Genomic DNA, 56158 nt, shown 5'->3' on the forward strand with positions numbered 1-56158 from the left:
TTGTGATCGGCCGGGCCTCCGTGCGCGCCGGTCAGCCCTTCGTCGCGTACCAGGTGTGCATGCCTGCGCTCGGCTGGTAGTACGCGCCCGGTGCGCCCGCGCTGCTGATGCCGGACGCGTTCTGCGTGCCGACGAGCACGATGCCCGCGTCCAGGCCGGTCGTCACGCCGAGCACGATCTTCTTGCCGAGCTTCGCCCAGCTCCCGCCGTCGGCGAGCATCGAGAGCGTGAAGGTGCCGTCGACCTTCGACGTCCCGTCCTTCGACAGGATCAGCGTGTCGGTGACGGTGCCGGTGAAGAACGCTTGGTAGACGGTGCCCTTCGCCGCGACGCGCGCCGCGTTGCTGTGTGACGCCGCGACGGTCACGGTCGCCGTCGCACCGGATCCGGCACTCGTGCGCGTCGCACTCCACGCGCGCGAGCCCGCGCCGGGCTGTCCGAACGCGCCGGGGTTGATGCCGCTCGCGGTGAGCTTGCCGATCATCACCGCGCCGGTGTGGCCGGATGCCGACTGCGCGATCACGAATCCGAGCGTCGTGCCCTGCGCGACCCAGGTGCCGTAGTCGCCGAGGTCGGTGAGCTTGAACGTGCCCGACGTCGTCGACCCGGCCGCGTTCGCGATGACGAGCGTGCTCGTCGTCGACGTCGACGGGAACGTCGCGGTGTACGTGCCCGCGGCCCCGCGCTTCGCCGCGACCGCGGGACCCGCGCCGACGATCAACATCGCGCTGCTGACGATTGCGACGAGCGCCACCGCGCCCGCGCGTCGAGACCTGTCCCCGTCCATGGCCCGCCCTCCGTCCGTGAGCCCCCATTGCCTGGCTGGCGGGGCGCACGGTACCCATCCCGCCCATTCAACCCAAATGGAACGCGCACAACCTCCCCACCAGACCACAGGGGTGCGCGCCAGCATCGTCCGGACCGCCGTCGGCGCGCGTCATCATGCGTGATGTCCGCGCGCGAGCTCACCGACGAGAGCGCGCCGCTCGTCTTCGCCGCGATCGACCGGCTCATCGGCGACCTCGCCGCCGCCGCGCCTCCGCTCGGCGCGATCGGGATCGCGTTGCGCTCGCTCGCCGACGGCCTCGGTGTGGAACGGGTCGTCGTCGCGGTCGACGACGCGACACTCGGCCGCCAGGTGTTCTGCTCGGATCGCCGGCCGCTCGGCGACGGCGGCGTCGGGCTCTTCGGTCCGACGGGTATGTGGGCGGACCCGCCGCGCTCGATCGACACCGACGCGGCCCGTCTGCTCGACCGCACGATCGGTGTCGCGCTCGGACGCGCCGACGCGCCGACGGTCGTGTCCGTGCCGCCCGCGCCGGCACCGCCCGCGTCCGCACCGGCCGTCGATGTCGAGGATGTCGAGGCTGTCGAGGCTGTCGAGGACATCGACGTGCCCGCCGTGCGCCGCACCGCCTCCGACCTCGCGGCGATGGGCGTCGCGGGGACGGTCGCCGCCGCGACCGCGCGCGCGTTGCGCCACGGCTGGGGCTTCACGCTCGTGTTGCTGCGCGGCGGCGCCGGGCTCACCGAGGCGCTGCGCCCGCGCGTGCGCGCCGCCGACACGCTGGTCGCGACCTCGGACCGCGAGCTCGCGCTGCTGCTGCCCGAGACGGCCGGCGACGTCGTGCCCGACGTGCTCGGGCGGCTGGCGGTGGGTGGCGGCGTGCCGCCGTTCAGCTACGGGCTCGCGTGCTGCCCCGCCGACAGCCGCGATGCCACGGTGCTCACGCGCATCGCCGCCGAGCGGCTCGCGGACGCGCTCCGTGCGCAGACGTTGACCTGACTCTGTCGGTTTCGTGTGCCCATCCGCGCCGCGAGCGCGACGCGGCGATACGTTCCGCAGCAGTGGGTGAGTGTGCCAGTGCGGGCTGGCGCCGGGGACCGACACCGGGCGAGGACGAATGATGCGCGGCCCGGTCACGCGGCTCCGAGACACGTGGATGCGACGGCGCGAGCTCGACGCCGTGCGCGCGGACGTCACGACCGCGATCGACGAGCTGCGACACGACGCCGTCGCCGAACGCGACTCGCTCCGAACGCGCGACGGCGAGCTCGTCGGCGCCTTGCACCGCATCGCGGAGGCATTCGAACGCGTCGCCGACGGGATCGAAGCCGAGCGGCGCGACCGGGCCGCGCAGGTCGACGCGATCGAGCTCCTGCTGCGCGAGCTCGTGTTGGGCGCGGCTCCGACCGCGCGGCGCCCGACCGTGCTCGGCGGCACGATCGACGTCGGCGTCGACGCGCTGATCGACATCGACCTCGCGGACCCGCCGATCCCGGTCGACGCGCTCGTCGAGGTGCGCTCGCGCTTCCACGATCAGTGGGTGCACGGGTTCGCCGTCGTCGAGTTCATCCCGGGGCCGCGCCGGCGCGGCTATCGCCTGCGGCGCATCACCGACACCGACCAGCTCCCGCTGCTGTTCGACGCGGCCGACATCCGCCTCGCGATCCCGGCCCCCACCGAGCCCGTCCCTGCTCCGCTCGAAGAGCCCGACCCTTCCATGTGGCGCTGACCTGCGTTCTCTGGTCGGGCTCGCACGCGTCGCCCTCCTCGACGCCTCAGCCTCCAGCTCGGGCCAGCCGCGAAGCGACCGCCCCGTCGTTGCGGGCACGCTGACCAGCGTTCTCCGGTCGGGCTCGCACGCGTCGCCCTCCTCGACGCCTCAGCCTCCAGCTCGGGCCGGGCACGGCTGACCAGGGCTTTCTTGCATCTGATCGAGTGAGGTGACGCGTCGCGTCACTTCGATCGATCAGATCGCGGAGGCTCGCGATGCCGTTACCGTTGTGGGCGTGTCGACGGCGTGGCTCGCGACGGAGCCGGTGGTCGAGCGATTGCAGCTCGACGCGAACTCGTGGATCGACATCGTGCGTGGCCTCGTGCGCGACGCCGACACCGTCCACGAAGCGCTCGCTCGCGACGCGCACTGGGAGCAGGGCAAGGTCTTCCGGTACGAGCAGTGGCACGCGGACCCGCGGCTCTCGTCGTGGCAGGCCGGCGACGCGCGCCATCCCGCGCTCGTCGAGGCGCAGGACTGGATCACCGATCGGTACCAGGTGCGCTTCGACGGCGTCGCGCTCGCGCGCTACCGCGACGAAAACGACAGCGTTGCCTTCCACCGCGATCGCGAGCTCACGTGGCTCGAGGAGACCGTCATCGGCGTGCTCACGACCGGCGCACACCGACCGTTCCTCGTGCGCCCGATCGGCAACGGCGTGAAGTCGACGGCCGACGACCGGCGCGGCGTCCTCGACCTCGGCCCGTCGAGTGGCGACCTCTTCGTGATGGGCGGTCGCTGCCAGGCCGCGTGGCTGCACGCGATCCCGAAAGTGCAGGGTCGTTGCCGTAGCCGCATCTCCGCGCAGTGGCGCTGGACGTCGCGCCGCGGTCGACCCGACACGAATCCGTCGTACTACGCGCCGCGCTTCTTCAACGGGCCGAAGTAGCGACACCGGTCGGGCGGTCGCCGCGCAGGGTCACGCGGTGCATCACGCGGCGGTGGCCTTCGTAGTCGTAGATGCCGTAGTGCATCGTGGCCCGGTTGTCCCACATGCCGAGCGTGCCTTCACTCCACCGGTAACGGCACACGTTCTCCGGCCGCGACGTGTGGTCGTAGAGCAGGCGCAGCAACACGTCGCCCTGCGACTTCGGGAAGTCCTTCAACGCGACCGTGAACTGCGAGTTGACGAACAGACCCTTGCGCCCGGTCTCCGGGTGCACGCGCACGACCGGGTGCTCGACCGGGTGCAGATGCTCGAGTCGCTTGCCTTCCCACATCTGTCCGCCGCCGTTCTCGACGATCTGCGCGTAGTACGGGTCGTAGTGGTACGCCGTCAGCGTGTCGCAGAACTCGCGCAACGGCGTCGCGAGCGTGTCGTACGCGTTCCCGAGGCTCGCCCACATCGTGTCGCCGCCGACCGCGGGCAACGTGACCGCGTAGAGCAGTGACGCCATCGGCGGCTTCGACATGAAGGTGACGTCGGTGTGCCAGAAGTCGGTGCGGTCCTTCAGGCTGTCGATCGCGTGCACCTGCGTCTGGCCCTCCATCGGCGGTTCGACGGGATGCGCCTCGGTGACCTCGCCGAACCGGCTCGCGAACGCGACCTGCGAGTCGGGATCGAGCTGCTGGTCGGGAAAGAAGACGACCTGGTGCTCGAGCCAGATCGCGCGGATCTCCGCGACCGTCTCGTCGGAGAGATCGGACGCGAGGTCGACGCCGCGCACTTCGGCGCCGAGGGACGGCGAGAGCCGGGTGACGTCGAGCCGGGTGACAGTGGGCATGATCGCATCCGTTCCGTGTTTCTGGTCGCACTCGCTACGAGGCGGGATACCCGCCTCGCGGACGCTCGCCGTTCCGTACTTCTGGTCGCACTCGCTACGAGGCGGGATACCCGCCTCGCGAACGCTCGCCGTTCCGTATTTCTGGTCGCACTCGCTACGAGGCGGGATACCCGCCTCGCGGACGCTCGTCGTTCCGTGTTTCTGGTCGCACTCGCTGCGAAGCGGGATAGCCGCCTCGCGGACGCTCTCCGTTCCGTATTTCTGGTCGCACTCGCGCTCCGGCGAGATGTTAGGCAGGAAGTGGTGAACGCATCGCGGGCACCGTGCGTATGTCCCCTCCGATGATCGGGGGTACCTGGCGACGCTTCACGGTGGCGGGTGCAGGCTGCCTCGGCGCGCTCCTGCTCGCGATCGCGCCCGCCGCGGCCGCCGCGCCCCGGACGCGCACCGCGCCCGCGTTGGTCGCGCAGCCCGCGCACGCATCGACGACGACGACCGTTGCCGCGCCCTCGACCACGACGGCGACGCTCACTGATCCGTTCGCGCCGGTGCCGACGACGGTCACCCCCGCACCGCCCGCGCCGTCGCCCGCCGCGACCGCGCCCGTCTCGATCGTCGACTTCGGGTTCTCGCCCTCGTCGATCACGGTGACCGCGGGCACGACGGTCGTCTGGACGAACACGGGACAGTCGATCCACAGCGTGACGTCGAACACCGGTGCGTTCGACTCGAGCCCGACCTGCCCGACCGGCCCGTGCATCAACCCCGGCGGGACCTTCTCGCACACGTTCACGACCGCCGGAACGTTCGCGTACCACTGCCGTGTGCACTCGAACATGGTCGGCACCGTGATCGTGAAGGCCGCGACACCGGCCCCCACCACGACCGTCGCGGGGCCGACGACCACGGGCGCGCCGGGCGTCACCGCGGGCGGTGCGCCGTCACCGTCGACGACCGGCACCGGCTCGCAGCTCGCGTTCACCGGATCGGCGCCGGCGGTGCTGTGGCTCACGTTCGGCGCGTTGCTCGCCCTCGCCGCGGGCCTCGCGTTGCGCCCGCGCCGCCGGCCGTTCCCCATTCCGGTCCGCACCGACTCGAAGCACCACTCCGACTAGGAGGTCCCATGCGCCGCTCCGTCACCATCGCCCTGAGCCTGCTGTTCGCCGCGGGCGCGACCGTTGCGGGCGTCGCGACCGCCGGCGCGTCGAGTGCGTCATCCGCGGCGGCACCGAAGGTCACCGTGCAGATCACGTCGAGCACCAAGTGCATGCCCAAGAGTGAGTTCTGCTACAAGCCGTCGACCGTGACCGTCGCACCCGGGACGCGCGTGACGTTCGTGAACAAGACGCTCACGACGCACACGATCACGCGCTGCACCGCCGCCGCGTGCGCGGGCCACGACGGCGGCACCGGCAAGCAGACCGGCTTCGGCAGCACGGTGGCCCACGGCGCGAAGTACAGCTTCGTGTTCCGCAAGGCCGGCACGTACGTGTACTACTGCCAGATCCACGGCTACGGAATCATGCACGGGGCGGTCACCGTCTCGAAGGCGTAACCGCCGCCGCAGTCTCTCCCTATCGAGCCGCGGCGAGCGCGGCGTCGACCGCGCGCTGCTCCTCGCGTGTGAGCTTCCACTCGACGGCGGCGACGTTCTCGCGCACCTGCTCGGGACGGGTCGCGCCCGCGATCACCGAGCACACGACGCGGTGCGACGCGAGCCACGCGTGCGCGAGCTCGTTCACCGTGTGACCGAGCTCACCCGCGACCTTCTCGAGCGCCTCGATGACGGTGAAGTTCTCGTCGGTGAGCCAGTGCGCGCCGCGCTCGCCCGCGTGCCGTGATCCTTCCGGTGGCGCCTCGCCACGCCGGTACTTGCCGGTCAACGCGCCGCCGGCGAGTGGGAAATACGGCAGCAGACTCGGGCCGAACTGGCGACAGGCGGGGACGACCTCGCGCTCGACGTCGCGGTGCAGCAGGCTCCACTCGTTCTGCGCGGACACGAAGCGCGTGAGCCCACGCGTGCGCGCGGTCCAGTCGGCGTCGGCGATCTGCCAGCCGCTGAAGTTCGACGAGCCGAGGTAGCGCACCTTGCCCTGGTGCACGAGGTCGTTCAGCGCGTCGAGCGTCTCCTCGATCGGCGTCGTCGGATCGGGCCCGTGCATCTGGTAGAGATCGATGTAGTCGGTGCCGAGCCGGCGCAGGCTCGCTTCCGCGGCGCGCATCACGTAACGGCGCGAGCCACCGGTCTGGTACGGACCCTCGCCCATCGGCATCGCGAACTTCGTCGCGACCACGACGTCGTCACGACGCGATCCGAGCGCGCGCCCGAGCAGCTCCTCCGACTTCGAGCCGCCGTAGATGTCGGCGGTGTCGAACAGCGTGATGCCGCAGTCGAGCGCGGCGTCGACGACGGCGCGGGTCGCGTCCTCGTCGATGCGGCCGCCGAAGTTGTTGCAGCCCAGCCCCGCGACCGACACCCGTAGACCCGACCCACCGACCGACCGGAACTCCATACGCACCTCCGCTTTCGCCGACGCGTCAAGCTATCGGGCGGCCACGACCCTGCGGCCACGACCCTGCGAGCCGCGGGCGACGCGAGCACGCGACCTCGCTGACTCCCGTCGCGCGTCAAGGAGCGGCGAGCGGAGCGAGCGCGACCGGAAGTTGGCGCGCGTGCACGAGCACGAGCCGCTGCACCGCACGCGTGAGTGCGACGAACAGCAAGCGCGCGCCGTGCTCCGACTCCGCGAGGATCTCCGACGGCTCGACCACGACCACGGTGTCGAACTCGAGGCCCTTGGCCAGCCCGGCGGGCAACAGCGACAGCCGGTGCGTGATCGTCGTCTCCTCCGGCCGCGGGACGTCGTGCCCCGCCGCGGCGAGCGCGTCGCGTAGCTCGTCGAGCCGCGCGACCGGTGCGATCACGGCCGTCGTCAGCACCTCACGGCTCGACTCCTCCGCGAGCTCCACGACCGTGGGCACGACCGCGGCGGCGGCGACCGCGTGCAGCTCGGGCGGGTCGCCTTCCTCACGGGCGGAGACGGCCGGCGTCACGTGCGGCGCGGCCTCGGGGAGCAGACGATTCGCGAAGTCGAGGATCGCGGCGGGCAACCGGTAGCCGATCGTGAGCTCGGCGGTGCGCACGACCTCGGGTGAACCGAGGTGCTCGAGCGCGTCCGTCCACGAGCGGGACGCGCCGGCGCCGGTCGCCTGCGCGAGATCGCCGAGCACCGTGAGCGATCCGGCGACGGCGCGCCGGGCGATCATGCGCAGCGCCATCGCCGAGAGGTCCTGGGCCTCGTCGACGACGACGTGCCCGTAGCGACGGACATCGCCCTTCACGAAGGCCTCGGCCTCGTCGAGCAACGGCAGGTCGGCCGCGGTCCACGGGTCGGGCTCACCCTTGCGCGCGCTGCGCCGCAGGATCGCCTGCTGCTCGTCGGGCTCGAGGACGCCGTCGGCCGCGCGCGCGAGCGCGGCGCGGCTCGTGAGCAGACGCTTGACGAGCGCGGCCGGGTTCACGGGCCGCCAGAGCGCGTCGAGCGCGGCGCGCGATTCGCGGTCGGCGAGCAGCATCTCCGAGAACTCGTCGACCGCCAGCGCGAGGAGGTCGCCACCGGTGAACAACTCGTACGCGTGCCGCACGAACAGCTCGCGGAACCGCAGACGCTGCGCCGCGAACGCGGGCACGCGCTGGCGCGCCGACGCGATGAAGCCCGCGATCGCGTCGGCGGCGACGACAAGTCGCCGCGCGCGGAACCGCAGCACGACGTCGGACTCGGGCGCGCGAATGGATTCCTCGCACGCGCGCGCGATGACCGTCGCCAGACGCGCGTCACCCTTCAGGCGCGCGGCGCGCTCGACGTCGGTCGCCACGATGCGGAACCGGAGGCCGAGCAGATCGTCGACCGTCGACTGCGACACCGACGTCTCACCCAGCGACGGCAGCACCTGGGAGATGTACTCGAGGAAGACCCGGTTCGGACCGACCACGAGCACGCCCTGACGCGACAGTCGCTCGCGGTGCTCGTAGAGCAGGAACGCGGCGCGGTGCAGACCCACCGCGGTCTTGCCGGTGCCCGGTCCGCCCTGCACGACGAGGCACTCGTGCACCGGCGCGCGGATGACGACGTCCTGCTCGGACTGGATCGTGGCGACGATGTCGCGCATCTGCCCGGTGCGCTCGCGGCGCAGCTCTGCGAGCAGTGGGTCGGGCACGCCGCCGGCCGCGGCCGCGAGCACCGAGTCGGGATCGGTGAAGTCCTCTTCGAAGATGTCGGCGAGCTCGCGGTCGAAGAACGTGAAGCGGCGGCGCAACGCGAGGCCGAACGGGTCGGCGGCGGTGGCGCGGTAGAAGGGAATCGCGATGCGCGCCCGCCAGTCGACGACGACGGGATCACCGTCGGGATCGTCGACCTCGCGTCGGCCCACGTAGTACCGGTCGCCGGTCTCCTCGTCGATGCGGCCGAAACAGAGCACGCTCGAGTCGTCGTCGAGCGAACGCAGACGGCGCGTCAGGTGCCCGCGCACGGCGGCGCTGTCGAACTCGCCCGCGGCGAGGTCCTCCTGGTCGATGTACGCGGCGGTGCGGGTGCGCATCTCGTCCAGGCACTTCGCCGCGAACGTCAGGTAGGCGCGTTCGCTGTCGACATCAGGGTGCGGCACAGGGCGAACGAGGCTAGTGGCGTCCGCCGCGGCGGCCGACCGAATATGCGCGGGCGCGAGACTGCGGCCGTGCGGGTGCGCGAGATCGAGCTGCGGTGGGTGCGGATGCCGCTGGTGCGGCCGTTCCGCACCGCGCACGGGGTCGAGCACGAGCGCGACGTCCTCGTGCTGCGGATCGCGACCGATAGCGCCGACGGCTGGAGCGAGTGCGTCGCGCCGAACGCACCCACGTACACGTCGGAGTGGGTCGGCGGCGCGCACGCGGTGATTCGCGAGTTCCTCGGGCCGATGCTGCTCGCCGCGCCGGTGCGGCCTTCCGACGTCGCCGGCCGACTCGCCGGGATCGAGGGTCACGCGATGGCGAAGGCCGCGCTCGAGACCGCGGTGCTCGACGCACAGCTGCGTACCGAAGGTCGATCGCTCGCGTCGTTCCTCGGCGCGACGCGCACGCGTGTCGAGTGCGGCGTCGCGGTCGGCATGGCAGACTCGATCGCCGCGTTGATCGACGAGTGCGCGGGATACCTCGCCGCGGGCTACCGGCGCGTGAAGCTCAAGATCGAGCCGGGTTGGGACGTCGAGCCGGTTGCCGAGTTCCGCAAGCAGTTCGGTCCCGTTCCGCTGCAGGTCGACGCCAACGGCGCGTACGGGCTCGGCGATGCACCGCACCTCGCGCAGCTCGACGACTTCGACCTGCTCTGCATCGAGCAGCCGCTCGCGGCGAACGACCTGCCCGCGCACGCGGGTCTCGCGCGTCTCATCAGGACGCCGATCTGCCTCGACGAGTCGATCACGTCGGCGCGTGTCGCGCGCGAGGCGATCGACGCGGGCTCGTGCGCAGTGGTCTGCGTGAAACCGGGACGCGTCGGCGGCTATCTGGAATCGCTCGCGATCCTCGACGTGTGCGCGTCGCGCGGCGTGCGTGCGTGGTGTGGCGGCATGCTCGAGACGGGACTCGGTCGGGCCGCGAACCTCGCGCTCGCCGCGCATCCCGGCTTCACGATGATCGGCGACGTGTCGGCCTCGGACCGCTACTTCGCGCGCGACCTCACCGCGCCGTTCGTGCTCGAGTCCGGCGAGCTGCCGGTTCCCGACGGCCCGGGGATCGGCGTCGTCCCTGATCCCGATTCGCTGCGCGCGCTCACGACGTCGATCGAAGTCGTGAGCCGGTCGATCGCATGACGAACGTCGCGCCCGACGGCTCGCCGGTGGCGGTGTACAAGGCGCTCCCGGTCGAGCCGGACCTCGGGCTCGTGCGCTCCGTGCTGCGTCCGGGCGCGACCGTGCTCGACCTCGGAACCGGGGTCGGGCGGATCGCGAACGCGCTGGCGCGCGCCGGGCACACGGTCGTCGCCGTCGACAACGCGCCGATAATGCTCGCGGAGGTCGTCGGCGCGGAGCCGGTGCTCGGCGACGTGTACACGTTGAATCTCGGTCGACGGTTCGACGCGGTGCTCGCGCTCAGCCATCTGATCGACAGCCGCGTCCGCGCGCAACGACGCGACCTGCTGCGCGTGTGTCGCCGGCATGTTCACGACGACGGTGTGGTGCTCGTGCAGCGCTATCCGCGCGGCTGGACGCCCGTCGAGGGTGGTGCGAACACCATCGGCGACATCGGCGTGCACCTGCACGACGTCGAGATGCTCGGCGACGGCTTCGCGGCCCAGGTCACGTACTCGATCGGCGATCGCGATTGGACGCAGGTGTTCGAGGCCGCGGTCGTCGACGACGCCGAGCTGACCGCGCTCGCGGCCGAGGCCGGCCTCGTGGTGCGCGAGATGCTCGACGACGATGGCGCCTGGGTCGTGCTCGAGCCCGTGCCCGCACCCGCGTCACGCTGATTCGACGTTTCCAACGGGCGGGTCAGCCGACGTGGCGGCGGAGCGCGGCGAGGCGCGCGTCCCACGCCGCGCCGACATCGGTCATCCACGCGACCGCGTCGGAGAACGCGCCGGGCGTGAGCGTGTAGCGAACCTGCCGGCCGTCGCGCGACGAGTCGACGAGACCCGCAGTCGCGAGCAACGCCAGATGCTTCGCGATCGCCTGACGCGACACCGGCATACGCGCCGCGAGCTCCGACGCGCTCGTCGGCGCCTGGCCGAGCGCGCGCACGACGTCGCGCCGCGTCGGATCGGCGAGCGCCGCGAACACCGCGTCGAGCTCCGTCTCGGCGCGCGACTCAGGCACGAGGTCCGGCGCCCGCGCACGCGCGCGGCGCCGGCGTGAACCAGTCGGGGCGCGGCTCCCAGCGCGGCTCGATGCGCACTTCGCGCACACGAAGGATGCTGCCGCAGCCGTCGTCCGAGTCGACGTCGTCGTCGATCTCGAGCTCCACCGACGACGGGGTATCGGAACCCGGCGCGATCCACACGAACCCGACGCGGCGCGGCGGCTCGATCGTCTCCACGACACCGATCGTCGCGGGCTCCCCCGCGTCGCCGAGCGTGTCGCCGTCGGTGATCGCGCCGCCGGGCTCGAGGTCGAAATCGACGTTCCCGAACCACTCGGCGAGCAGATCGGGATCGGTCAGCGCGTCCCAGAGCACATCGGGCGGGACCGGGAAGGCGGCGGTGCGCTCCACGGTCGCGGTGTCGGTCGGTTCGGCCATGCGGGTGAGGCTAGCGCAACCGTTGGGTTGCACGAGCCGCGCCGGCCGACTACCTTCTGCAACCATGCAGTTGCACATGGAGGACGAGGTCTCGAGGCGGTTGCTGGAGCGGCGCCGGGTGATGCTCGTGGGACCGATCGAACCGAAGAGCGCGACGGCGATCTGCTCGCAGCTGCTCTTGCTCGACGCCGAGAACCCGAACGAGCCGATCGTGCTCTACATCAACTCGCCGGGCGGCTCGGTCGACGACGGCTTCGCGATCTACGACACGATGCACACGCTGCACGCCGAGGTCATCACGGTGTGCCTCGGGCTCGCGGCGTCGATGGCACAGTTCGTGCTGTGCGCGGGCACGCCGGGCAAGCGCTACGCGCACCGCTACAGCCGCGTGCTCATGCATCAGCCGCACGGTCAGGTCGAGGGCACCGCGACCGACATCAACATCCAGGCCGCGCAGTTCGGCTACCTGCGTTCGACGATGGCCGAGCTCACCGCGAAGCACACCGGCCAGACCGTCGAGCGGGTCGTCGCCGACGCCGATCGCGACACGTGGTTCACGGCCGACGAGGCGCTCGCGTACGGCATGGTCGACCACGTGCTCGACGGGCCGCTGCCCCTCTAGCGCGAGCTACGGCGTGTAGTACGGGTTGCTCGGCGCGTCGCGCGCCGCGAGCACGTCGTCGACCGACGGCCTGCGCGCCGCGCCGTTCGCGAGCGCGTCCGCGGTCGCGCGCCGGTTGTTCGCGAACACCGCGTCGGCGGCGCGCGCCGCAGGGTTGACCCACACCGCCGCGATCAGCAGCAGGTCGTCGGCGTCGGCCGGGTCGATGGCGCCCGCGGCGACGGCATCCGCCACACCCGCCGCGACCCCGGCCTGCGCCGCGCCCCACGTGAGCTCGCCGTGCCGGTCGTCGGCGATCGTCGCCTTGTTCACGAACAGCGTGAGCGGTTTGACCGGCAGGTTCGGCCGCAGCACGGTCACGAACGCGGCGTGACCGGGGCGCGGCGTCGCGAGCGCGGTGGTCCACGCGGTCTCGACCGGGCCACCGAGCCGGCCGAGCACGGTGTTCACATGGGCCGCATCGACGCCCTCGCCGGCGAAGCACTCCCCGATCTGCGTCGTCGTCACCGTCACGCCGGGCACGGTACTCACGCGGGTACGTTCGCCGCCGCGATGAGCACAGTCCTGGCGGTCGACATCGGTGGCACGAAGCTGGCGGCGGCGATCGTCGACGACGATGGACGCATCCTCGAACAGGCGCGTGTGCCGACGCCGGTCACGCACGACGCCGAAGAGCTGTTCGCCGCGCTCGCAACGATGATCGAGTCGCTGTCGGCCGACGGGCGCGCCGGCGCCATCGCGTGTGGGGTCGGCAGCGGTGGGCCGATGCGCGGCGGCAACGCGCTCGTGTCGCCGGTGAACATCCCCGCGTGGCGTGACTTCCCGCTGCGCGAACGCGTGGAAGCCGCGACCGGACTTCGGACGGTCCTCGAGAACGACGCCAAGGCCCTCGCGCTCGGCGAGGGCTGGCTCGGCGCGGCCCGCGCCGAGCACAGCTACCTCGCGATGGTCGTGTCGACCGGGATCGGTGGCGGGATCGTGCTCGCCGGGAATTTGCTCGACGGGAACGACTGCAACGCAGGGCACATCGGGCACGTGATCGTCGAGCCCGACGGGCGCGTCTGCGGCTGCGGCGGGCGCGGCTGCGCGGAGGCAGAAGCGTCGGGCACCGCGATCCGCGCGATCACCGGTGGCGACCCGAGCGACGCGCCGCCCGAGATCATCGAGCGCACCGGAACCCTCGTCGGCCGCGCGGTCGCGTCGGTCGCGAACCTGCTCGACCTGCAACTCGCGGTCGTTTCCGGCTCGGTCGCGCTCGGCTACGGCGAGCCGTTCTTCGCGGCCGCGCAGGCCGAGCTCGACCTGCGCTGCCGGCTCGACTTCTCGCGCGGCACGCGCATCGTGCCCGGTGGACTCGGTGCCGACGGCCCGCTCATCGGCGCCGCGGCCGTCGCCTTCCGTTACGGCTGATCGGTGGTACTGCGTTGCTCGGCGTAGTGCCGGCAGCGCAGTACCACTGGACACCGGTCAGGCGTACGTGAGCTTGCCGTTGTCGATCACAACGGTGCCGTCCTGCGTGACGGTCTGGAAGATCGCGGTGCCGTCGCCCTCACGCCACATCTTCACGGTCAACACGTCGCCCGGCATCACCGGCTTGCTGAAGCGCGCGTCCATGCCCTTGAAGCGCGCGGGATCGGAGCCGCACAACGTGTGCAGCAGCGCGCGCCCGGTCACGCCGTACGTGCAGAGCCCGTGCAGGATCGGCTTCGGGAACCCGGCCAGCGCGGCGAACGCGGGGTCGGAGTGCAGCGGGTTGCGGTCCCCCGACAACCGGTAGAGCAGCGCCTGGTCGTCACGCGTCGCGTACGTCACCGACTCGTCGGGCTGGCGCTCGGGCGCCGACACACGCGGCGGCTGCGCGGGTCCGCGCGAGTCTCCGAAGCCACCTTCGCCGCGGATGAACGCGCCCATGCGCACCTTGAACGCGGGCTGGCCGGCCCGGTCGGTGTCGACGTACTTCGACTCGGTCTCCATCACCGCGAGCGCGCCGGATCCCTTGTCGTAGATGCCGACGATCTTCGTGACCGACTCGACGGTTCCCTCCGCGGGGATCTCGCCGTACACCTCGATCGACTGCTCGCCGTGCACGAGCATCGCCCAGTTGATGTCGCCGAAGCTCGGCATCCCACCCGCGCCCATGCCGATGATGACGGGGAACGTCGGCAGCACGCGCTGCGGCGTGTCCTGGCTGTTCTCGGTCGTGAACTCGAGCTCGAAGCCGGTCGGGTCGCTCTGCCCCGCGCCGACGCCGAGCGCGTAGACGAGCGCGTCCTTCGACGTCCACGAGCGCCGGCCGGGCTCGGAGGCCTTGCCCACCGAGTCGAGGTTCATCGGCATGTCAGTTCCCCCTGGTTTCGCTGCGTGATTCGCTGACGAGACGTTCGCTTACGAGAGCATCGTCGAGTTCGGCTGCGCCTGCTCGACGAGCTTGGGCACGATGGCGCCGAGCTTCGCGGGGTCCCAGCGCATGCCGTCGTTGCGCGCGGTCGGCCCGCGGTGCCACCCCTCTGCGACGGAGATGCGGTCGCCGTCGACGAGGAACACGCGCCCGGTCACGTCCTTCGACTCCGGCGAGCCGAGCCACACGATGAGCGGCGAGATGTTCGCGGGGTCGAGCGCGTCGAACTTCGCGCCCTCGGGCGCGGGGCCCATGCCGAGCTCTTCCGTCATGCGCGTGCGCGCGACCGGCGCGAGCGCGTTCGCGGTGACGCCGTACCGGCCGAGCTCGAGCCCGCAGATGATCGTGAACGCGGCGATGCCGGCCTTCGCCGCGCCGTAGTTCGTCTGCCCCGCGTTGCCGAAGATGCCCGACGGCGAGCTCGTGTTGATGATGCGCGCGTCGACGGGCCGACCGGCCTTCGTCTCGTTGCGCCAGTACTCGGCGGCGTGGCGGGTCGGGCCGAACGTGCCCTTGAGGTGCACCCCGATCACCGCGTCCCACTCCGACTCGACCATGTTCACGAGCATGCGGTCGCGCAGGATGCCCGCGTTGTTCACGACGACGTCGAGCCGGCCGAAGGTGTCGATCGCCTGCTGCACGAGGCGGCCGGCGCCCTCGAAGTCGGCGACGTTCTCGCCGTTGGCGATGGCCTCGCCGCCCATCGTCTTGATGTCCTCGACCGTCTGCATCGCGGGCGAGAGGTCGCCGCCCTCACCGCGTGCGTCGCCGCCGAGGTCGTTCACCACGACCTTGGCGCCGGACTCCGCGAACGCCAGCGCGTGCTCGCGGCCGATGCCCCGGCCCGACCCGGTGACGATGACGACCCGGCCGTCGTTGATGCCCATGTGCTGGTGGCTCCTCACTCGACCTCTGGAACGCACGGCACCGTAGTTCCGACCCCCCGGCAAGAGACACTCGTGCCCGCGGGAACGGGCCGGTCGCTCTGCGGCTCGCCCGACTCGACGACTGAGGCGTCAGCGAGGCCGAAGGCGCGGCGACGCGTGCGAGCCCGACCCGAGAAACTCGGTGATACTCGGAGGGTGAGCCTTCCGGTGACCGCCGCCGACGTCGCCGCCGCCGCCGAACGTCTGCGCGGCGCCGTCATCGAGACGCCGTGCGTCGCGTCCCGCACGCTGTCGGACATCACCGGCGCCGAGGTCGTGCTGAAGCTCGAGAACCTGCAGTACACCGCGTCGTTCAAGGAGCGGGGCGCGCGCAACTTCCTCCTCGCACTCGACGACGCGCAGCGGGCGCGCGGCGTCGTCGCGGCGTCGGCCGGCAACCACGCGCAGGGTGTCGCCCACCACGCACGGTTGCTCGGCATCGAGGCGACGATCGTCATGCCGCAGCCGACGCCGTTCACGAAGGTGACGCGCACCGAGACGCTCGGGGCACACGTCGTCCTCACCGGTGCGACCTTGGCCGACGCGTTCGCCGAAGCGGAGCGCCGCGCGCGCGCGACCGGCGCGACGCTCGTGCCCCCCTTCGACGACGCGCTCGTCATCGCCGGACAGGGCACGGTCGCGCTCGAGATGCTCGCGGCGCGACCCGACCTCGAAGTGATCATCGTGCCCGTCGGCGGCGGCGGCCTCATCGCGGGAATGGCGGTCGCGCTGAAGGACGCGCGCCCCGACATCGAGCTGATCGGTGTCGAGTCCGAGCGCTACGCCGCGATGGCACGCGCTCGCGGCGCGCGCGTCGACGACCCGGGCGGCACGACGGTCGCCGAAGGCATCGCGGTCGCGCACCCCGGGCGGCTCACGACCAAGATCGCGAGCGCGCTCGTCGACGACGTCATCGTCGTGCGTGAAGAGGCGATCGAAGCGGCGGTGAGCCTCTATCTCGAGATCGAGAAGGCGGTCGTCGAAGGCGCGGGCGCCGCGAGCCTCGCCGCGGTGATCGAACACCGCGCGCGCTTCGAGGGGCGACGCGTCGGGCTCGTCGTGAGCGGCGGGAACATCGACCTGCGCGTCCTGTCGTCGGTGATCCTGCGTGCGCTCGCGCGCTCGGGACGGCTCGTGCGGCTACGGCTCGAGATCACCGACCAGCCCGGCACGCTCGCGTCGGTCGCCAAGATCATCGGCGACGCGGGCGGCAACATCATCGACGTCTCGCATCACCGCGACCTGCCCGGCGTGCCGCTCAAGGACACCGTCCTCGAAGTGTCGCTGGAGACGCGCGACCGCGCGCACGCCGAGACGATCGTGGCGTCGCTCCATGAGAGCGGTCTCACGATCTCCGTCGTGTGAAGCCGCATAGATTCCCCCGGTCGTTCTCCGGAGGAGGCTGTTCTCGTGCGTGTGTCCAAGGTGCTGGTCGCGGTGGTCGTGCTCGTCGCCGGGCTCGGTGCCTGCGGGAAACACGGCGCGAAGAACGTGTACTCCTGCCCGAACAAGGGGTCGGGCGTCGGGTTCACGACGGTGAAGAAGGGCAAGCTCACCGTGCAGACGGCGCTGCCGGCGGCGCACTTCTGGAACGGATCCAACGACGACTCGCTGACCGGCGGTTACGAGTTCGAGCTCGCGAGGGATCTGTGCGCGCAGCTCGGCATCGGACGCGTGCGCATCGTCGACCAGTCGCGCGCCGCGATCGCGAACGGTCAGACGCACGACTTCGACATTGCCATCGCGCAGCTGTCGACCGCGACGTCGAGCCCCGGCACGTACTCGACGGGCTACCTCGACGCCGACCAGGGCATCGTGGTGAACGCGGGCACGAACGTGCCGACCCTCGCGGCCGCGCAGAAGCTCACGTGGGGATACGAAGCGGGCACGACGTCGGGCACCTTCCTCGCGCAACACGTGAAGCCGACCGCCGCGTCGAAGCCGTTCGCGTCGGTGAGCGGGTTGCTCGCGGCACTCAAGGCGAAGCAGGTCACCGCCGCATTGCTGCCGACGCCGGTCGCGCTCGCGAGTGTCGGCGCGGGCCGGCAGGTTGCCGGGCAGTTCGCCTCGCACGAGCAGTTCGGCGTGTATCTCCCGAAGGGCTCGGCGAACACGAAGCTCGTCAACGCCGCGATCGGGAAGTTGAGGTCGGACGGCGCCCTCGACTCGCTCGCGTCGAAGTGGTTGACCGGCCCGGCCCCGTCGACGGTTCCGTTCATCACCGCCCGCTGATCTCACGGATCGCAGCGGCGCGATGAGCAGTGGTGGGGTGCGCGTCCGCGCCGTCGATCCGTCGGAGTACGAGCGCGTCGGGGAGCTGACCGTCGCCGCGTACGCGGCGCTGCGCGTCGATCATCTGTTCGGCGGCTACGACGAGCACATCCGCGCGGTCGGCGAGCGGTGTGAGTCGACCGAAGTGCTCGTCGCCGAGCTCGACGGGCGCGTCGTCGGCGCGGTGACGTACGCGTCGGATCCCGAGTCGCCGTGGCTCGAATGGAACGAGCCCGGCGAGGCACAGATCCGTCTGCTCGCGGTCGACACCGACGCGCAGGGCCACGGCATCGGCGAGGCGCTCGTGCGCGCGTGCATCGAACGCGCTCGTGAGCAGGGACTGACGATTCTCCTGCACACGACGAACCACATGCCCACCGCGCAGCGCCTCTACCCGCGGATGGGATTCACCCGCCGCCCCGACCGCGACGTGCACGAGTTCGAAGCCGAGCACGACATGACGTTCCTCGCGTTCACGTACGAGCCTTAGGACGCGAGTTCGCCCACCGTTTTGAAGTACCGCGAGTGCGTTCGCTTCAACGTGTCGAGCGAATCAGAGCTGAGCACAACAACTTCGATGTTGGGCTGATCTCGAAACTGCTTCTCCAGCTCCAGCCGCCGCGCCCGCGCGGCGTCCGCGTCCATCTCGCGTCGGTCGACAAGGGTGCCCGTCGATACGTCGTACACGAGCAGGAAGGTCTTCACGCGTCGATCCTAGGTCGAGGATGCTAGGGAAGAATCTCCGCCAGGTTCTCGAGCATCCGCTCAAAATCCTCGTGCATCGCCAGCAACTCTCGAGCGCGGCTTCGCGGTCGCGGCGGAAAGCCTGGAACAGTTCGAGATCTTCGTCGGAGATGACCTCAGTCCTCCGAAGGCGGTCACCGAGCTTGTCGACTTGGGATGCGCTCATCATCGAAGCGCCTCAGCCCGTTTAGTTGTCCGGCTGGTTCAGCTCGATCACGTTGCCGGCGGGGTCGCGGAGGAACGCCTGCTTGCCCGCGCCGGGGGTGTGCGCGATCGGGTCGACGCGCACACCGGAGGCGCGGATCTCCTCGACCGCGGCGTCGACGTCGGAGACGCGCAGCGCGAAGTGGCCCGGGTTCTTCGGCGCCTCGGCGATCTCCATGAGATGCACCTGCTGGCCGCCGGCGTCGAGCCAGTGGCCGGGGCCGAACTCCTCGGGGCGGCTCGTCACCGGCGTGAACCCGAGCACGTCGCAGTAGAACGCCTTCGCCGCGGCCGCGTCGTCGACGCAGATCGCGACGTGATGGATGCCGACCGGCTGCACAGCATCATTATGGTCGCCCTCGCTGCGGGACGGGATACCCGGCCCGCGGCCGCTCGTCGCTCCTGGCGCCTCACACGGCGAGTCGGATCAGACGCTTTCGCGGCTTGCTAGCGTCGCCCCCCGTTCGAACAACCTCGCGGAGGAAGACCTTGGGTTCTCTGGACGGTAAGGCGATCGCGATCACGGGCTCGGGTCGCGGGATCGGGCGGGCGACCGCGCTGCTGTGCGCGGCGGAAGGCGCGTCGGTCGTCGTGAACGACTACGGCGTGTCGATGGACGGCAACGAGCCGCAGAGCGACGTGGCCGACGAGGTCGTCGCGGAGATCAAGGCCGCGGGCGGTAACGCCGTCGCCAACGCCAACTCGGTGACGACGATGGAAGGCGGCGCGTCGATCGTGCAATCAGCGGTCGACACCTTCGGTCGTATCGACGGTGTCGTCTGCGTCGCCGGCATCCTGCGCGAGCGCATGCTCTTCAACATGTCCGAGGACGAGTGGGACCCGGTCATCGAGACGCACCTCAAGGGCACGTTCACCGTGTTCCGCGCCGCGGCGCCGATCTTCCGTCAACAGAAGTCGGGCAGCATGGTCGGGTTCACGTCGGGCGCGTTCGCGGCGTCGGTCGCGCAGGCGAACTACTCGGCGGCGAAGGGCGGCATCGTGTCGCTGGTGCGCAGCGCGGCCGCGGGCATGCACAAGTACGGCGTGACCGCGAACTGCATCGCGCCGGTCGCGAAGAGCCGCATGTCCGGACAGGTTCCGTTCGGCTTGGAGATGGGCGAGCCCGAGGACGTCGCGCCGATGGTCGCGTTCCTCCTCGGCGACCGCGCTCGGAACGTCACCGGCCAGGTGTACACCGCGAACGCGGGACTGCTCGCGGTGTGGAACCAGCCGGCCGAGGTGCGCCAGATGCGCAAGGACGGCCGCTGGACGCCCGACGAGATCGCCGACCGCTTCGACGAGCTCGGTCAGGAGCCGATGCCGATCCTCGAGCGTCTCGCGGAACGCGCCGCGGCCGCTGCGACCGGCGAGAAGCCGAACCAGTAATGGCGGGCGCGCTCGACGGCGTTCGCGTCCTCGATCTGTCGTGGGGCATCGCGGGACCGCTCGGCGTGCTGCTGCTCGCGGAGCACGGCGCCGACGTCATCAAGGTCGAGCCGCCGGGTGGGGATCCCTTCCGCGTCTACGACGGCGCGCGCGTCTGGAACCGCAGCCGGCGATCGGTCACCGTCGACCTGAAGAACGACGACGGCCGCGACGTGATGCGCAAGCTGCTCGCGACGGCCGACGTCGTCGTCGAGAGCTTCCGTCCCGGCGTGATGGAACGGCTCGGCTTCGGCTACGAGTCGGTGCACAAGGAGTTCCCGCGCGTCATCTACCTCTCGGTGCCCGCGTATCCGGAAGGGCACCGGCTCGCGAAGCGTCCCGGCTACGACGCGCTCGTGCAGGCGAGCAGCGGGCAGATGTGGGAGCAGCCGGGCTGGCGCATGGGACCGATCTTCCTGCACATGCCGATGCCGAGCATGGGCGCGTTCTTCCTCGTGAGCATGGGCATCACGACCGCGCTGTTCGCGCGCGAGACCACGGGCGAGGGCCAGCACGTCGAGACGTCGCTGTTCCAGGGCGCGCTGCTCTACACGACGCAGATCTGGCAGCACCTCGAGAAGTCGAACGCGGGACCCCACGAGCTGATGGGCAAGACGTATCCGCCCGGCGTGCATCAGCCGATGATCTTCGAGTGCGCGAACGACCAGTGGATCCACGTCTCGGTGATGAGCGGGTTGCCGCCGATCAAGCCGGTGGACGAGATCCTCGGGCTCACCGACGCGCCCGACCCCATGACGTTCCTCACGATGCCGCCGGAGCAGCGCGAGCAGTTCACCGTCGCGCGGCGCGCGAAGTTCAAGACGTGGGACCGCGACGAGCTCGTCGCCGCGCTGCTCGCGAACAACCACGCGGCCGAGGCCATCATCCCGATGGAAGAGGCGTTCGCCCACCCACAGGTGATCGCGAACGACATGGTCGCAACGGTCGACGACCCCGACCTGGGTCCGACCACGCAGATGGGGGTGCCCATCCACATGCTCGGCACGCCCGGCGCGATCCGAGGCCCGCAGCCGCGGCCCGGTGAGCACAACGCGGAGGTCCTCGCCGAGCTCGGCTACTCCGCGTCCGACGTCGAGCGGCTCACCGCCGCCGGCGCGCGTTAGGAGGCCGATCGTGTTCGCGCTCGAAGGCGTCACTCTCATCGACTTCGGCCAGTACCTCGCGGGACCGTTCGGACCGATGCTCATCGGCGATCTCGGCGCCGACGTCATCAAGGTCGAGCCCGTCACCGGCGACGGCATGCGCATGGCCACGAAGCCGTTCTACGGCTGCCAGCGCGGCAAGCGCGACATCGCGCTGAACCTCAAGATGCCCGCGGGACTCGAGATCGCGCAGAAGCTGATCGCGAAGGCCGACGTCGTGCACCACAACATGACGCGCGGCGTCGCGACGAAGCTCGGCATCGACTACGCGGCGTGCCGCGCGCTGCGCGCCGACATCATCTACTGCAACACGTACGCGTACGGCCTCGCGGAGCCGCTCGGGAAGTTCGGCGGACTCGACCCGCTGTACCAGGCGGCCGCCGGGCTCGAGTACGAAGCCGGCGCGACGGCCGAGGGCAACACGCCGCTCTACTACCGCTTCGGCATGTGCGACGCGTCGAACGCGCTGCTCTCGATCGTCGGTGTGCTCATGGCGCTGTACCACCGCGCGCGCACGGGCGAGGGTCAGGAGCTGTGGACCTCGCTGCTCGACGGCGGCGTGATCTTCTCCTCGGACTCGTTCCTCGTGAACGGGAAGTCGTGGGACCGGCCCCGCCTCGACAAGGACCAGACCGGGCTCTCCGCGCTCTACCGCCTGTACCGCACGCAGGACGACGACTGGATCATGGTCGCGGCGGTGAAGGACGCGGAGTGGGCCGCGTTGTGCGGCGCGCTCGGCGTTCCGCATCTGCTCGACGACGCGCGCTTCGCGACCGCGGCGGCGCGACACGAGCACCGGCGTCAGCTCGCGTCGCTGCTGGAGCCGATGTTCCTCACGCGGACCGCGCGGTTCTGGTCGCGCACGTTCGACGACGTCGACGTCCCGAACGAGGTCCCGATCGACACGTGGGACGGCGAGCAGGTGCTCTACGACGCCGACAACGAACGCCTGGGCCTGGTGACCGAGTACGTGCATCCGCTCGTCGGCGTGATGCGCCAGTTCGGCGACCTCGTCCGCTTCTCGGAGACGCCCGGCCACATCGGCGGCCCGCCGCCGCTCGTCGGCCAGCACACGCGCGACATCCTGCGCGAGCTCGGCTACCGCGACGGCGACATCGACGCGCTCAACGGCGAGAACGTGGTCTACGTCGCCGACGACGCGTACACGACGCGCTTCGCGAACTGATCGCGTCGGGCCCTCCCCTCCGCTGGTACTGCATCGATTGCGTATGCGCGATGAACGCAGTACCAGGCCGGTGATCCGTGGCTGACGAACGGCCGCAGCTACAGCTGCGGCTGCTGCCGCCGGCGTCGGAGGTGCGCTTCGTCGGGCCGATGGCGATGCCGGCGGAGCTGTACTTCCTCGCGCGGGCGCCGGTCGCGCTCGCGGGCATGGCGTATCCGGCACGCGTCGACTGGGACGCGATGTGGAAGGAAGGGCTGCGGCACGTCGTGTGCCTCACGCACGACGCGCCGCCGTACGATCCCGCGCCGCTGTCGATCACGACGATCGCGCTGCAGGATCTCTATACCGGGGTCACGCCCGACGATCCGCAGGAAGAGGTGATCCGCGTCCGGCACGCGGCGATGGCCGTCGTCGACTCGGTGCGCGCCGGCAACGGTGTCGTCGTGCACTGCCGCGGCGGACGCGGGCGCGCGGGCACGGTGCTCGGCACCGCGCTCGTGCTGCTCGGCCACGACCCTGACGATGCGGTCGCGTACCTCGATCGCATCCACACGATCCGCGGCAAGGGCGGCTGGCCCGAGAGCGCGTGGCAGGCCGAGACGGTGCGCTCGTTCCGACCGTTGCCGCGCCACGGCTGACCGACGCCGGCCTCTGAATGTTGCAGATACGCAACAAATGAAGGCCGGGCAGGGAGTCGGCGCCGCAGACTGAGCGGGTGAAGCCGCGAATCGAGCTGCCGGAGCTGGTGCAGCAGAAGGCGCGTGCGCTCGGCGGCGAGGGCGAGCGGTGGCTGCGCGACCTGCCGGAGATCGTCGACGCACTCGCGACCGACTGGCAGCTCGACGTCGGCGCGCCGATGGCGGGTGGCAGCGGCGCGTTCGTCGCACCCGCAACGATCGCAACGACGGGCGAGGACGCGATCCTCAAGGTCGCGATGCCCGACGGGCTCGAAGGCCAATCCCCCTTCGCGACGGAGCTGCACGGTCTCGAGCTCGGCGCGGGCCGGGGCTTCGTGCGCGTGCTGCGCGCCGCCGTCGACCGGCGCGCGGTGTTGCAGGAACGACTCGGACGGTCGTTGCAGTCGCTCGGGCTGCCGGTCGAGGCGCAGCTCGACGCGATCGTCGAAACGCTGCGCGGGGTCTGGCGACCCGTCACCGACGACCCGCTCCTGCGCACCGGGTTCGAGCAGGCCGAGTTCCTCGAGATGTTCGTGCTCACGCGTTGGGAGGCGCTCGACCGTCCCTGCGCGACCGCGACGATCCGTCAGGCGTGTGAGTACGCGCACGCGCGCCGCGACGACTTCGACGCGAATCACACCGTGTTGATCCACGGCGACGGCCACCACGCGAACGTGCTCGAAGCACCGGACGGCGGCTTCCGCCTGATCGATCCCGACGCGATGCGCTCCGAGCCTGCGCACGACCTCGGGATCCCGCTGCGCGGCTGGACCGACGAGCTGCTCGCGAGCGACGACCCGACTCGGCACGGCCGCGCCTGGTGCGAGCGACTGGGTGAGCGAGCCGGCGTCGACGCCGACAAGATCTGGCAGTGGGCGTTCGTCGAGCGCGTCTCGACCGGACTCTTCTTGCTCGACCTCGGAGCGCTCGAGCAAGGCGCCCGCATGCTCGCCGTCGCCGGGCAGTGGACGGCTACGAGCCCAGCGTCATGAGGTCGACGGCCGGCGCGTAAGCCGACGCCGACGCGGAGCCGAAGAAGCGCGCGGTGCCGAAGCTGTAGACGCCCCCGCCACCACTCAACACGAGGTACCCGCGACCACTCGGCATCGCGCGGATGCGCACACCGTCGACGCCACTGATGCCGAGGTTCGGCACGCTTCCCGCGAAGGGCACACCGAAGGTGAAGATGCCGCCGTCGCGCGCCACGATCCAGTAGCCGCCGCCGCTGTCGGCGGCCGTCATCGACATCGCGGGCGAGTTCAGGTGCATCGCGCCGGTCGAGCCGTGGAACGACGCGTCGCCGAACGTGAAGATGCCGCCGTCGCCCGCGACCATCCAGTAGCCGTGACCGTCGGCGGTCGCCGTCATGTCGAGCACCGGCGCGTTGAGGTGGATCGCACCGGTCGAGCCGTAGAAGTGGGCGTCGCCGAAGGTGAAGATGCCGCCGTCGCGCCCGAGCAGGTAGTAGCCGTTGCCGGTCGGCGTCGAGGCCATGCCGACGATCGCCGAGTTGAGATGCCGCCCGTTCATCGAGCCGGCGTAGCGGGCGTCGCCGAATGCGTACACGGACCCGTCGGCGCTCGCGAGCCAGTAGCCGTGGCCCGACGGCGTGCGCGCCGACGCGACGATCGCCCCCGACACGCGCCCGGCGACGTCGCCGTAGTCGTGCGCGCCGCCGAAGGCGTGCACCGCGCCGTTCGCGGTCACGACCCAGTAGCCCGAGCCCTCGTCGGCGGCGGCGGTCGCGTGCACGAGCAGGCGTGTGGACACCAGACCCGCGCCGTACCAGGCGTCGCGGCCGCGCGGTCCGAGATCGATCGCGGTGCCTTCGACGAAGCTCGTGACACCGACGGGATCGAGCTTCGGGTTCGACGCTTCGACGAGCGCGACCGCGGCCGACGCGTACGGCGCTGCGAACGACGTGCCCTCACCCTGGGCGTATGAGTGCGTCGACCCGTTGTACGTCGAGAGCACGTTGACGCCCGGCGCCACGACGTCGACGTACGAGCCGACGTTCGAGAACGCGGCGTGCGCGTTGTGCGAGTCGACCGCACCGACCGCGAGCACCTCGGGGAAGGCCGCGGGATAGATCGCGGGGCTGCCCGTCTGACCCGAGTTGCCGGCCGCGGCGACGACGACCGCGCCCTTCGAGATCGCGTAGTCGACCGCGGCGCGCTCTCCCGGGTCCGCGCCGGTTCCACCGAGACTGAGGTTGATGACGTGCGCGCCGTGGTTCGCGGCGTACACGATGCCCGCGGCGACGTTCGCGCTCGTGCCCGACCCGCCGCTGTCGAGCACGCGCACCGGGAGAATCTTCACGTTCGGCGCCGCACCCGCGATGCCGCGACCATTGCCGACGTGCGCGGCGATGAGACCGGCGACGAACGTGCCGTGGCCGAGCCGGTCGTTCCACCCGTTTCCGGGGCTCACGAAGTCGGCGCCCGAGAGCACCGAGCCCGCAAGGTCCTCGTGCGTGCCGAGCACGCCGCTGTCGACCACCGCGACCGTGACCCCCGCGCCCTGCGTCAGCGGCCACGCGTCCGGGAAGCCGACGTCGGGCAGCGCCCACTGCGACGCGCGGTACGGGTCGCCGAGATCCAGCGAGTGCACCGGCGAGTCGACGCCGACGATCTCGTTGCCGGCGCTCGCGGTGTCGGCCTGGATCGATTGCGCGGCCGCCGCGTTCGCGGCGGTGAAGTGCTCGACTTTCACGTTCGAGCCGTCGGTGACGACGGCGTACATCGAGACCGCGGGACCCGCGGCGACGCCGCTCCCGCCGGTCAGGGCGTGTGCGCCGGTGGGGAGGCTGGCCGTGAGCGCGACCGCGCCGGCCACGAGCCACCGACGACCACGGATCGCGCGTCCCTCCCGAGCCATGTGGGTGGCATCGGCGCCCTCTGTGGTCGACTGGAGGCAAAGTGCGCCACTTCAGCCACTCTCAGCGTCAGAAATCTCAGGACTCTTCCGCGCCGATCTCACGGAGGGCGTCACCGATGGCGGTGCGCAGCCGCCGGGCCGTCGCCGGCGCGAGGTGCGCGACCACGCCGGTGCCGGGGCGGCCGATCTCCTCGAGCGTGAGCACCACCCGCGCCTCGCCCTCGCCGCAGCCTTCGCAGTCGTCGCTCAGCGCGACCGCCCACGACACGGGCGGGCGCTCCTCGTCTCCGCTCGGGTGGTCGTCTCGGGCATCGTGAATCGATCGACGCATGTCGTCTCCAGATCGTGCGGCCGTTGTCAGTGCAGCAGCGAGAGCACCAAGCAGCCCTGAGCAACGTGGTACGTGTACATGATCCCCACCGGCGCGGCGGCGAAGGGGCCGACGAAGCGGTCCCACGCGATCATCGAATCGGACGTGACGAACAGCGCCGCGCCCGCGATCGCGAACGCGTTCCCCGACGCGATCGCGCACGCGAGCATCGTCGCGATCACGACGAGGTACGCGACCACCGGAGGGCGCAACCCGGGCTCGGTCGCGCCGACGCCGCGCAGGATGCGACGCGCGACCGGCGCCACGACGATCGCGGTGCCGACGAGCGCGAGCGCGACCGCCCACCAGTGCACGCCGCTCGCGACGAAGCCCGCGATGTAGCAGACGTGCGCGAGCAGGAAGGCCGCGAGCCCGCCGACGAACTGCTCTTTCGGCAGCATCAACAGCACGTCGCCGAGCAGCGAGAGCACCAGCGCGGCCACGAACCACGCGCGCACACCGCCGTCGGTCGGATGGATCAGCACCGCAACGATCACGAGCAGGGTCAACGTCGTCGGTTTGCTGACGTACTCGAGCACCTTGATCGCGCGCTGCTTCGAGAACCAGTTCAGCGCGGCGAACAGCAGCGCGGCGCTGAGGAACAGAGACGCGCCCGCGGTCACGGTGCGAGCCGTTCGACGATCCAGCCGTCCGGCGCACGGCGGTAGCGGACGCGATCGTGCAGACGCGATTCGCGTGACTGCCACAGCTCGAGCGTCTCGAGTCCGACGACGAAACCACCCCAGAACGGCGGCAACGGCGGATCGACGCCCGCAAAGCGCGCTTCTGTATCGCCGACGAGCCGTTCGAGCTCGGCGCGATCGCCGAGCACCTGACTCTGCGGCGACGACCACGCGCCGATCCGACTCCCGAGCGGACGGGTCGCGAAGTACGCCGCGGCCTCTTCGTCGGGCACGCGGGCGACCGGGCCGGTGACGCGCACCTGGCGCGTGACCTCGTGCCAGTGGAACACGAGCGCGGCGCGGGGGTTCTCGCGCAGGTCGACGCCCTTCTCGCTCTCGAGGTGCGTGTAGAAGGCGAAGCCGCGCGCGTCGAGGCCGCGGAGCAGCACGACCCGCGCCGAGGGCCGGCGGTCGGCACCCGCGGTGGCCAGGGTCATCGCCTCGGGCTGGTCGACGCCGGCCGCCTGCGCCTCGGCGAACCAAGCCCGGAACTGCTCGAGCGGATCGGCCGCGACCGTGGCCACGTCGAGGGGTGCGGCGCGCAGCTCCGCTCGCAGCTCATCCACGGGCCGCACCATCGGCGAACTCTACGTGCGAGACTTCCGCGCGGCGTTCCGCACCAGGGCGATTCACTCCCATCCGCGTCCGGAGCGGCGAGCGCCCCGAAGGGCGGCGGCGGGTACCCCGCCACCGAGCGAGTGCGACAGGAGAGACATGGCTTTTCATCACCTCGCCATCGCGACTCGTGACCTCGACGCGACGCACCGCTTCTACACCGAGGCCATGGGCTTCGAGCTCGTGAAGGCGGTCGCCGCGCCGACGCCCGAAGGCACCGGCGGGTGGGCGCGGCATCTGTTCTACGACACCGGCAACGGCGAGATGTTCGCGATCTGGGACCTGCACGACGACAGCATCCCGCCCGATTTCTCGCCCGCGATCTCCACGGGCCTCGGCCTGCCGTCGTGGGTGAACCACATCGCGTTCGCCGCCGCCGACCTCGACGACATCACGCGCCGCCGCGACCGCTGGCTCGCGAACGGCTACGACGTGCTCGAGATCGACCACGGCTGGTGCACCTCGATCTACTGCGACGACCCGAACGGCATCGCCGTGGAGTTCTGTACGACGACCGCGCCGTTCACGGCGGCCGACCGCGCCGAGGCCGACGCGATCATCCGTGCGACGAAGCCCGCGCTCGACGAAGAGCCGCCCGACGCGATCGCGTACGCGGCCGCCGAGTACCAGGCCGCGCCCGTCGCATAGCGCGCGCTACGCGATCACGTTCGCGGCGCGCAACGCGGCGATCTCTTCGTCGCCCAACGCGGCGAGCGCGCGCAGCACGACATGGGTGTGCTCGCCGAGCGCGGGACCGACGCTGCGGATCGAGCCCGGCGTGCGCGCGAGCTTCGGCACGACACCCGCCATCGGCACGGCACGCTCGAAGCCGGCCGCGAGCCGCACGATCATCTCGCGCGCCGCGATGTGATCGTCGACCGCGATGTCGGCAGCGGTGTTGATGAGCCCGACCGGCACTGAGTTTTCGCGCAGACGCGCCAGGATCTCGTCGGCCGGGTGCGCGCCCGTCCACCCCGCGATCTCCGCGTCGAGCTCGACCTGGTTCGCACCGCGGGCCGCGTGGCGCGCGTAGCGCGCGTCGGTCGCCCATTCCGGCCGCGCCATCGCGGTCGCGAGCCGGGCGAACACCGCGTCGGCGTTCGCGGCGATCACGACATCGCGCCCGTCGGCGGTCGGGTACGCGTTCGCGGGCGCGACACCGGGCAGCACGCCACCCGAGCGGCCGCGCACGGCGCCCGCGAGCTCCCAGTCGGCGACGGTCGACTCCATGAGCGCGAGCACCGACTCGTAGATCGCGACGTCGACCTCCTGACCCCGGCCCGAGCGTGACCGCTCGGCGATCGCGGCGAGCGTGCCGATCACGGCGAACAGCGCCGCGAGCGCGTCACCGAGGCTCACGCCGGCGCGCGCCGGCGGCCGGTCGGCGTCGCCGGTGGTGTGGCGGAGCCCGCCCATTGCCTCGCCGATCGAGCCGAAGCCCGGTTCGTGGGCGCGCGGACCGGTCTGACCGAAGCCGGAGACGTGCACCAACACGATGCCCACGTTCGCCGCGCTCAGCTCGGCGTAGCTCATGCCCCACTCGGCGAGCAGGCCGGGACGGAAGTTCTCGAGCACGATGTCGCACTGCTCGGCGACACGCGCCACGACCGCACGGCCACGCGGATCGCGGAGGTCGATCGCGACCGACCGCTTGTTGCGCGCGATCGCGGGCCACCAGAGGCTGCGCCCGTCGATGCACTCGCCCCAGGCGCGCATCGGATCGCCGGCGCCGGGCGGCTCGATCTTCACGACGTCGGCGCCGAGGTCGCCGAGCAGCTGCCCCGCGAACGGCCCGGCGATGAAGCTGCCGAGCTCGAGCACGCGTAGCCCGGCGAGCGGACCCGCGCCGTCGGAGGCCTCGTCGGTGGTCGTCATCGCGGGCAAGATACCGACCATGGACCTGAACCCGACTCCCCGTTCGGTGGAGCTGCTCGAACGGTTGCAGGCGTTCGACGCCGAGCACGTGCGGCCGTCGGAGCCGATCTACCGCCAGCAGCGGCGCGACTCGGGCGACATCCGCTTCGCGCCGCCGATCATGGAGGACCTCAAACGCGAGGCGCGCTCGCGCGGGCTGTGGAACCTGTTCATGCCCGATGCCGAGTACGGCGCGGGGCTGTCGAACACCGACTACGCACCGCTGTGCGAGCAGATGGGAGGTTCGCCGCTGCTCGGCGAGGCGACGAACTGCTCCGCGCCCGACACCGGCAACATGGAGATCCTCGCCCAGTTCGGCACCGAGACGCAGCGCGAGCAGTGGCTCCGCCCGTTGCTCGAGGGCGAGATCCGCTCGTGCTTCGCGATGACCGAACCGTGGGTCGCGTCGTCCGACGCGTCGAACATCTCGAGCCGTATCGAGCCCGATGGCGACCACTACGTGATCAACGCGCACAAGTGGTTCACGAGCGGCGCGCTCGACCCGCGCTGCAAGGTCGCGGTCGTGATGGGAGTCACCGACCCGAACGCCGAGCCCTATCGCCGGCAGTCGATGATCCTCGTGCCCCTCGACGCGCCGGGCGTCACGGTCGTGCGGGGCCTGCCGGTGTTCGGCCACGACGAGGGACCGGGCCACGCGGAGACGCTCTACGAGAACGTGCGCGTGCCGAAGGAGTTCCTGCTCGGTGAAGAGGGCTCGGGCTTCGCGATCGCGCAGGCGCGTCTCGGTCCCGGCCGCATCCACCACTGCATGCGCGCCATCGGGATGGCCGAGCGCGCGATCGACCTGATGTGCACGCGTGCGCAGATGCGCCAACCCTTCGGTCGCTACCTCGCCGAACAGGGCGTGGTGCAGGCGACGATCGCGGAGTCGCGCATCCAGATCGAGCAGGCGCGGCTCCTCACGATGAAGGCCGCGTGGCTCATGGACACCGCGGGCAAGAAGGCCGCTCGCTTCGAGATCGCCGCGATCAAAGTGATCGGCGCGCGGCTCGCGACCGACGTGATCGACCGCGCGATCCAGATCTTCGGCGGCGCGGGCGTGACCGACGACTGGCCGCTCGCGTCGATGTACGCGCACGCGCGCACCCTGCATCTCGTCGACGGTCCCGACGAGGTGCACCTGCAGCAGATCGCGCGGCGGGAGCTGCGGCCGTACGAGATCTTCCGCTCGCAGTCGTCGTGATCGAGCAGCCGTGAAGGTTCGAGTCGGTTTCGGTCTCGGTGCGAACGCCGCCGCGGGCGACGCCGAGGGCTTCGCGCAGCTCGTCGACGCGCTCGACGCGCACCACTTCGACTCGCTCTGGCTCTCGGAGCGCATTGGGGCGCCGTCGCCGGATCCCGTCGTCGGGCTCGCGATCGCGGCCGGTCGGAGCGCGCGGCTGAAGCTCGGCACGAGCGTGCAGGTGCTGCCGGGCCGGAACCCCGCGCTGCTCGCGAAGTCGTGGGCGACGCTCGACGTGCTCTCGGGCGGGCGCGTGCTGCCGGCCTTCGGGCTCGGCGTCGTCGCCGGCAACGAGCAGGCCGCGTTCGGCGTCACGCGCGAGGAACGGGCGCCGTGGTTCGACGAGGCACTCCCGTTGCTGCGGCGCTTCTGGACCGAGGACCGCGTCGATCACGACGGCCCGCGCTTCCACTACGAGGGTCTGTCGGTACTGCCGAAGCCGGTGCAGCAACCGCCCGACATCTGGCTCGGTGGGCGTGCGCCGTCGGAGCTGCGACGCGTCGGTCGCCTCGGTGACGGCTGGCTCGCGAGCTTCTCGACGCCGGCCGATTGCGAAGCGGGGCGGCCCGTGATCGAGGCCGCGGCCGACGCGGCCGGGCGCGCGATCGACGACGAGCACTTCGGCGCGATGGTGTTCTACGCGCGCGACGGCGTACCCGACGCGCTCGCCGCCGCGATCACGCAGCGCAATCCCGGTGTCGACCCGCACGAGCTCATCCAGACCGACGCGGCGAGCGTGCGCACGGCGTGCGAGCGCTACGTCGCCGTCGGCTTCTCCAAGCTCGTGCTCGTGCCGTTCGCGCACCCGCTGCCGTCGAGCTGGGACGCGGAGCTCGCCGAGCTCGCGGCCGAGGTGCTGCCGATCCAAACGTGAGCGGACGCGGCGGGGCCCCGCCGAAGCGGGGCCCCAATCGCACTTCCGTGTGCAGTTCCGCTAGCTGATCGTCGTGTTCCCGACGTTCGTGAAGGTGACCTTCGACAGCGGCTTCGACGTGCACTCACCCGAGGTCGGGGTGAACTGGAGCGTCGAGTCCAGCGTCAGGCCCTTGAACAGACCCTTCGTGACCTTGCCCGACACGTGCGTCTCGGTCGCGTTGCCGCTCACCGTGTTCAGCGTGACGTTCGCGGTCGAGGTGGCGCCGGTGTTCCACTTCGTCGTGATCGTGCCCGACGGCGGGTTCGGCGAGGGATTGCCCTCGAGCAGGATCTGGCAGTTCGTCGCGGTGTGGAACTTCACGGTCGAGCTGAAGGTGCCGGACTTCACACCGCCGCCCTTGCAACCGCTCTCTTTGGCGTTCTTCACCGTGATCGTCGGCTTGACCTTCTGCGTCGATCCGACGGCCGGCAACGCGGGCTTGAAGGTCGCCGTGCCCTTCGCCGTCTTACAGCTGGTTCCAGCCGCCGCCGCGTTCGCGGCTCCGCCCGTGCCCACCACGGTCATCGCCATCGGCGCGACCAAGGCGGTCGTGAGCAACATCTTCGTCCATACGCGCATGCGCTGTATTCCTTCCCCCGGAGTCAGGTCGAAGGGAATTGATACCGCGATCGCCGACCGAATACACCTCATCCTGTGGGTCGAAACCCGACATCGCGGAGCGTCGCCCGCAGGTGTGGTCAAAGGTTCACAACCGCCTCAGAAGCGACTCTGGCAGGTCAGGCGGGCCGGCGCGCGGCGAGGCCCCAGGAGAGCGCGCCGGTCTGCTGCGCGTCCACGTGCTCGAAGCCCATGCGCTCGAAGTCGGCGAGTGCCTCGTCGACGAACCACGGGAACTCGTCGGCAAAGAGCTGCTCGACGTCGGGGTGGGCGAGCTCCCGGCGGACATCCGCGATCGACGCACGCGCCGGCACCATGAGGTCACCGATCGCGAGCCGGCCCCCCGAGCGCATGCGCGCGAACACCGCGGCGAGCAGCGCGCGCTTCTCGTCGGCAACGAGATGGTGGATCGCGTACGTGCTCACCACGACGTCGCACTCGGGCGCGCGGTCGCCGAAGTCGAGCAGATCCGCCTCGACGTACTCGGTGTCGGTCGGGAGCTTGTCGCGCGCGACGGCGAGCATGCCGCTCGACACGTCGACACACACGAGGCGCGCGTGCGCGCCCAGGCGCGCGGCGAGATTGCCGGTGCCGGTGCCCAGATCGACGACGACGTCGTCGGGTCGGACCGCGGCGCGTTCGATCACCCAGTCGAGCGTCGCGCCGTAGCCGTTGCGGATCGGGTTGGATTCGTCGGCGACGTCGTCGTCGTAGCCGACGACTTCGGTGTCGTGGTTGAAGCGGTCGACATGCCGGCTACGCATCGCGCTCGTACACCCACTCCGAGTTCGCCGGCATCCGCAGCCGGTGCCGCGGACCGGCGGTGTCGACGAGCGCGAGGTCGTCCCACGCGACGTCGCCCGTGTACACGCAGATCGCGCCGCCGCCTTCGACGAAGTGGAAACGGGGCGTGAAGTCGGTCGGCTCCGACACCGCGGCGCCGGCGATCGCGGCGGCGACGTCGGCGTGCTCGCAGAGCCAGAGCAGCGTCACGTACTGCGGGGGCGCGAGCTCGATCTCGCCCGCGGCGCGCGCCGTCAACGCGTCGGCGGGACGGAACCAACGCACCGCGTCGGACTCGACGCCGTCGGCGACCGCCTCCGCGATCCCGGGGCCCGCGGGCGCCGCGAAGAACCACGTCGCGAAGCGCTTGGGCGAGATCTCGGGGGTCGTCCAGTTCGACAGGTGCACGAGCGAGTCGACGTCGATGTCGATGCCCGCTTCTTCCTTCGTCTCGCGCACCGCGGCGCGGGTCGCGGCGCGCAGGATGTCGTCGCCGTCGTGCCAGTCACCGTCGTCGATGCGGCCACCCGGGAAGACCCAGGCGCCGCCGTGGAACGCGAGCTTCGACGAACGTTTCAGGAGCAGCGTCTCGAGACCGTGCTCGCCGTCGCGCAGCACCGCGACGGTGGCCGCGGGCTTGGCGTCGACCCCGCTCGGGGTGCCACCACGGTTACGAGCCTGCTCAGCCCAGTTTTTCAACGGTGAGGTCGCCCTTCTCGTGCTGCGCGCGCAGCACCTTCTTGTCGAACTTTCCCACACTCGTCTTGGGGACCTCGTCGATGAACGCCCAGTACTCCGGCACCTGCCATTTCGCGAGCCGGTCGCCGAGGAACGTCGCGAACGCGGCCGCGTCGGTGTCGCAGCCGCCGCGGCGCACGACGCACGCGAGCGGGCGTTCGTCCCAGCGCAGGTCGGGGATCCCGACGACGCTCGCCTCGACCACGTCGGGGTGTGCCATCAAGAGGTTCTCGAGCTCGACCGACGAGATCCATTCGCCGCCCGACTTGATGACGTCCTTCGAGCGGTCGGTGATCTGGATGTAACCGCGTGCGTCGACGCTGCCGACGTCGCCGGTGCGCAGCCAGCCGTCGTGGAACTTCTCGGGCGACGGGTCCTCGAAGTACCCGGCCGTCACCCATGGTCCGCGCACCTCGATCTCGCCGACCGCCTCGCCGTCCCACGGGAGCACCTCGTCGTCGGCGCCGACGATGCGCAGCTCGAGGCCACCCATCACGCGGCCGGTCTTCGCGCGCCAGTCGATCTCGTCGTCGGTGCCGAGCTCGACGCCCGCGGGCGCGTGGCCCACCGCCGCGAGCGGCGAGGTCTCGGTCATGCCCCAGCCCTGCACGATGCGCAGACCATGGCCGCGCTCGAACCTCTCGATCAGCGAGCGCGGCACCGCCGAGCCACCGCACACGACCATGCGAACCGACGAGAGGTCGACGTCGTGCTCCTCGCCGTAGCGGAGGATGTCGGCCCAGATCGTCGGCACCGCGCCCGAGAACGTGACGCGCTCCTCGCGGATCATCGTCGTGATCGGCTCGGCCTGCAGGAAGCGACTCGGCATGACGAGGCTCGAGCCGCTGAAGAACGCCGCGTACGGCAGGCCCCACGCGCACGCGTGGAACATCGGCACGATCGCGAGCACGCGGTCGCGATCGGTGAGCGCCATCGCGTTGCCGGTCGTGACCGACAGCGCGTGGAGGAACGTCGAACGGTGCGAGTAGACGACGCCCTTCGGATTGCCGGTGGTGCCGCTCGTGTAGCACATCGCCGCGGCGGTGCCCTCGTCGAGCTCGGGCCAGTGGTAGTCGGGTGACTCGTTCGCGATCAGGTCGTCGTAGCGGAGGACATCGCCGAGCGCCGACGCGTCACCGTCGCCGACGACGATGAAGCGCTCGACGGTCTCGAGCTCGGCCGCGACCTTCGCGAGCACGGGCACGAGCGAGTCGTCGACGATCACGACGCGGTCGCGCGCGTGGTTGATCACGTACGTGAGCTGCTCGGGGAACAGGCGAATGTTGAGCGTGTGCAGCACCGCGCCCATCGACGGCACCGCGAAGTAGGCCTCGAGGTGCTCCTGCGAGTTCCAGAGGAACGTGCCGACGGGATCGCCGGGCTCGATGCCGAGTCGCCGCAGCGCGTTCGCGAGCCGGCCCGCGTTGGCGACCACCTCCGTGAAGGGCGCGCGGCGCGCACCGGTGTCGGTCCAGGTGACGCACTCGCTCGCGCCGTGCACGCTCGCGCCGTGCCGCATGATCGCGGTCGTCGTGAGCGGGAACTCCTGCATCGTCGACGTGATCATCGGTTCCCCCCGAGTCGGTGGCCGAGAGTATTTCGCTGTGGAGCCCGCCGCGGATGCCGGTGGGCGGTCAGGGCGGCGGGGCCGCCTCCTGGTCGGGTGCAGGCTGGGCGACGGCGGCGATCACGGCACCCGCGAGGATCGCGGCGCCGCCCACGACGACGACCGCCCGCAGCGCCTCGCCGAGGAAGATCGCCGACAGCACGACGCCGAAGATGGCCTCGAGCGCCATGACGATCGCCGTGCGCGACGGTCCGAGGCGGGCGAGCACGACGAAGAAGAGCGTGAACGCGATCGCGGTCGCGGTGCCGGTCGCGGCGATCGCACCGAACGCCCGCAGCGTCGGCGCGTGCAGCGAACGCTGCCCGACACCGAGGATCGTGACGCCGATCGCGGCGCCGATCGCGGTCCAGGCGGCGGCCGTCAACGCGTCGGTGCGCGGGATGACGCGGTGACCGGCGACGACGTACGTCGAGAACAGCGCGACCGAGCACAGGACGAAGCCGACGCCGCCGAGCGTGATCGCGACGTGGCCGCCGCCGACCGCGACGATGACGCTCCCCGCGATCGACAGACTCAGGGAGGCCGCGATCGCGCGGTTCGGACGCAGCGCGCCGAGCGCGATGTCGATGATGCTCACGACGGCGGGATACGAGTAGAAGAGCAGCGCGACCGCGGCGGCGGTGCCGCGTTCGAGCGCGAGGTAGAAGCACGTCGACTCGAACGTGTAGAGGCCGATGCCGAGGAAGAGCGCGCGGACGCGTTCGCCGGGTGGTGGGAGCAACGGACGTCCCGTCGCGCGCAGGCTCGCGACGAGCAGGACGCTCGAGATCCCGAACCGGATGCTCAGCGCCGTCGCCGACGTCGTGCCGTCCTTCGCGATCGCGCGCTGGAAGACGATCGTGGTGCCGAAGCAGAACGCCGCGAGCATCGCGAGCGCGAGATCACGGCCGCCTCCGGCGGCGCGGTTGCGGTCGGACACGCGTCGGCGCGCGCTAATGGTTGACGATCACGCCGAGGATCATCCCGAGCACGAGCAGGCCGCCGGCCCGGCGCGTGAGGATGAAGGCGTTCGGCGCGAACCAGAGCGGCCACACCGGGTTGGGCACGGGCGACTCCGCCGGCTTCGGCTCACCGAACGCGCGCCACACGTTCCGCGCGATCGGCAGCGAGAGCACGACGAGCAGCGTGCCGATCGGCAGGATCTGCGCGATGACGAGCGCGATGACCGACAGGTAGAAGGCGACGAACATGCCCCGCGTCACGACGCGGGCGCGGGCCTCGCCGAGCATCACCGGCAGCGTGTGCGTGCCCGCGGGCGCGTCCCAGGCGAGCTTGTCGATGTGCTTGCCCATGAGCACGGTCGTGCTGAGGATCGCGTACGGCAACGACGCGAGGATCACCGCGCCCGGGATCGCGCCGGTCGCCGCGTAGTAGGTGCCGCCGACCATCAGCGGACCCCACACCGCGATCACCGTGGGCTCGCCGAGCCCGCGCTTCTTCAGTCGCAACGGCGGCGCGGTGTACGCGAGCGACAGCAGGAACCCGCCGAGCGCGAAGCCGAGGATCGGCGCGCCCCGCGCGACGAACAGCACGAGCATGATCGCGAGGCACAGCGTGTTGACGACGAGCGCGCACCCGGCGAGGCCCCGGCGCGAGATCGTGCCCGACAGCACCGGATGGGGCGAGTAGAGATTGCGCGGGTAGTTCTCGGTGTCGGTGCCGACCTCGAGGTCGAAGAGGTCGTTCATGAGGTTGTTCGCCATGTGCGCGAGCACGAGACCCACCGCCGCGAGCGCGAACCATCCCCACGCGACCGACGCGTTGCGGAACGCCGCGAGCAGCCCCGCGAGCGCGGCGGACACGAGCGTCATCGGCAACACGCCCGCGCGGGTGAGGTACAGCCACTTCGAGACCGGGTCGAGCTCGCCGCGCGGCGGGTTCGTGGTGGCGAGCACGTAGAGCCACCGCTTCGTGAGGCTCTGCGGCCGCTCGACCGATCCCGGCGATCCTGCCGATCCCGTGGCTCCCGTCGACCCCGTGGGGACACTCACGTCGGTCATGACCGACAGGTTACGGCCGGGTCCGACGGTGCGTCAGCCCCCGTAGTTCATCCTCGTGTCCTCCATGCGCAGCACGGGCGTGCCCTCGTCGCGCAGGAAACCGGAGTCGACGATCTCGCCGACGAACAACGTGTGGTCGCCCATCGGCAGGCTCTGTGTCACGACGCAGTCGAGGAACGCGGCCGCCTGGTCGAGCACCGGCGCGCCCGTCGTCGCGGTGTGGAAGCCGAAGCCGTTGAGGGTCGATTGCTCGAGGTCGGCCTCGAGCGGCTTGGTGAACTTCCGCACGATCGCGCGGTCCTCGCGGTCGACGAGATTGAGCGCGAAGACGCCACCCGCGGTGATGAGCTCGTGCGTGAACGCGTCCTGCACGACCGCGATACCGAGCAACTTCGGCTCGAACGCGAGCTGCGTGGCCCAGTTGAGCGTCATGAAGTTGCGACGGTCGACACCGTCGGTCGAGCCGACGACGTACAGACCGCTCGGCATCGTCCAGAGCACGCGCCGGCGCAGCCGGTCGTACTCGTCGGGGTCGGCGCCGTCGGGAAACGGCGGGACGGGACCTTCCTTCACCGGCATGGAGCCGAGCGTACGTCGCGGCACCCTCCGCCCGGGCCCTGGTCATGCGTTCGCATCACATGCGCCACGGATGTCGTACCCGGGCGGTGGAGGGACGAGCGCGTCAAACGGTTGCGTCGAGGGCCTCGGCCAGCCCGGCGCGGCTCGTGACGCCGAGCTTCGTGTACGCCCGCTGGAGATGGTTGTCGACCGTGCGCACCGACAGGAACAGCTGCGCCGCGATCTCCTTGCTCGCGAGCCCCTGCCCCGCGAGCAGCGCGACCTCACGCTCGCGCCGCGACAACGGAGTGATCGTGTCGGTCTGCACGAGGCCCGGTGTCTGCGCGCCCTCGCACTCCTGCGCCAGCGCGCGGGCGCGGTTCGCGCTCGCGGTCGCGGCGCGTTGGTCGCCCTGCCGGCGGTAGAGGTCGACGGCCGCGGTGAACGCCTCGGCGGCGAGCAGCAGCGCGCCGAGCTCCTCGAACGCAACCGCCGATGCCGACAGCAGGTCGCCGTCCGCGGCGACCACCGAGGCCGCGTGACGGGCGCGCGCCGCGAGCAACGGTGAGTCACTCTGCGCCGCGAGCGCGGCGAGTCGCGTCGCGTCGACCTCGCCGCCGACGCGCATGCGGTCGTGCAGCAGCGTCGACTCCGCGGTGATGTGACCGGTCGCGGCCGCGTCCTCCGCCGCGGCGCCGAAGATCGCGATCGCATCCGACGGACGGCCGCCCGCCCACGCGACCCAGGCGTCGGCGAGCTTCTGCTCGGGCGCGAGGAACCCGAAGACGGGCAATGCGTCGCGGCGGGCCAGCGAGTCGCGCGCGGCGCGCACATCGCCGAGCATCGCCGAGAGATACGCGACGCCGCCGAGCGCGAGCCGCAGCGGTCCCGCGAAGCCGTGCGCCTCCGCGAGACCCGCGCCCTCGACGTAGCGCGTGCGTGCGGTCGCGAGCCGTCCCTGCATCCCCGCGATGCGGCCGAGGTTCACCGCGAACCAGATCTGCGCGATCGGAATCCGTTCGGTCGCCGCGATCTCCGCGCCCGCGAGGCCGAGCCGGTCGGCGGCCTCGAAGCTGCCGGCGTCGGCGAGCGCGAAGACCTGGTTCACGACGTGGATCCCGGGATGCGCGATCGCGAGGTCGTCGCCGAGCTCGAGGTGCTCGGCGAACCCGCGCTCGGCGACGCGCGCGCCTTCGAGCGTGCGTCCCACCGTCGCGAGTGCAGGCGCGAGGACGATCGCGCGCACGACGCGCGTGCGGAGGTCGCCACCTTTCAATCGCTCGAGCACCTCGATCGCCTCGCGCGGTAGACCCGCGAAGAGGCGGATGCCCGCGTCGTCGGCTTCGATCTCCTGACGGAGCTCGGGATCGGTGATGCCGACCGACGCCTCGTGGTTCACCCGCAAGGCGCGCGCCGCGTCGCAGAGCCCGAACTGGAGGTTCTTCGTCCGCATCGTGACGATGAGCAATCGCTCTGCGTCCGTCTGCGCGTCGACGTGCGCTTCGGAGAGGACCGATTCGGCTTCGGTGAACGAGCCGAGCTCGTACAGCACCTCACCGAGGAGCAGCCGCGTCTCGACGCCGCGGCGCGCGGGCGGGATCGCGCGCACCAACCGCTCGACGAGGCGAAAGGCGTGCGCGTAGCGGGCGACGTGCGCGGCGCGCTCGAGCAGCTCGGGATCGACCTCGTCGCCGGTCTCGAGTCGCCACTGCGCGCACCGCAGATGGTCGTCCGGCCCCTGCAACCCGCGCGCTTCGAGCCGCGCGACCTGCGCGCGCAGCAACTCGACGCGTCGGAGCATCGGCAACTCGGATCGCAACACCTCGCCGTGCAGAGGATGCGCGACGCGCAATTGCGTGCGGCCCTGCTCACGCGCCGACTCGATCAGGCCCGATCGTTCCAGCTGCGCGATCACTCCCACGGGCGCGATCTGCTCGACGTCCGCGACCTCCAGCGGTTCGCACAGTGCGAGGAGCTCCATCGCGCCGCGCGCCTCCGGACCCAGCGCGCCGAGCCGGAGCTCGACGAGATCGACGAGCCGGTCGCTGCTCGGCAGCCGATCGTCGACGTCGAGGTGCCAGACCCCGGAACGGTCGACGAGCGCGCCCGAGTCGAGCGCGCCGAGCACGAGCTCGCGCAGGTAGAGCGGGTTGCCGAGCGTCACCGACCAGAGGTGCCGCGCGGCACCGGCCTCCATCGGCGCGCCGAGCACGAGGTGCAGCAACGTGTCGACGTGCTCGCGCGAGAGCGCTTCGAGATCGACGCGGGCGACGCGGTCGTCGCGCCACAGCCCGGTGAGGAGGTCGGGCACGGGCTCACCGCTGCGCACGGTGCCGACGAGGAAGATCGCGTCGCGTGCGAGCAGGTAGGAGAGCAGCGTGAGCGACGCGTCGTCGAGGAGGTGGATGTCGTCGACGACGGTGACGAGCCGGCGCTGGTCGGTGCGCTCCGCGATCGATCGCCGCGCGTCGTCGAACACGCGCACGGGATCGGATCGCCCGACCGGCGCACTCAAGCCTGCGCCGAGCAGCGGTGCGACCGCACCGAGCGGGAGCGCGGCCGCGGTGACGCTGCCGACGATGCGCTCGGTCGGATGGCCGGCGGCCGCGGCGCCGGCGCGGCACTCGTCGGCCAGCCGGGTCTTGCCGACGCCCGCGGGTCCGTGGATCAGCACGCCCTGGGTCGTGTCGCCCGCGAGCGCGTCCTCGAAGCGCGCGAGCTGCGCGTGCCGGCCGACGATCGGCCAGCGCTCCCCCAACCCGCTCATGGCCGCATCTTGGCAGGCGGGTCGGCGCCGCCGATCAGACGCCCGCCCTCGTCGCGGCGCCTTCCGCGGCGCCCTGTTGCAGGGCCTCGGCGACCAGGTTGTACGCGTAACGCCAGGCCGCGGCGAGTTCGCGCGTGCAGCGCGGACCGAGCACGTCGCCGAGCGCGCCGAGCAGCGCGGCACCGACGACGTCGTAGTGCGCGGGCCGCGCGCCGTACGCAACGTGGCGCATGCCGAGGTCGCGGGTCCGCGCGACGAGATCGTCGACCCGATCGAGCCGCTCGACGATCGCCAGCAGCTCGAGCGACAGCTTGCGCTGCTGCTCGGCGGGCTCGGCCGTGAACAACGACTGCAGCTCGGGCGCGGCGGCGAAGAGCCGCGCGTAGAACCGGCTCGCGAGGGCACCGGGCTCGGCGGTGGCGGCGGCGAACGACGTCTTCACGAGGGCGATCTGCTCGGGGTTCATCTCCGGCAGCATGCGGGTCGCGCGGTCGCGAGCATTGAGCAACCAATACTCAACCTTCACTTGTCGCACTCGCTTCGCTCGCCGCTCCTGACGCCTCGGCCACGAAGTCACCCGGGCCGCAGAGCGACCCGCCCGTTCCTGCGGGAGCGCCTCGCATCTAACCTGCTCCGATCCGGATGCGCCTCACCGAACCCGCCGACGCCGGCGCGGTCCTCGACCTCCTGTCCGAAGCCGCGACGTGGACCGCCGCGAACGGTCGGGCCAACTGGCCGGCGCGCTTCCCGACCGCGATCGTGGAGCGCGGGATCGAGCGGGGCGAGCTGTTCGTCGCCGAGCTCGACGGTGAGCTGGTCGCGACGCTCGCACTCCAATGGAGTGACCACAGGTTCTGGGGCGAGCAGCCGCCCGACGCCGGGTACGTGCACCGCCTCGCCGTGCGGCGCGCGCACGCGGGACGCGGGCTCGGTGCCGACGCGCTCGAATGGGCGAGCGCACAGGTGCGGGAACGCGACCGACGATGGTTGCGACTCGACGTTCCGGCTGACAACCTGCCGCTCGGCGCGTACTACGAACGACTCGGCTTCCGGCCCCGCGGACAGGCCGAAGGCGAGCTCACCGATCCCGACGGGCGCGTCGTGCAGTGGATGGTCCGGCGGTTCGAACGCGACACGAGCGAGGAGCGGAACCCGTGAGCGCGACCGCAGCCTGGCAGGTGCTCGACGACGGGTGGACCGCGGCGCTCGACGAGGCGTGGCAGTCGTGGTGCGACGGGTCCGCGGGCGTCGGCGCGTCGATCACCGACGCGAACGGCGTCGTCATCGCGCGCGGTCGCAATCGTCGCCACGACACGCGCGACGGCGACGGCCTCGCGGGATCACGCGTCGCGCACGCCGAGATGTGCGCGCTCGCCGCGCTCCCCGACGGCAGCTTCGACGGTCGCACGTTGTCGACGACGTTCGAGCCGTGCCTCATGTGCGCGGGCGCGATCATCCTGTGCGCGGTGCCGCGCGTCCGCTACGCCGCGGCCGACCCCGTGTGGGACGGCATGCACGACTGGTTCACCTCACTGCCGCAGGCCGCGAAGCGCCGGCCCGAGCGCGAGCTCCTCGGCGGTCCGATCGGCGCGTTCGCACACGTGCTGCATCTCTCGTGGCTCGCGCTCTGGATCCCCGACAGCGACGCGGTCGCGCTCCACGATCGGCTCGTGCCGCGCCACTTGGAGCTCGCACGCGACGTCGTGGAGTCGTCCGACCTCCCCGCGATCGCGACCGACCGCGGTTCGGTCACCGACGCGCTCGACGCGCTCTGGCCCGACCTCCTCGCACTGAGCTGACCGAGCGGCGCTCGGCCCCCGGGGCCGGAGGCCCTCACGCACGCACCCGCGCCGCTTGGATCGGGTCGGACGGGCGAACCGTGGTGCCGGCGCCGACGACAACCGCTAGTGCTCCGTGTAGTTGATCTCTCCGGCACCCGGTTCCGCGACCGCGAAGCAGAAGCAATGGATCGGCGCGTGGTCGCTCACCGGGCGGAGGCTGTGAATCGTGTTCGGCGGGATGTGCACGAGGTCGCCCTGACGGATCTCGCGTTCCTCGTCGGCGATGATCATCGTGCCGCGCCCCGCGGTGACGTAATAGAACTCGTGCGTCGGGTGCTCGTGGGGGAACACGTAGCCGCCCCCCGCGACCTCGAACTCGTTCACGAGCTCGAGGTGGCCGCCCTTGGTGATGTCGAACATCTCCCGCGGCTTCACGAGCCACCACACCGGCACCGTGCCGTTGTGCTCGATGACCGGCTCGACGTCCTCGATCTTGCGTACGTCCACGAGGGCCCCCTCACGCTTGCGACGCCGGAACGGTAGCGTCATCGGCCGCAGGGCCCGGAAGCGCCGACGAGCGGAGGTGGCCGTGGCCGACGGTTCGCCCGTCGAGATCGCGCTGGAGGACGACCCCACACCCCTCGTGCGGATCCTCGGCGCGACGCTCCGCCGCTCCGCCCGGCGACCCGAGCTCGAGTCGAGGATGACGAAGATGCGCGGCGTCGTCGCGCTGAGGTCGACGGTCGACCCGCAGGCCGTGACGATGCGGTTCGCGAACGGCAAGGTGCTCGTCGAGCACGGGGTCGCGACCGACAGTGGTGTGGTCATCGAGGCCGATCTGCTGCGCCTGAACGATCCCGACGCGCCCAAGCCGAAGGTGTCGGGCGCGGCGCGCCACCCGCTGCTCGCGCTCGCCGCGGCGAAGGTGCTCGACCCGCCCGCAGGTCCGTGGCCGGAGGAAGCCCGCGCCTTCTGGGAGTTCGCGCGCAACCACCCGCGCATGCCGAAGGCGATGCTCGTCGTCGGCACCGACGACAACTCGCGCCTCACGCTCGGCGACACGCCGCCCGAGTACGAGCTCTACGGCACCGCGCACGCGCTCACGTCGGTGTTCAGCGGCGGGTCGGTGCTCGGCCAGGACATGCTCGACGGCAAGCTCTTCGGCGTCGGCTCGCTGCAACACCTCGCGGAGCTCACCGGCCGCTCGATCGCGTGGATGCTCGGCGGATGAGCGCGACCGACGCGACCCCACCGCCCGACGCCGCGTCGCTCGGCGCGTGGCTCGACGCGCACGGTGTGAAGACCGTGCGCACCGAAGGCGTGTCGCTCGACGGCGTGCTCATCGGCAAGCACCTCCACCGCGCGAAGTTCGAGCACTCGCTCCCGCTCGGCCCCGCGCTCACGGAGCTCGCGTTCGGGTACGACGTCGGCGGCACACCGTTCCTCGCGTGGTGGGACGAATGGCGGCGCGACGCGCTCGGCGACATCCACCAACGCCCCGATCTCTCCACGCTCGTCGCGCCCGCCGACGAGCCCGGTACCGCGAACGTGATCGTCGACCACGTCGACATCGACGGCAACGTCTTGCCGGTGTGCGCGCGCGGCCTCCTGCGCCGCATGGTCGACGAGCTCGCGGCGCATGGTCTCACCGGCAAGGCCGCGTTCGAGATCGAGGCGATGGTCTTCGACGTGCCGCTCAAGGACGCGCGCGCGAAGCACTTCCGCGACCTCACGCCGCTGTCGACGCCCGCGCCGCTCGCGTACCTGCTCCACAACTCGCACCTGCAGCGCGCGTTCCGCGAGGCCGCGCTCGCGCGCATCGACGCGCTCGGCATCGAGTGGGAGGCGTACAGCGACGAGGGCTCCCCCGGTCAGTTCGAGCTCAACCTCGCGCCCGCGGACCCGGTCACCGCGGCCGACCGCGCGATGCGCGCCCGCCAGGTGCTGCGCGAGACCGCGATCGACCTCGGCTACTGCGTCACCTTCATGGCGAAGCCGACGATCGACTACGGCAACGGCTTACACGTCCACCACTCGCTCACCGACGCCGACGGACTCGCGGTGTTCCACACCGAGGGCGGCGAACCGAGCGACACGATGCGGCACTGGATCGGTGGCCTGCTCGCGACGATGCGCGGCGCGACGTCGATCCTCGCCCCCACGATCAACTCGTACCGCCGGCTCGTCGGCTGGGCCGCGGCACCGACGACCGCGACGTGGGCCGAGGACAACAAGACCACCGCGGTGCGCGTGCTCACGCGCACGGAATCCGCGTCGCGCATCGAGCACCGGCTCGCGGCCGCCGACGCGAACGTCTACCTCGTGCTCGCGGCGGTGCTCGCGGGCGGCCTCGCAGGTCTGCGCCACGCGCTCGAGCCGCCACCCGCGTTCCCGTTTGCAGGTTGGGGCCTGCCCGAGAGCTACCCGCACCTGCCCACCTCGATCAGCAAGGCCGCCGACGCGCTCGAAGCCGATTCGTACCTGCGCGAGGAGCTCGGTGCGGGCTTCGTCGACTTCTGGGTCAACACGCGGCGGTGGGAATGGCTCATGTTCCACACGACCGGCGGTGACGCGTCGGCCGAGTCGGTGACCGACTGGGAGCTCGCCCGCTACTTCGAGATCATGTGACGGCGCGCGATCGTCTGCCCGTCGTCGGGATCACCGCGCACCAGGTGCTCGTCGACGAGTCCGGCTTCGAGCTCCTGCACTTCGCGGCCGCGGTGCCGTACGTGAAGGCGGTGCAGCGGGCGGGCGCGATCCCGGTCGTGCTGCCGGTCGTCGACCCGTCGGACGCCGACGAGGTGGCGCGCGTGCTCGACGCCGTCGACGCACTGATCGTCACCGGCGGCTGCGACGTCGATCCGCAGCGCTACGGCGCGCCGGTCGCACCCGAGACCGGCCCCGTCGACGCGCGCCGCGACGAGACCGAGATCGCGCTGTGCCGCGCGGTGGTCGAGCGCGACCAGCCGACGCTGTGTGTGTGCCGTGGCATCCAGGTGCTGAACGTCGCGCTCGGCGGCACGCTCACGCAGCACGTGCCCGTGCACTCGCGCGACGACGCGTACAACGAGTCGGTCCACGAGGTCATCCTCGAACCCGACAGCCGCATCGCGAAGGCGCTCGGCACCACCGCGCTCGGCGTGAACACACTGCACCACCAGACCGTCGACACCGTCGGCGCGCGTGTCCGCGTGGTCGGGCGGGCCGACGACGGCACCGTCGAGGCGATCGAGGTCGACGGCGCGCCCCGTGTACTCGGTGTGCAGTGGCATCCGGAGATGCTGCGGCACCGGCCCGAGCACCTCGCGCTCTTCCGCCAGCTGTTCGAGCCTGCGTAGTGGACGACGAGATCCGGCTCACGCTCGCCGCGACCTTCAACGGCGTCGCCGACGGCTACGAAGCGCGGCCCGAATACCCCGACGAGATCTACTCGCTGCTCGCGAACCGCGGCTGCGGCGCGGGCGCGCGCGTGCTCGAGGTCGGACCCGCGACCGGGCTGGCGACGATGCGGCTGCTCGACCTCGGTGCCGCGGTGACCGCCGTGGAGCCCGGGCCCGCGCTCGCGGCGCGTCTGCGCGAGCGCACCGCGGGTCGCGCCTGTGAGGTGGTCGTCTCGTCGTTCGAGTCCGCCGCGTTGCCCGACGCGGCGTTCGATCTCCTCGTGGCCGCGACCGCGTTCCACTGGGTCGAACCCGGCACCGGCTTCGCGAAGGCCGCTTCCCTCGTGCGCCCGGGTGGCTGGCTCGCGCTCTGGTGGACGGTGTTCGGCGACGCCTCTCGCCCCGATCCGTTCGAGCGCGCGCTCCGGCCGATGCTTCGGGACCTCGCGCCGGAGCTGCAGTTCGACGCGTTCGCGAGCTCGGTGCCGTATGCGCTCGACGTCGACGCGCGCATCGGCGAGATCGACGCGACGGGCGCGTTCGAGCCGGTCGAGCACCACGTCGTGCCGTGGGAGGGCCACCACGATGCGGCCGGGATCCGCGCCCTGTTCGCAACCTATTCGCCGTGGCTCGCGCTGCCCGAGGCAACGCGCACGCGTGTGCTCGACGAGCTCGAGCGCATCGCGCGCGACGACTTCGGCGACGCGATCGTGCGCCCGTACCAGACCGTCATCTACCTGGCCCGGCGTTCCCGCGAGAGCGGGCGGGTCGCTTCGCGGCCCTCCCGAGGCGGCGGCTGAGGCGTCAGGAGCGGCGAGCCCAGCGAGCGCGACCAGAAAGCTCAGGTGAGGAGCAGGTGACCCAGCCGGCGTGACGCGACCCAGACGCCGATCATCCCCATCGCGACGAAGTAGAGCGCGTGCAGGAGCAGGCCGGGACCGATCGCACCTTCGTTCAGCGCGCGCAGCAGCGCGACGCCATGGAAGAGCGGCGTGCACTCGGTGACGATCTGCAACCAGCGCGGGTAGGTCGACAAGGGATAGAAGGTCGTCGACAGCAGGAACAGCGGGAGCACCGCGAGCTGCACGAACTCGAAGTCCTCCCAGCTGCGCATGTACGCGGTCGTGGCCATGCCGATCGACGCGAAGCCGAAGCCGATGAGCACCGACGCGGGCAACGCGAGGATCTCCCACGCGGAGTCGACCAGACCGAGCGCGAGCATCACGACGATGAACGAGACCGCGTAGAGGAATCCGCGGATGAGCGCCCAGGTGATCTCGCCGCGCGCGACGTCGTCGACGCCCATCGGTGTCGACAGCACCGCGTCGTAGATCTTGGCGTACTTCAGCTTGTAGAAGACGTTCATCGTGCTGTCGTAGACCGCGCCGTTCATCGATGCCGACGCGAGCAGCGCCGGCGCGACGAACTCGCGATAGGTGAGCAGATGACCGCCCGGTCCGGGCACCTTGCCGACGAGGCGACCGATCCCGACGCCGATCGACAGCAGGTAGAAGATCGGCTCGAACAGGCCGGAGAAGATGATCAGCCAGCTGTGCCGGTACACCATCACGTTGCGCTCGACGAGACGCCGCGCGCGGGCGCCCCGCCACGCGACGCTGGGCGTGATGCGCGTGAGCGTCGTGGTCGACGGGGTCGACGGGGTCGATGTCATGTCGCCAACCGTCGCGTGAACGTGTGCCGGGCCCACAGCGCGCCGGCGACGACGAACACCAGCAGATACGCGACGTGGCCGAGCGAGCGCACGACTCCGGCGTCGCCGAGCGCGAGCGCACGACACAGATCGACGCCGTGCCACAGCGGCGTGATGTACGCGACCACGCGCAGGCCCTTCGGGAGCTGCGTCACCGGGAAGAACGTGCCCGAGAACAGGAACATCGGCATGACCACGAACCGGAACAGCGCGGCGAACGCGGCGTCGCCTTCACGCGTCGCCGCGTACGCGCAGATCGGCACCGCGAACGCCATCCCGGTGAGCACCGCCGAGGGAACCGCCAGCAACACCGTCCAGTGATGACCGGCGCCGAAGAGCTCCATCGTGACGAGGAAGAGCGTGACCGTGAGCGTGATGCGCATCGCGATCCACAGCAGCTGCCCGACGAGCACGTCGACGACGCGCAACGGCGTCGCGAGCATCGCGAAGTAGTTCTTCACCCACTTGATGCCGCCGAGTACGGGATAGGTCGACTCCTGCGCGCCGATCTGCATCGCGATCGCGGCGAGCATTCCGGGCGCGAGGAACGCGATGTAGCTCACGCCACCGAGCGAGTTGCGACTCGAGTGATGATGGTTCACGAGCGACCCGAGCCCCACGCCCATCGCCGCGAGGTACAGCAGCGGGCTGATGAATCCGGAGATCACGCTGCCGCGCCACATCCGCCGGTACTGGTAGATCCAGTACTCGAGCGCGCGCAGCGCGGGCGGTGTCGCGCCCATGCGACTCCGACCTTCGGCGCTCGATCCGGACGGCGACGAGTGCTTCACGGGGTGTCCGCGCCTGCGGTCCGCGCCTGATGTGCTCAATCGACCAGCGTGCGGCCGGTGAGCCGCAGGAAGACGTCCTCGAGCGTGGCCCGGCGCACGAGCATGCTCTCGGGTACGAGGTGGCGTTCGTGCACCGCGGCCGCGGCCGCGTCGCCGTCGTGCGCGTACACGAGCACGCGGTCGGGCAGCGGCTCGACCTGATCGCCGATGCCCGCGAGCTTCGCGGCCATCGCCTCCTGCTCGCCCACCGCGAAGCGCAGCTCGAGCACCTCGCGCGACGAGTACTGGTCGATGAGCGCTCGCGGCGAGCCCTCGGCCGCAATGCGGCCCTTGTCCATCACGACGAGCCGGTCGCAGAGCTGCTCGGCTTCGTCCATGTAGTGCGTCGTGAGCACGAGCGTGACGCCCTGTTGCTTCAGCTGGTACAGCCGCTCCCACACGACGTGACGCGCCTGCGGATCGAGTCCCGTCGTCGGCTCGTCGAGCAGCAGGACTTCGGGTTCGTTGATGAGCGAGCGCGCGATCGTGAGCCGGCGTTTCATCCCGCCCGACAGAGGATCGACCTTGTCGTTCGCGCGCTCGGAGAGCTGCACGAACTCGAGCAGCCGCGCCGCGCGCTCGCGCGCGACCGCGCGCGGCAGGTCGAAGTAGCGGCCGTAGATGATCATGTTCTCGCGCACCGTGAGCTCGAGGTCGAGCGTGTCGTCCTGCGGCACGACACCGAGGCGCCCGCGGATCGCGGGTCCGTCGGCCGCGGGATCGAGTCCGAGGATGCGTAGCTCGCCGCCACTCACGGGCGAGACGCAACCGATCATGCGCATCGTCGAGCTCTTGCCCGCGCCGTTCGGGCCGAGGAAGCCGAACGCCTCGCCGCGCTGCACGTCGAAGTCGATCCCGTCGACGGCGACGAAGCTGCCGAAGCGCTTCACGAGCGCGCGCGCCGAGATCAACGCCGGGTCGGATGCCACGAGGTCCGAGAGTACCGGCGCCGCTCAGCCCCTCCGGCCGTACATTTCGCGTCCGCGGCGGAACACCACCGGCGACGAGCGCAGGTCGGCGTTGTCGGACCACTGGTCGACCGAGCCGATCAGCGGCAATGCGCGCAGCGCCGGATCTTCGACCCGTGCGAGGCAGGCATCGACGAAGCGTTCGGCGCCGATGACGCGGAACGGTCGCGAGTGGAACCCGCGCGCCGAAGGCTCGACCGCGGCGGTCACGCCGAGCGCGTTGTGGCGGCGCGCGACGGCCTCGTACGCGTCGACGAGCCCCGCTTCGCGATCCTCGTACGCGCCGGCGCGCAGCGCGCGATCGAGCGCGGCGCCGACCTCCGCCGCCGCGTCGAGTTGCGCGAACGCGGATCCGAACCACTTCGAGTAGGGCGCGTACACACGCTCGATCCGGAAGCACAGCAGCATCACGTCGCGCGCGAGACGCGCGGCGAGGACGCGGCTGCCGAGATCGTCGCCGACCTCCGCGGTCCGCCCGACGAACGGCTCCTCTTGCGCGAGCCGCTTCCATTGACACGCGAGCAACCAGAGCCACACGTCGTCGGGATGGGTCGCCAGCAGCGCGCGGATGCGCGTGAGCTCGCCGAGGTCGTCGCGGAACACCGCGCCGCGCGTCAGCTCGAGCAGGCGCTGCTCGGGCGTCGTCAGCCAGTCGAATACGTCGAGGCTCGGGCGCGGGTCGAAGCCGACGATCCGCCGCGAGAGCCCGCCCGTGCTCTCGACGCTCACGTGGTGTTGGCGCGCCACCTCGTCCCACTCGAATCTCACCGGGTAGCCGCGGTGCTCGGCGGGGAGCCGCTCGTCGAGCGCGCGTCGCAGCTCCTCCGCGTCGGCAGGATCGTGGTCGTCGCCGAGCAGGATCTGCAGGCGCGGTCCGAAGCCGTGATCGGTCGAGCGCTCGGTGTCGAGGCCGAGCACGTCCGATCCCCACCCCAGCAGCGCGGCCGCATGCGGTCGCACGCCGACGATCGGTGCGACGACCTCCGCGTAGAAGGACCGCGCGAGCTCGATCCCGGGCACGAAGCTTTCTGGTCGGGCTCGCACGCTTCGCCCTCCTCGACGAGTCACGCTGCGACTCGGCGGGCCGCAAAGGGCGACCCGCCCGTTTCGGCAGGAACTTCGAACTGCCGGCGTATGGTCGCACTGTGTTCATGGTCGCGCTCGCTCGATCTTCGGTGCTCGCGACCGGCGCGCGCGCACGGAACCGCTCGCCGCTCCACGACGCGAGATGGGCGCGACCCAGGTCGCGTGCTCGCTCCGCTCGCGGCTCGCGTCTTCGGCCATGACCCTGACCGACGCGGTGCGGTCGACGGTCGACGGCTTGCCGGGTGTGTTCGGCGTGTACGCGCGGAACCTCGCGACCGGCGAGACCGTCGAGCTCGACGCCGACCGGGTCATGCCCGCAGAGAGCACGGCCAAGACCGGCGCGCTGATCCTCTACTCGCGGCTCGTCGACGCCGGCACGCTCGACCCCTCGACACGTGTCGAGCTCAGCGACTCCGACAAGTACATCGGTACCGGCGTGCTCCGATTCCTGGCGAGCGGGCTGCAGCCGACGCTCGACGACCTCGCGTGGTTGATGATCATCGTCTCCGACAACTCCGCGACCGCGATGTTGATGCCGCGGCTCGGGACGCTCGACGACTTCGCCGCCGCGATGCAGGCGCTCGGATGCCCGACGCTTCGCATCAACGAGATCGAGATGGGCGACGCGCTCGCGGGCACGCCGTTCTCGGTGAGCTCACCGCGCGATCTCGCGGAGCTGTACGCGCACCTCGACGAGCGGTGCCGCACGATCCTCTATCGCCAGCAGCACCTCGTCGGCCTGCCGCGGCGACTCCCGCACATGGCGTACGCCGCCGACGTCGCCATCACCATGCCCGTGCGCGTCTACAACAAGACCGGCACCGGCATGGGCCGCTTCGTCGACTCCGGGCGCTTCGAGACCGACACCGCTTCGTGGGTCGTCGCGGCCATGGCCGACGGGCAGACCGACTTCGCGTCCCGGCCCGAGGACGCCGCGCCGAACGCGTTCGCGCGCATCGGCGAGCTGCTCTACGAGGCGTGGGGCGGGTTCGAGGGGTAGCTACTGCGCGTTCGCGCGCGCCGGCCGCCGGACGAGCTCACCGCCGCAGTTCGGGCAGACGCCCGCGAGCACGCCATCGGCGCAGTCGCGGCAGAACGTGCACTCGAACGAGCAGATCGCCGCGTTCGTCGCGTCGGGCGGCAGCGGCGCGCCGCAGTGCTCGCAGGCCGATCGCATCTCGAGCATGCGTGCATCGTGACGCATGTGAGCGGCGCGCGCCATGACGACGAACGCGCGATTCGGGCCGTCGCGCTACGGCGTCTCGCCGCGCGCGCGTCGCTCCGCGAGATCGAGGATCTGCATGTAGATGTCGTACACGTGGAAGCCGTAGTTCGGGCCGGTCGCCCACGTGCCGCCGAGCGAGTACCAGGTGCGCGAGTGCCCGGACCCGCGGAGGTGAGGCTCGTGCAGCAGCGCGACAGGATGCGCGAACTGCTCGATCTTCTCGAGCGTCGGGTCCGCGTAGACGCGCAACAGCTGGATCTGCGCCCGCACGCCGATCTGCGCGGTCTCGAACAGGTCACCGTGCTTGCAGCTGTCGCACGCGTCGATGCCCGCGAAGTTGTTGTCGGTCGGGATCAGGAGCCCGTGACCCGGGAAGGTGAACGCGCCGGTCTCGAGGACCGACTGCGCGAACGCGACGTCGCCGCGGACGCCCTCCGCCTTGCCTTCGGAGATGTAATAGCCCGCGAGCGTGCGCATCGGCACCGTGAGCTGAGGCTGATGCTTCAGGTGGAGCGAGTCGATGTACGCGACGAGGTCGTCGGCGGTGAGCAGCGTCGGGCCCATGATCGGGCTCGCCGACGTCGTCGCGTCGTCGAAGAAGCGTTGCTGGTCGCGATCGGCCTGCGCGAGCTCCGCGGTCGCGTCGACCTGGCGTTGCTGCGCGGCAGCGAGGCTCCCCTGCGCAGCCTGCCACTTCGACGTCGCCTCGTTCAGGCCCTCGGTCGCGTCGTCGACCCCGCGTGCCGCGCGCACCTGCTCGTGCTTCTCGTAGTCGACGAGGTCGTGCAAGCGATCGTGTGAGCTGCGGACGAGCGTGAGGTTGCGTTGCAGCGTGACGATGTCGTTCGCCGATGCGAACGACGACAGCGCGCCCGTGAGCTCGACGCTCGATCCGAGCATGTACGCGTTCGCCGCGAGCACCTTGATCTCGCTCTTGATCGCGACGAGCTTGCGCACGACCGCGTGCGCGTGTGCGACCGCCTGGTTGCGCTTGTCCTGCGCGACGCGGACGTTGTCCTGCTCGGTCGCGACCTGACCGGTCCACATCGAGATGTCGACGTTCGCCTGCGCGAGCGCGGCGGTGCCGTCGGCGCGGTGCTGGAGAAGGAGGCGGCCGAAGTCGTCACCGGGCGGGAACGGGGGCGGCGGCGGCAGGATCGCCACGCTCGTCGGCGGCGCGGGCGCGGTCGCCGGCGGGACGGTCGAACCCGGCGTGGTCGTGGTGGTCGTCGTGGTCGTCGACGTCGTCGTGGTCGTCGACGCCGCCGCGACGCCGCTCACACAGACCGCGAGCGCGACGAACAACACGGAGATCGTGCGGGCCGCCCCGATTACGGGCGCGTGAGGACGTCGTGCTCGCGCCACCCTCCTTCATCGGCAGCCCGACCCGATTTCCGGAGGCGATTCCTTCTGGTCGGGCTCGCAAGCCTCGCTCCCGGCGCCTCAGGTGCCGAACGCGGCCGCGCCGCTCGCTTCGCTCACGCGCTCTGGTGGGCACGTCTTCTCAGCTCCGGGGGACGGCGCTCCAGGCCACGTCCTTGTCGACCCGGGGCTCGCCCGGGAGGCCGAGCACCCGCTCGCCGAGGATGTTCCTCATGATGTTCGAGGTGCCGCCCTCGATCGAGTTGGCCTGCACCCGGAGGAACGCCTTCACCGGCTTGCTGAGGTCGAGCGCGGTACGGGGCCGCTCGAACGTGTAGCCGTCGTAGAGGCCGGCCTCGGGACCCATGAGGTTCACGACGAAGCTCCCGATGCGCTGGTTGAGCTCCGCCATCATGAGCTTGGCGACGGATCCCTCCGGGCCGGGCGTCCCCTGCTTGCGCGCCTGCGACGCGCGCACGTTGGTGAGTCGCAGCGCCTCCGCCTCGCACCAGAGCTTGGCCAGCTTGTCGCGCGCGATGGGATCGTTGCGGTCCGTCTTCGACCACGCGTGCAGCGCGGTCGCGATGAAACCGCTCCCGCGCGGCGCGACCGTTCCGCCGATCGACACCCGCTCGTTCATCAATGTCGTGAGCGACACGCGCCAGCCTTCGCCGACCTCGCTCAGCCGCTCGTGATCGGGGATGCGCACGTCGGTGAAGTACACCTCGTTGAACTCGGCCTCGCCCGTGATCTGCACGAGCGGCCGCACCTCGACACCGGGCGCGTGCATGTCGACGACGAAGTAGGTCATGCCCTTGTGCTTCGGCGCGTCGGGATCGGTGCGCGCGATGAGCATGCCGAAGCGCGCGATGTGCGCGAGCGTGGTCCAGACCTTCTGCCCGTTGACGACCCACTCCTCGCCGTCGCGTTCGGCGCGCGTCGAGAGGCCCGCGACGTCGCTGCCCGCGCCGGGCTCGCTGAACAGCTGGCACCACACCTCTTCGCCGGTGAAGAGCGGGCGCAGGTAGCGCTGCTTCTGCGCGTCGCTCCCGTGCGTCACGACCGTCGGCGCGCCCATGCCGTAGCCGATCGGGTTGCGACCGTACGGACTCGGCGCCTTCGCCGTGCCGAGCCGAGCGTTGACCGTGTTCTGAAGCTTCGGTGAGAGTCCGAGCCCGCCATTGCCCTCGGGGAAGTGCACCCACGCGAGCCCGAGGTCGAACTGCGCGCCGAGGAAGTCCTCGGCCTTCGCCGTCGCGGGGTCGTGCTCCGCGAGCAGCTGCTCGCACAGGTCGAGGACGCGCTGCTCTTCGGATGCCACGGCTGACTCCCGTCCACGAAACTTGACCGAGCGGTCGAGTGTACGGACGGCCCTGCGGAACCGCACGCCCGGTGCCGCCGCGCGGGCGGGCGGTCTGTCACGATGACGCCGTGGGATCGCGTGCGACGCGCACCGTCGCAATGGTCGCGACGGTCGCGGTGCTCGTCGCCGGCTGCCTCGGGCACCACTCGTCGAGCGACGTGCCGACGGTCGACGTCCACCCTGCGAAGGACGGAATCATCCTTCCGTCGCAGATCGCGATCGAGATGGCGCAGAAGTGCCCCTCGGCGCGCGGCGAGGTCGGCTTCGACGTGCGCGAAGGAACCGCGCACCTGCACGCGCACGTCACCTGCGCGCTCACGCGCGCCGACCGATCGGGTCTCGAGCAGGAGCTCGTCGAGCTCGCGGGCCGCCGCAACGACGCCACGCAGCGCGCCGACTTCGTCAACACGCTTGCGAAGGAGCTCGGCGTGCGTCCGTACCCACGCGCCGACATGGTGTGGGACATCGGGATGGGTCTCGACGAGTGTTCGCGGGTCGACGACGTCGCGTCTCACCGCGAGAACCTCGCGATCGCGGCGGCAGGATCCGAGCGCGAGACGCCGGTGCACTGGACGGAGGTCGAGGCGGTTCGCTACGCGGGCACATGCCGCAAGCGGCTCGGCGACTTCTTCGACTCGGTCGCGAAGGCCGGGCAACCGGCCGCCGCGAGCACGGTGCGCCACGAGCTCGCGCGCCTCGGCGTGTCGAGCTGAGCGTCACCACCGAGGTCGGCTGCTCCGCCTGATCGACGCCGCGACGCGTCGGTCCGGTGGTACTGCGTTGCCGGCGTATCGCCGGGCAACGCAGTACCACTGACGGATCAGCGGGGGTCGGGAACCCAGTTGCCGTGGAAGCCGTAGGGCACGCGCTGCGGGAGCGCGACCGTCGCGATCGGCTCCGACGCGACCGCGCTCGCGTCGAGCACGACGAAATCGCTCGAATCGCGCGTCGGGTCGTACACGAAGCCCATGAGGTAGCCGTCGTCCTCCGACGTCGCACCCTCGCTCGGCACGAACACGAACTCGCCGGGACTCCCGCCGTTCGCGAAGTCGTGCCCCTCCGACGTGCCCGTCTGCAGGTCGTGCTTCAAGATGCGCGCGGTGTCGAACGCGGTCTCACTGTTGATCGTCTCGACCACGTACCCGTACCGGTGCCGCGACATCAGGAGCGACTCGTTCACGCGCGGGAACTCCTGCCCGCGGTCGTCGAGCCGTTCCTGGCGCACCTTGCGCGCGGCGGTGTCGATCGTCCACCGGTCGAGCGTCGGCAAACCGCCGTCGTTCGGGCCTTCGACGCTGTGGGCGAACATCGTCGGGTGCCGGCACACGTCGACGACGACGGCGTCGCCCTCGTCGTACGCGTTCATGGGGTGGAACACGTAGCAGGGCTCGACGTCCGACCACACGACGTCGGCGTCGCCACCGTCGCGCGGCATCACGCCGACGCGCGCGGGATAGTCGTCGTCCCAGCGGTACGGCATCGCGAGCCCGCGTTCGACCATCGAGAGGTCGAACACGACCGGAAGGTCGAAGAACACGACCGAGCTGCGCGTGAGCGCGAAGTCGTGGATCATCG

Annotated in this window: 62 protein-coding genes (1 of these 62 cut by a window edge); 28 read left to right on the forward strand and 34 right to left on the reverse strand. The window is 71.1% G+C overall.

Features of this window, described 5'->3' with window-relative positions:
• Positions 1-31 precede the first annotated feature (31 nt).
• Positions 32-787, reverse strand: coding sequence for a hypothetical protein (locus tag VH914_13680; GenBank protein ID HEX4492254.1), 756 nt, complete (start codon positions 785-787; stop codon positions 32-34).
• A gap of 162 nt (positions 788-949) precedes the next feature.
• On the opposite strand from VH914_13680, the gene VH914_13685 reads away from it, so the two are divergent.
• The 3 genes from VH914_13685 to VH914_13695 all read left to right on the forward strand — a co-directional run bounded on the left by VH914_13685 (position 950) and on the right by VH914_13695 (position 3447).
• Complete coding sequence (locus VH914_13685) at positions 950-1786, forward strand: hypothetical protein (protein HEX4492255.1); 837 nt, start codon at positions 950-952, stop codon at positions 1784-1786.
• Positions 1787-1943: 157 nt separating this feature from the next.
• Entirely contained in the window at positions 1944-2516 is a 573-nt protein-coding gene (locus tag VH914_13690; protein HEX4492256.1) for a hypothetical protein, read from the forward strand.
• Positions 2517-2793: 277 nt separating this feature from the next.
• Positions 2794-3447: an alpha-ketoglutarate-dependent dioxygenase AlkB gene (locus VH914_13695; protein ID HEX4492257.1), complete on the forward strand. Its 654-nt coding sequence runs from the start codon at positions 2794-2796 to the stop codon at positions 3445-3447.
• On the opposite strand, the gene VH914_13700 is transcribed toward VH914_13695, so the two are convergent.
• Positions 3431-4282: a TauD/TfdA family dioxygenase gene (locus VH914_13700; GenBank protein HEX4492258.1), complete on the reverse strand. Its 852-nt coding sequence runs from the start codon at positions 4280-4282 to the stop codon at positions 3431-3433. The two genes, VH914_13695 and VH914_13700, sit on opposite strands and share 17 nt — an antisense overlap.
• A gap of 371 nt (positions 4283-4653) precedes the next feature.
• On the opposite strand from VH914_13700, the gene VH914_13705 reads away from it, so the two are divergent.
• Positions 4654-5397: a plastocyanin/azurin family copper-binding protein gene (locus VH914_13705; GenBank protein ID HEX4492259.1), complete on the forward strand. Its 744-nt coding sequence runs from the start codon at positions 4654-4656 to the stop codon at positions 5395-5397.
• Positions 5398-5405: 8 nt separating this feature from the next.
• Complete coding sequence (locus tag VH914_13710; GenBank protein ID HEX4492260.1) at positions 5406-5837, forward strand: plastocyanin/azurin family copper-binding protein; 432 nt, start codon at positions 5406-5408, stop codon at positions 5835-5837.
• 19 nt (positions 5838-5856) lie between these two features.
• Here the strand turns inward: VH914_13710 and VH914_13715 are convergent, their stop codons facing one another.
• Together VH914_13715 and VH914_13720 are read right to left on the reverse strand one after the other, a co-directional pair.
• Positions 5857-6795 (reverse strand): aldo/keto reductase, encoded by a 939-nt coding sequence (locus tag VH914_13715; protein ID HEX4492261.1) that lies wholly within the window; start codon positions 6793-6795, stop codon positions 5857-5859.
• A gap of 115 nt (positions 6796-6910) precedes the next feature.
• Positions 6911-8947, reverse strand: a complete 2037-nt coding sequence (locus VH914_13720) for an AAA family ATPase (protein HEX4492262.1) — start codon at positions 8945-8947, stop codon at positions 6911-6913.
• A 69-nt stretch (positions 8948-9016) separates the two neighbouring features.
• Here VH914_13720 and menC point away from each other — a divergent pair, with 69 nt between their 5' ends.
• Positions 9017-10126 (forward strand): o-succinylbenzoate synthase, encoded by a 1110-nt coding sequence (gene menC, locus VH914_13725; protein ID HEX4492263.1) that lies wholly within the window; start codon positions 9017-9019, stop codon positions 10124-10126.
• Positions 10123-10785 carry a class I SAM-dependent methyltransferase gene (locus VH914_13730; GenBank protein HEX4492264.1) on the forward strand — a complete coding sequence of 221 codons (663 nt, stop codon included), beginning with the start codon at positions 10123-10125 and terminating at the stop codon, positions 10783-10785. Before menC ends, VH914_13730 begins: the two co-directional genes overlap by 4 nt.
• A gap of 22 nt (positions 10786-10807) precedes the next feature.
• Here VH914_13730 and VH914_13735 read toward each other — a convergent pair whose 3' ends face one another.
• Both VH914_13735 and VH914_13740 read right to left on the reverse strand, forming a co-directional pair.
• Complete coding sequence (locus VH914_13735; GenBank protein ID HEX4492265.1) at positions 10808-11131, reverse strand: metalloregulator ArsR/SmtB family transcription factor; 324 nt, start codon at positions 11129-11131, stop codon at positions 10808-10810.
• Positions 11124-11552 carry an SRPBCC domain-containing protein gene (locus tag VH914_13740; protein ID HEX4492266.1) on the reverse strand — a complete coding sequence of 143 codons (429 nt, stop codon included), beginning with the start codon at positions 11550-11552 and terminating at the stop codon, positions 11124-11126. Before VH914_13740 ends, VH914_13735 begins: the two co-directional genes overlap by 8 nt.
• Positions 11553-11616: 64 nt before the next feature.
• Here VH914_13740 and VH914_13745 point away from each other — a divergent pair, with 64 nt between their 5' ends.
• Positions 11617-12174: an ATP-dependent Clp protease proteolytic subunit gene (locus VH914_13745; GenBank protein HEX4492267.1), complete on the forward strand. Its 558-nt coding sequence runs from the start codon at positions 11617-11619 to the stop codon at positions 12172-12174.
• 6 nt (positions 12175-12180) lie between these two features.
• On the opposite strand, the gene fae is transcribed toward VH914_13745, so the two are convergent.
• A complete protein-coding gene (fae, locus tag VH914_13750; GenBank protein ID HEX4492268.1) occupies positions 12181-12705 on the reverse strand; it encodes a formaldehyde-activating enzyme in 525 nt (174 codons plus the stop codon).
• A gap of 21 nt (positions 12706-12726) precedes the next feature.
• Between fae and VH914_13755 the strand changes: the two genes are divergently transcribed.
• Positions 12727-13584, forward strand: coding sequence for an ROK family protein (locus tag VH914_13755; GenBank protein ID HEX4492269.1), 858 nt, complete (start codon positions 12727-12729; stop codon positions 13582-13584).
• A 57-nt stretch (positions 13585-13641) separates the two neighbouring features.
• Here VH914_13755 and VH914_13760 read toward each other — a convergent pair whose 3' ends face one another.
• Positions 13642-14511, reverse strand: a complete 870-nt coding sequence (locus tag VH914_13760) for a MaoC/PaaZ C-terminal domain-containing protein (GenBank protein HEX4492270.1) — start codon at positions 14509-14511, stop codon at positions 13642-13644.
• Between the two features lie 48 nt (positions 14512-14559).
• Positions 14560-15459: an SDR family oxidoreductase gene (locus tag VH914_13765; GenBank protein HEX4492271.1), complete on the reverse strand. Its 900-nt coding sequence runs from the start codon at positions 15457-15459 to the stop codon at positions 14560-14562.
• Between the two features lie 195 nt (positions 15460-15654).
• Here VH914_13765 and VH914_13770 point away from each other — a divergent pair, with 195 nt between their 5' ends.
• Genes VH914_13770 through VH914_13780 form a run of 3 tightly spaced genes read left to right on the forward strand, consistent with a single transcriptional unit; the run spans position 15655 to position 18259 of the window.
• Positions 15655-16863 carry a threonine ammonia-lyase gene (locus VH914_13770; protein HEX4492272.1) on the forward strand — a complete coding sequence of 403 codons (1209 nt, stop codon included), beginning with the start codon at positions 15655-15657 and terminating at the stop codon, positions 16861-16863.
• A gap of 45 nt (positions 16864-16908) precedes the next feature.
• On the forward strand, positions 16909-17730 hold the full coding sequence (locus VH914_13775; protein ID HEX4492273.1) for a transporter substrate-binding domain-containing protein: 822 nt from the start codon (positions 16909-16911) through the stop codon (positions 17728-17730).
• 22 nt (positions 17731-17752) lie between these two features.
• Positions 17753-18259 carry a GNAT family N-acetyltransferase gene (locus VH914_13780; protein HEX4492274.1) on the forward strand — a complete coding sequence of 169 codons (507 nt, stop codon included), beginning with the start codon at positions 17753-17755 and terminating at the stop codon, positions 18257-18259.
• Here the strand turns inward: VH914_13780 and VH914_13785 are convergent.
• Together VH914_13785 and VH914_13790 are read right to left on the reverse strand one after the other, a co-directional pair.
• Positions 18256-18474, reverse strand: coding sequence for a hypothetical protein (locus VH914_13785; GenBank protein HEX4492275.1), 219 nt, complete (start codon positions 18472-18474; stop codon positions 18256-18258). The genes VH914_13780 and VH914_13785 overlap by 4 nt on opposite strands.
• A gap of 226 nt (positions 18475-18700) precedes the next feature.
• Positions 18701-19057 (reverse strand): VOC family protein, encoded by a 357-nt coding sequence (locus VH914_13790; protein ID HEX4492276.1) that lies wholly within the window; start codon positions 19055-19057, stop codon positions 18701-18703.
• Between the two features lie 149 nt (positions 19058-19206).
• On the opposite strand from VH914_13790, the gene VH914_13795 reads away from it, so the two are divergent.
• The 5 genes from VH914_13795 (at position 19207) to VH914_13815 (ending at position 24160) form a co-directional block, all read left to right on the forward strand.
• Positions 19207-20103, forward strand: coding sequence for an SDR family oxidoreductase (locus tag VH914_13795; GenBank protein ID HEX4492277.1), 897 nt, complete (start codon positions 19207-19209; stop codon positions 20101-20103).
• Positions 20103-21266 carry a CoA transferase gene (locus VH914_13800; GenBank protein HEX4492278.1) on the forward strand — a complete coding sequence of 388 codons (1164 nt, stop codon included), beginning with the start codon at positions 20103-20105 and terminating at the stop codon, positions 21264-21266. The genes VH914_13795 and VH914_13800 overlap by 1 nt, the downstream gene beginning before the upstream one ends.
• A 10-nt stretch (positions 21267-21276) precedes the next feature.
• Positions 21277-22491: a CoA transferase gene (locus VH914_13805; GenBank protein HEX4492279.1), complete on the forward strand. Its 1215-nt coding sequence runs from the start codon at positions 21277-21279 to the stop codon at positions 22489-22491.
• A gap of 77 nt (positions 22492-22568) precedes the next feature.
• Complete coding sequence (locus VH914_13810; GenBank protein ID HEX4492280.1) at positions 22569-23129, forward strand: hypothetical protein; 561 nt, start codon at positions 22569-22571, stop codon at positions 23127-23129.
• Positions 23130-23206: 77 nt separating this feature from the next.
• A complete protein-coding gene (locus VH914_13815) occupies positions 23207-24160 on the forward strand; it encodes an aminoglycoside phosphotransferase family protein (protein ID HEX4492281.1) in 954 nt (317 codons plus the stop codon).
• Here VH914_13815 and VH914_13820 read toward each other — a convergent pair.
• The 4 genes from VH914_13820 to pdxH all read right to left on the reverse strand — a co-directional run bounded on the left by VH914_13820 (position 24141) and on the right by pdxH (position 27676).
• On the reverse strand, positions 24141-26045 hold the full coding sequence (locus VH914_13820; GenBank protein HEX4492282.1) for a S8 family serine peptidase: 1905 nt from the start codon (positions 26043-26045) through the stop codon (positions 24141-24143). The two genes, VH914_13815 and VH914_13820, sit on opposite strands and share 20 nt — an antisense overlap.
• Positions 26046-26121: 76 nt before the next feature.
• Positions 26122-26313 carry a hypothetical protein gene (locus VH914_13825; protein HEX4492283.1) on the reverse strand — a complete coding sequence of 64 codons (192 nt, stop codon included), beginning with the start codon at positions 26311-26313 and terminating at the stop codon, positions 26122-26124.
• 89 nt (positions 26314-26402) lie between these two features.
• Entirely contained in the window at positions 26403-27038 is a 636-nt protein-coding gene (locus VH914_13830; GenBank protein ID HEX4492284.1) for a lysoplasmalogenase, read from the reverse strand.
• Positions 27035-27676 carry a pyridoxamine 5'-phosphate oxidase gene (pdxH, locus tag VH914_13835; GenBank protein HEX4492285.1) on the reverse strand — a complete coding sequence of 214 codons (642 nt, stop codon included), beginning with the start codon at positions 27674-27676 and terminating at the stop codon, positions 27035-27037. The genes VH914_13830 and pdxH overlap by 4 nt, the downstream gene beginning before the upstream one ends.
• A 136-nt stretch (positions 27677-27812) precedes the next feature.
• Between pdxH and VH914_13840 the strand changes: the two genes are divergently transcribed.
• A complete protein-coding gene (locus VH914_13840) occupies positions 27813-28361 on the forward strand; it encodes a VOC family protein (protein HEX4492286.1) in 549 nt (182 codons plus the stop codon).
• A gap of 6 nt (positions 28362-28367) precedes the next feature.
• Here the strand turns inward: VH914_13840 and VH914_13845 are convergent, their stop codons facing one another.
• Positions 28368-29588, reverse strand: a complete 1221-nt coding sequence (locus tag VH914_13845) for a CoA transferase (GenBank protein ID HEX4492287.1) — start codon at positions 29586-29588, stop codon at positions 28368-28370.
• Between the two features lie 19 nt (positions 29589-29607).
• Here VH914_13845 and VH914_13850 point away from each other — a divergent pair, with 19 nt between their 5' ends.
• Together VH914_13850 and VH914_13855 are read left to right on the forward strand one after the other, a co-directional pair.
• Positions 29608-30831, forward strand: coding sequence for an acyl-CoA dehydrogenase family protein (locus VH914_13850; GenBank protein HEX4492288.1), 1224 nt, complete (start codon positions 29608-29610; stop codon positions 30829-30831).
• A gap of 10 nt (positions 30832-30841) precedes the next feature.
• Positions 30842-31744 (forward strand): LLM class flavin-dependent oxidoreductase, encoded by a 903-nt coding sequence (locus tag VH914_13855; GenBank protein ID HEX4492289.1) that lies wholly within the window; start codon positions 30842-30844, stop codon positions 31742-31744.
• A gap of 60 nt (positions 31745-31804) precedes the next feature.
• On the opposite strand, the gene VH914_13860 is transcribed toward VH914_13855, so the two are convergent.
• The 9 genes from VH914_13860 to VH914_13900 all read right to left on the reverse strand — a co-directional run bounded on the left by VH914_13860 (position 31805) and on the right by VH914_13900 (position 41403).
• Positions 31805-32365, reverse strand: coding sequence for a hypothetical protein (locus VH914_13860; protein HEX4492290.1), 561 nt, complete (start codon positions 32363-32365; stop codon positions 31805-31807).
• A gap of 158 nt (positions 32366-32523) precedes the next feature.
• Complete coding sequence (locus VH914_13865; protein HEX4492291.1) at positions 32524-33168, reverse strand: class I SAM-dependent methyltransferase; 645 nt, start codon at positions 33166-33168, stop codon at positions 32524-32526.
• Positions 33161-33886 carry an NUDIX hydrolase gene (locus tag VH914_13870; protein HEX4492292.1) on the reverse strand — a complete coding sequence of 242 codons (726 nt, stop codon included), beginning with the start codon at positions 33884-33886 and terminating at the stop codon, positions 33161-33163. The genes VH914_13865 and VH914_13870 overlap by 8 nt, the downstream gene beginning before the upstream one ends.
• A complete protein-coding gene (locus VH914_13875; protein ID HEX4492293.1) occupies positions 33870-35492 on the reverse strand; it encodes a long-chain fatty acid--CoA ligase in 1623 nt (540 codons plus the stop codon). The genes VH914_13870 and VH914_13875 overlap by 17 nt, the downstream gene beginning before the upstream one ends.
• Positions 35493-35559: 67 nt before the next feature.
• Positions 35560-36471 (reverse strand): DMT family transporter, encoded by a 912-nt coding sequence (locus VH914_13880; GenBank protein ID HEX4492294.1) that lies wholly within the window; start codon positions 36469-36471, stop codon positions 35560-35562.
• A 13-nt stretch (positions 36472-36484) separates the two neighbouring features.
• Positions 36485-37552, reverse strand: coding sequence for a prenyltransferase (locus tag VH914_13885; protein HEX4492295.1), 1068 nt, complete (start codon positions 37550-37552; stop codon positions 36485-36487).
• Between the two features lie 33 nt (positions 37553-37585).
• Positions 37586-38131, reverse strand: coding sequence for a flavin reductase family protein (locus VH914_13890; GenBank protein HEX4492296.1), 546 nt, complete (start codon positions 38129-38131; stop codon positions 37586-37588).
• Positions 38132-38234: 103 nt separating this feature from the next.
• Positions 38235-40877, reverse strand: a complete 2643-nt coding sequence (locus tag VH914_13895) for an AAA family ATPase (protein HEX4492297.1) — start codon at positions 40875-40877, stop codon at positions 38235-38237.
• 34 nt (positions 40878-40911) lie between these two features.
• Positions 40912-41403, reverse strand: a complete 492-nt coding sequence (locus tag VH914_13900) for a globin domain-containing protein (GenBank protein HEX4492298.1) — start codon at positions 41401-41403, stop codon at positions 40912-40914.
• A 116-nt stretch (positions 41404-41519) separates the two neighbouring features.
• On the opposite strand from VH914_13900, the gene VH914_13905 reads away from it, so the two are divergent.
• Together VH914_13905 and VH914_13910 are read left to right on the forward strand one after the other, a co-directional pair.
• Entirely contained in the window at positions 41520-42035 is a 516-nt protein-coding gene (locus VH914_13905; GenBank protein HEX4492299.1) for a GNAT family N-acetyltransferase, read from the forward strand.
• Positions 42032-42676 carry a deaminase gene (locus VH914_13910; GenBank protein ID HEX4492300.1) on the forward strand — a complete coding sequence of 215 codons (645 nt, stop codon included), beginning with the start codon at positions 42032-42034 and terminating at the stop codon, positions 42674-42676. Before VH914_13905 ends, VH914_13910 begins: the two co-directional genes overlap by 4 nt.
• Positions 42677-42781: 105 nt before the next feature.
• Here the strand turns inward: VH914_13910 and VH914_13915 are convergent, their stop codons facing one another.
• The gene (locus VH914_13915; protein ID HEX4492301.1) at positions 42782-43165 is read right to left on the reverse strand and encodes a cupin domain-containing protein; all 384 of its coding nucleotides are present in this window, start codon (positions 43163-43165) and stop codon (positions 42782-42784) included.
• An 82-nt stretch (positions 43166-43247) separates the two neighbouring features.
• Between VH914_13915 and VH914_13920 the strand changes: the two genes are divergently transcribed.
• Genes VH914_13920 through VH914_13935 form a run of 4 tightly spaced genes read left to right on the forward strand, consistent with a single transcriptional unit; the run spans position 43248 to position 46838 of the window.
• On the forward strand, positions 43248-43889 hold the full coding sequence (locus tag VH914_13920) for a hypothetical protein (protein HEX4492302.1): 642 nt from the start codon (positions 43248-43250) through the stop codon (positions 43887-43889).
• On the forward strand, positions 43886-45286 hold the full coding sequence (locus VH914_13925; protein HEX4492303.1) for a glutamine synthetase family protein: 1401 nt from the start codon (positions 43886-43888) through the stop codon (positions 45284-45286). Before VH914_13920 ends, VH914_13925 begins: the two co-directional genes overlap by 4 nt.
• The gene (locus VH914_13930) at positions 45283-45996 is read left to right on the forward strand and encodes a gamma-glutamyl-gamma-aminobutyrate hydrolase family protein (GenBank protein ID HEX4492304.1); all 714 of its coding nucleotides are present in this window, start codon (positions 45283-45285) and stop codon (positions 45994-45996) included. The genes VH914_13925 and VH914_13930 overlap by 4 nt, the downstream gene beginning before the upstream one ends.
• On the forward strand, positions 45996-46838 hold the full coding sequence (locus VH914_13935; protein ID HEX4492305.1) for a methyltransferase domain-containing protein: 843 nt from the start codon (positions 45996-45998) through the stop codon (positions 46836-46838). The genes VH914_13930 and VH914_13935 overlap by 1 nt, the downstream gene beginning before the upstream one ends.
• A 41-nt stretch (positions 46839-46879) precedes the next feature.
• Here VH914_13935 and VH914_13940 read toward each other — a convergent pair whose 3' ends face one another.
• From VH914_13940 to VH914_13955, 4 genes are all read right to left on the reverse strand, one after another.
• On the reverse strand, positions 46880-47710 hold the full coding sequence (locus VH914_13940; protein ID HEX4492306.1) for an ABC transporter permease: 831 nt from the start codon (positions 47708-47710) through the stop codon (positions 46880-46882).
• A complete protein-coding gene (locus tag VH914_13945; GenBank protein ID HEX4492307.1) occupies positions 47707-48492 on the reverse strand; it encodes an ABC transporter permease in 786 nt (261 codons plus the stop codon). Before VH914_13945 ends, VH914_13940 begins: the two co-directional genes overlap by 4 nt.
• An 83-nt stretch (positions 48493-48575) precedes the next feature.
• On the reverse strand, positions 48576-49508 hold the full coding sequence (locus tag VH914_13950; protein HEX4492308.1) for an ABC transporter ATP-binding protein: 933 nt from the start codon (positions 49506-49508) through the stop codon (positions 48576-48578).
• A gap of 24 nt (positions 49509-49532) precedes the next feature.
• Complete coding sequence (locus tag VH914_13955) at positions 49533-50591, reverse strand: DUF4037 domain-containing protein (GenBank protein ID HEX4492309.1); 1059 nt, start codon at positions 50589-50591, stop codon at positions 49533-49535.
• 238 nt (positions 50592-50829) lie between these two features.
• Between VH914_13955 and VH914_13960 the strand changes: the two genes are divergently transcribed.
• On the forward strand, positions 50830-51633 hold the full coding sequence (locus tag VH914_13960; GenBank protein ID HEX4492310.1) for a serine hydrolase: 804 nt from the start codon (positions 50830-50832) through the stop codon (positions 51631-51633).
• Here the strand turns inward: VH914_13960 and VH914_13965 are convergent, their stop codons facing one another.
• The 3 genes from VH914_13965 to VH914_13975 all read right to left on the reverse strand — a co-directional run bounded on the left by VH914_13965 (position 51634) and on the right by VH914_13975 (position 54541).
• Positions 51634-51819, reverse strand: coding sequence for a DUF1272 domain-containing protein (locus VH914_13965; GenBank protein HEX4492311.1), 186 nt, complete (start codon positions 51817-51819; stop codon positions 51634-51636). It abuts the gene before it with no gap.
• A 66-nt stretch (positions 51820-51885) separates the two neighbouring features.
• Positions 51886-53166, reverse strand: a complete 1281-nt coding sequence (locus VH914_13970) for a glucosaminidase domain-containing protein (GenBank protein ID HEX4492312.1) — start codon at positions 53164-53166, stop codon at positions 51886-51888.
• 196 nt (positions 53167-53362) lie between these two features.
• Positions 53363-54541: an acyl-CoA dehydrogenase family protein gene (locus VH914_13975; GenBank protein HEX4492313.1), complete on the reverse strand. Its 1179-nt coding sequence runs from the start codon at positions 54539-54541 to the stop codon at positions 53363-53365.
• A 110-nt stretch (positions 54542-54651) separates the two neighbouring features.
• Here VH914_13975 and VH914_13980 point away from each other — a divergent pair, with 110 nt between their 5' ends.
• Positions 54652-55296, forward strand: coding sequence for a hypothetical protein (locus tag VH914_13980; GenBank protein ID HEX4492314.1), 645 nt, complete (start codon positions 54652-54654; stop codon positions 55294-55296).
• 107 nt (positions 55297-55403) lie between these two features.
• Here the strand turns inward: VH914_13980 and VH914_13985 are convergent, their stop codons facing one another.
• Positions 55404-56158: the 3' portion of a carotenoid oxygenase family protein gene (locus VH914_13985; GenBank protein ID HEX4492315.1), read on the reverse strand. It continues 589 nt past the right edge of the window; 755 of the gene's 1344 nt are visible here — the last part of the coding sequence; its start codon lies beyond the right edge, outside the window — the gene reads right to left on this strand; it ends in the stop codon at positions 55404-55406.

This window comes from Acidimicrobiia bacterium (assembly GCA_036271555.1).
GTDB lineage: Bacteria > Actinomycetota > Acidimicrobiia > IMCC26256 > PALSA-610 > DATBAK01.

Excerpts from the sequence above, each read along its gene's own strand:
- VH914_13965 (HEX4492311.1), bottom strand. The coding sequence starts at position 51,819 with ATGCTCGAGATGCGATCGGCCTGCGAGCACTGCGGCGCGCCGCTGCCG.
- VH914_13715 (HEX4492261.1), bottom strand. The coding sequence starts at position 6,795 with ATGGAGTTCCGGTCGGTCGGTGGGTCGGGTCTACGGGTGTCGGTCGCG.
- VH914_13800 (HEX4492278.1), top strand. The coding sequence starts at position 20,103 with ATGGCGGGCGCGCTCGACGGCGTTCGCGTCCTCGATCTGTCGTGGGGC.
- VH914_13890 (HEX4492296.1), bottom strand. The coding sequence starts at position 38,131 with ATGCCGGTGAAGGAAGGTCCCGTCCCGCCGTTTCCCGACGGCGCCGAC.
- VH914_13875 (HEX4492293.1), bottom strand. The coding sequence starts at position 35,492 with ATGATCACGTCGACGATGCAGGAGTTCCCGCTCACGACGACCGCGATC.
- VH914_13940 (HEX4492306.1), bottom strand. The coding sequence starts at position 47,710 with ATGACATCGACCCCGTCGACCCCGTCGACCACGACGCTCACGCGCATC.
- VH914_13850 (HEX4492288.1), top strand. The coding sequence starts at position 29,608 with ATGGACCTGAACCCGACTCCCCGTTCGGTGGAGCTGCTCGAACGGTTG.
- VH914_13895 (HEX4492297.1), bottom strand. The coding sequence starts at position 40,877 with ATGAGCGGGTTGGGGGAGCGCTGGCCGATCGTCGGCCGGCACGCGCAG.
- VH914_13690 (HEX4492256.1), top strand. The coding sequence starts at position 1,944 with ATGCGACGGCGCGAGCTCGACGCCGTGCGCGCGGACGTCACGACCGCG.
- VH914_13680 (HEX4492254.1), bottom strand. The coding sequence starts at position 787 with ATGGACGGGGACAGGTCTCGACGCGCGGGCGCGGTGGCGCTCGTCGCA.
- VH914_13845 (HEX4492287.1), bottom strand. The coding sequence starts at position 29,588 with ATGACGACCACCGACGAGGCCTCCGACGGCGCGGGTCCGCTCGCCGGG.
- VH914_13685 (HEX4492255.1), top strand. The coding sequence starts at position 950 with ATGTCCGCGCGCGAGCTCACCGACGAGAGCGCGCCGCTCGTCTTCGCC.
- VH914_13945 (HEX4492307.1), bottom strand. The coding sequence starts at position 48,492 with ATGGGCGCGACACCGCCCGCGCTGCGCGCGCTCGAGTACTGGATCTAC.
- VH914_13700 (HEX4492258.1), bottom strand. The coding sequence starts at position 4,282 with ATGCCCACTGTCACCCGGCTCGACGTCACCCGGCTCTCGCCGTCCCTC.
- VH914_13710 (HEX4492260.1), top strand. The coding sequence starts at position 5,406 with ATGCGCCGCTCCGTCACCATCGCCCTGAGCCTGCTGTTCGCCGCGGGC.
- VH914_13860 (HEX4492290.1), bottom strand. The coding sequence starts at position 32,365 with ATGCGCGTATGGACGAAGATGTTGCTCACGACCGCCTTGGTCGCGCCG.
- VH914_13730 (HEX4492264.1), top strand. The coding sequence starts at position 10,123 with ATGACGAACGTCGCGCCCGACGGCTCGCCGGTGGCGGTGTACAAGGCG.
- VH914_13740 (HEX4492266.1), bottom strand. The coding sequence starts at position 11,552 with ATGGCCGAACCGACCGACACCGCGACCGTGGAGCGCACCGCCGCCTTC.
- VH914_13820 (HEX4492282.1), bottom strand. The coding sequence starts at position 26,045 with ATGGCTCGGGAGGGACGCGCGATCCGTGGTCGTCGGTGGCTCGTGGCC.
- VH914_13840 (HEX4492286.1), top strand. The coding sequence starts at position 27,813 with ATGGCTTTTCATCACCTCGCCATCGCGACTCGTGACCTCGACGCGACG.
- VH914_13865 (HEX4492291.1), bottom strand. The coding sequence starts at position 33,168 with ATGCGTAGCCGGCATGTCGACCGCTTCAACCACGACACCGAAGTCGTC.
- VH914_13960 (HEX4492310.1), top strand. The coding sequence starts at position 50,830 with ATGACCCTGACCGACGCGGTGCGGTCGACGGTCGACGGCTTGCCGGGT.
- VH914_13780 (HEX4492274.1), top strand. The coding sequence starts at position 17,753 with ATGAGCAGTGGTGGGGTGCGCGTCCGCGCCGTCGATCCGTCGGAGTAC.
- VH914_13905 (HEX4492299.1), top strand. The coding sequence starts at position 41,520 with ATGCGCCTCACCGAACCCGCCGACGCCGGCGCGGTCCTCGACCTCCTG.
- VH914_13765 (HEX4492271.1), bottom strand. The coding sequence starts at position 15,459 with ATGGGCATCAACGACGGCCGGGTCGTCATCGTCACCGGGTCGGGCCGG.
- VH914_13755 (HEX4492269.1), top strand. The coding sequence starts at position 12,727 with ATGAGCACAGTCCTGGCGGTCGACATCGGTGGCACGAAGCTGGCGGCG.
- pdxH (HEX4492285.1), bottom strand. The coding sequence starts at position 27,676 with ATGGTGCGGCCCGTGGATGAGCTGCGAGCGGAGCTGCGCGCCGCACCC.
- VH914_13925 (HEX4492303.1), top strand. The coding sequence starts at position 43,886 with ATGAGCGCGACCGACGCGACCCCACCGCCCGACGCCGCGTCGCTCGGC.
- VH914_13885 (HEX4492295.1), bottom strand. The coding sequence starts at position 37,552 with ATGACCGACGTGAGTGTCCCCACGGGGTCGACGGGAGCCACGGGATCG.
- VH914_13745 (HEX4492267.1), top strand. The coding sequence starts at position 11,617 with ATGCAGTTGCACATGGAGGACGAGGTCTCGAGGCGGTTGCTGGAGCGG.
- VH914_13760 (HEX4492270.1), bottom strand. The coding sequence starts at position 14,511 with ATGCCGATGAACCTCGACTCGGTGGGCAAGGCCTCCGAGCCCGGCCGG.